This is a genomic window from Mycobacterium sp. NGS35, assembly GCF_059812855.1.
On sequence record NZ_JCALDL010000008.1, the window covers coordinates 56,384 to 110,974 of the forward strand.

Annotated in this window: 60 protein-coding genes (2 of these 60 only partly in view); 18 read left to right on the forward strand and 42 right to left on the reverse strand. The window is 66.4% G+C overall.

The features are described from left to right. On the forward strand, positions 1-1,805 hold the 3' portion of the coding sequence (locus AC5Y4C_RS14410) for a TPM domain-containing protein (RefSeq protein ID WP_499911124.1). Its footprint begins 193 nt before the window's first position; 1,805 of the gene's 1,998 nt are visible here — the last part of the coding sequence; its start codon lies off the left edge, out of view; its stop codon occupies positions 1,803-1,805. Positions 1,806-1,893: 88 nt separating this feature from the next. Here AC5Y4C_RS14410 and AC5Y4C_RS14415 read toward each other — a convergent pair whose 3' ends face one another. Then, positions 1,894-3,324, reverse strand: coding sequence for a glycine--tRNA ligase (locus AC5Y4C_RS14415; protein ID WP_499911263.1), 1,431 nt, complete (start codon positions 3,322-3,324; stop codon positions 1,894-1,896). A 42-nt stretch (positions 3,325-3,366) separates the two neighbouring features. On the opposite strand from AC5Y4C_RS14415, the gene AC5Y4C_RS14420 reads away from it, so the two are divergent. Further along, complete coding sequence (locus AC5Y4C_RS14420; protein ID WP_499911125.1) at positions 3,367-3,726, forward strand: ArsR/SmtB family transcription factor; 360 nt, start codon at positions 3,367-3,369, stop codon at positions 3,724-3,726. Then, a complete protein-coding gene (locus AC5Y4C_RS14425) occupies positions 3,723-4,118 on the forward strand; it encodes a Fur family transcriptional regulator (protein ID WP_499911126.1) in 396 nt (131 codons plus the stop codon). Before AC5Y4C_RS14420 ends, AC5Y4C_RS14425 begins: the two co-directional genes overlap by 4 nt. On the opposite strand, the gene AC5Y4C_RS14430 is transcribed toward AC5Y4C_RS14425, so the two are convergent. From AC5Y4C_RS14430 to recO, 3 genes are read right to left on the reverse strand one after another with little or no spacing between them, the layout of a single operon-like run. Beyond that, complete coding sequence (locus tag AC5Y4C_RS14430; RefSeq protein ID WP_499911127.1) at positions 4,115-4,498, reverse strand: hypothetical protein; 384 nt, start codon at positions 4,496-4,498, stop codon at positions 4,115-4,117. The two genes, AC5Y4C_RS14425 and AC5Y4C_RS14430, sit on opposite strands and share 4 nt — an antisense overlap. Beyond that, positions 4,498-5,388 carry a decaprenyl diphosphate synthase gene (locus AC5Y4C_RS14435; protein WP_499911128.1) on the reverse strand — a complete coding sequence of 297 codons (891 nt, stop codon included), beginning with the start codon at positions 5,386-5,388 and terminating at the stop codon, positions 4,498-4,500. The genes AC5Y4C_RS14430 and AC5Y4C_RS14435 overlap by 1 nt, the downstream gene beginning before the upstream one ends. Next, on the reverse strand, positions 5,372-6,178 hold the full coding sequence (gene recO, locus AC5Y4C_RS14440; RefSeq protein ID WP_499911129.1) for a DNA repair protein RecO: 807 nt from the start codon (positions 6,176-6,178) through the stop codon (positions 5,372-5,374). Before recO ends, AC5Y4C_RS14435 begins: the two co-directional genes overlap by 17 nt. Positions 6,179-6,515: 337 nt before the next feature. On the opposite strand from recO, the gene AC5Y4C_RS14445 reads away from it, so the two are divergent. Continuing rightward, a complete protein-coding gene (locus AC5Y4C_RS14445) occupies positions 6,516-6,926 on the forward strand; it encodes a CAP domain-containing protein (protein ID WP_499911265.1) in 411 nt (136 codons plus the stop codon). Here AC5Y4C_RS14445 and era read toward each other — a convergent pair. The 8 genes from era to hrcA all read right to left on the reverse strand — a co-directional run bounded on the left by era (position 6,923) and on the right by hrcA (position 14,136). Next, positions 6,923-7,825 carry a GTPase Era gene (gene era, locus AC5Y4C_RS14450; protein ID WP_499911130.1) on the reverse strand — a complete coding sequence of 301 codons (903 nt, stop codon included), beginning with the start codon at positions 7,823-7,825 and terminating at the stop codon, positions 6,923-6,925. The two genes, AC5Y4C_RS14445 and era, sit on opposite strands and share 4 nt — an antisense overlap. Before the next feature lie 72 nt (positions 7,826-7,897). After that, a complete protein-coding gene (locus tag AC5Y4C_RS14455; RefSeq protein ID WP_499911131.1) occupies positions 7,898-8,206 on the reverse strand; it encodes a cytidine deaminase-like protein in 309 nt (102 codons plus the stop codon). Beyond that, entirely contained in the window at positions 8,203-9,492 is a 1,290-nt protein-coding gene (locus AC5Y4C_RS14460; RefSeq protein WP_499911132.1) for a hemolysin family protein, read from the reverse strand. Before AC5Y4C_RS14460 ends, AC5Y4C_RS14455 begins: the two co-directional genes overlap by 4 nt. Then, positions 9,489-10,025, reverse strand: coding sequence for an rRNA maturation RNase YbeY (gene ybeY / locus AC5Y4C_RS14465; RefSeq protein WP_499911133.1), 537 nt, complete (start codon positions 10,023-10,025; stop codon positions 9,489-9,491). The genes AC5Y4C_RS14460 and ybeY overlap by 4 nt, the downstream gene beginning before the upstream one ends. A gap of 31 nt (positions 10,026-10,056) precedes the next feature. Then, the gene (locus tag AC5Y4C_RS14470; RefSeq protein ID WP_499911134.1) at positions 10,057-11,094 is read right to left on the reverse strand and encodes a PhoH family protein; all 1,038 of its coding nucleotides are present in this window, start codon (positions 11,092-11,094) and stop codon (positions 10,057-10,059) included. A 96-nt stretch (positions 11,095-11,190) separates the two neighbouring features. After that, complete coding sequence (locus AC5Y4C_RS14475) at positions 11,191-11,934, reverse strand: 16S rRNA (uracil(1498)-N(3))-methyltransferase (protein WP_499911135.1); 744 nt, start codon at positions 11,932-11,934, stop codon at positions 11,191-11,193. Beyond that, entirely contained in the window at positions 11,935-13,074 is a 1,140-nt protein-coding gene (gene dnaJ, locus AC5Y4C_RS14480) for a molecular chaperone DnaJ (RefSeq protein WP_499911136.1), read from the reverse strand. Positions 13,075-13,104: 30 nt separating this feature from the next. After that, positions 13,105-14,136, reverse strand: a complete 1,032-nt coding sequence (gene hrcA, locus AC5Y4C_RS14485; RefSeq protein WP_499911137.1) for a heat-inducible transcriptional repressor HrcA — start codon at positions 14,134-14,136, stop codon at positions 13,105-13,107. 122 nt (positions 14,137-14,258) lie between these two features. On the opposite strand from hrcA, the gene AC5Y4C_RS14490 reads away from it, so the two are divergent. Further along, positions 14,259-14,573: a type II toxin-antitoxin system VapB family antitoxin gene (locus AC5Y4C_RS14490; RefSeq protein WP_499911138.1), complete on the forward strand. Its 315-nt coding sequence runs from the start codon at positions 14,259-14,261 to the stop codon at positions 14,571-14,573. Positions 14,574-14,703: 130 nt separating this feature from the next. On the opposite strand, the gene hemW is transcribed toward AC5Y4C_RS14490, so the two are convergent. The 6 genes from hemW to AC5Y4C_RS14520 are packed head-to-tail and all read right to left on the reverse strand — an operon-like array spanning position 14,704 to position 18,662. Further along, positions 14,704-15,828, reverse strand: coding sequence for a radical SAM family heme chaperone HemW (gene hemW / locus AC5Y4C_RS14495; RefSeq protein WP_499963823.1), 1,125 nt, complete (start codon positions 15,826-15,828; stop codon positions 14,704-14,706). Beyond that, positions 15,825-16,163, reverse strand: coding sequence for a type VII secretion target (locus tag AC5Y4C_RS14500; protein ID WP_499963821.1), 339 nt, complete (start codon positions 16,161-16,163; stop codon positions 15,825-15,827). The genes hemW and AC5Y4C_RS14500 overlap by 4 nt, the downstream gene beginning before the upstream one ends. Position 16,164: 1 nt before the next feature. Then, complete coding sequence (locus AC5Y4C_RS14505) at positions 16,165-16,572, reverse strand: hypothetical protein (protein WP_499911141.1); 408 nt, start codon at positions 16,570-16,572, stop codon at positions 16,165-16,167. Next, positions 16,569-17,000: a hypothetical protein gene (locus AC5Y4C_RS14510; RefSeq protein WP_499911142.1), complete on the reverse strand. Its 432-nt coding sequence runs from the start codon at positions 16,998-17,000 to the stop codon at positions 16,569-16,571. The genes AC5Y4C_RS14505 and AC5Y4C_RS14510 overlap by 4 nt, the downstream gene beginning before the upstream one ends. 1 nt (position 17,001) lies before the next feature. Continuing rightward, complete coding sequence (locus tag AC5Y4C_RS14515) at positions 17,002-17,400, reverse strand: hypothetical protein (RefSeq protein WP_500008499.1); 399 nt, start codon at positions 17,398-17,400, stop codon at positions 17,002-17,004. A 5-nt stretch (positions 17,401-17,405) separates the two neighbouring features. Continuing rightward, positions 17,406-18,662, reverse strand: a complete 1,257-nt coding sequence (locus tag AC5Y4C_RS14520) for a CHAP domain-containing protein (protein WP_499911144.1) — start codon at positions 18,660-18,662, stop codon at positions 17,406-17,408. A 148-nt stretch (positions 18,663-18,810) separates the two neighbouring features. Here AC5Y4C_RS14520 and AC5Y4C_RS14525 point away from each other — a divergent pair, with 148 nt between their 5' ends. The 4 genes from AC5Y4C_RS14525 (at position 18,811) to AC5Y4C_RS14540 (ending at position 22,271) form a co-directional block, all read left to right on the forward strand. Continuing rightward, positions 18,811-18,912, forward strand: coding sequence for an Ms4527A family Cys-rich leader peptide (locus AC5Y4C_RS14525; RefSeq protein ID WP_499911145.1), 102 nt, complete (start codon positions 18,811-18,813; stop codon positions 18,910-18,912). 122 nt (positions 18,913-19,034) lie between these two features. Further along, positions 19,035-20,738, forward strand: a complete 1,704-nt coding sequence (locus AC5Y4C_RS14530) for a nitrite/sulfite reductase (protein ID WP_499911146.1) — start codon at positions 19,035-19,037, stop codon at positions 20,736-20,738. A gap of 124 nt (positions 20,739-20,862) precedes the next feature. Continuing rightward, positions 20,863-21,564 (forward strand): phosphoadenylyl-sulfate reductase, encoded by a 702-nt coding sequence (locus AC5Y4C_RS14535; protein ID WP_499963817.1) that lies wholly within the window; start codon positions 20,863-20,865, stop codon positions 21,562-21,564. Next, positions 21,561-22,271, forward strand: a complete 711-nt coding sequence (locus AC5Y4C_RS14540; RefSeq protein ID WP_499963815.1) for a sirohydrochlorin chelatase — start codon at positions 21,561-21,563, stop codon at positions 22,269-22,271. The genes AC5Y4C_RS14535 and AC5Y4C_RS14540 overlap by 4 nt, the downstream gene beginning before the upstream one ends. On the opposite strand, the gene AC5Y4C_RS14545 is transcribed toward AC5Y4C_RS14540, so the two are convergent. From AC5Y4C_RS14545 to AC5Y4C_RS14570, 6 genes are all read right to left on the reverse strand, one after another. After that, positions 22,268-23,323: a sulfate/molybdate ABC transporter ATP-binding protein gene (locus AC5Y4C_RS14545; RefSeq protein ID WP_499963813.1), complete on the reverse strand. Its 1,056-nt coding sequence runs from the start codon at positions 23,321-23,323 to the stop codon at positions 22,268-22,270. The two genes, AC5Y4C_RS14540 and AC5Y4C_RS14545, sit on opposite strands and share 4 nt — an antisense overlap. A gap of 19 nt (positions 23,324-23,342) precedes the next feature. Next, complete coding sequence (cysW, locus tag AC5Y4C_RS14550; protein WP_499911150.1) at positions 23,343-24,155, reverse strand: sulfate ABC transporter permease subunit CysW; 813 nt, start codon at positions 24,153-24,155, stop codon at positions 23,343-23,345. After that, a complete protein-coding gene (cysT, locus tag AC5Y4C_RS14555; protein WP_499963811.1) occupies positions 24,152-25,024 on the reverse strand; it encodes a sulfate ABC transporter permease subunit CysT in 873 nt (290 codons plus the stop codon). Before cysT ends, cysW begins: the two co-directional genes overlap by 4 nt. Before the next feature lie 31 nt (positions 25,025-25,055). After that, positions 25,056-26,093, reverse strand: coding sequence for a sulfate ABC transporter substrate-binding protein (locus AC5Y4C_RS14560; protein ID WP_499911152.1), 1,038 nt, complete (start codon positions 26,091-26,093; stop codon positions 25,056-25,058). A 112-nt stretch (positions 26,094-26,205) separates the two neighbouring features. Beyond that, positions 26,206-26,298 carry an Ms4533A family Cys-rich leader peptide gene (locus AC5Y4C_RS14565; RefSeq protein WP_499911153.1) on the reverse strand — a complete coding sequence of 31 codons (93 nt, stop codon included), beginning with the start codon at positions 26,296-26,298 and terminating at the stop codon, positions 26,206-26,208. A gap of 139 nt (positions 26,299-26,437) precedes the next feature. After that, a complete protein-coding gene (locus AC5Y4C_RS14570) occupies positions 26,438-26,620 on the reverse strand; it encodes a hypothetical protein (protein ID WP_499911156.1) in 183 nt (60 codons plus the stop codon). A gap of 110 nt (positions 26,621-26,730) precedes the next feature. On the opposite strand from AC5Y4C_RS14570, the gene AC5Y4C_RS14575 reads away from it, so the two are divergent. Both AC5Y4C_RS14575 and AC5Y4C_RS14580 read left to right on the forward strand, forming a co-directional pair. Continuing rightward, on the forward strand, positions 26,731-27,918 hold the full coding sequence (locus tag AC5Y4C_RS14575) for an FAD-dependent oxidoreductase (protein ID WP_499963856.1): 1,188 nt from the start codon (positions 26,731-26,733) through the stop codon (positions 27,916-27,918). A 33-nt stretch (positions 27,919-27,951) separates the two neighbouring features. Then, a complete protein-coding gene (locus AC5Y4C_RS14580; RefSeq protein ID WP_499911159.1) occupies positions 27,952-29,943 on the forward strand; it encodes a glycoside hydrolase family 15 protein in 1,992 nt (663 codons plus the stop codon). Between the two features lie 72 nt (positions 29,944-30,015). On the opposite strand, the gene lepA is transcribed toward AC5Y4C_RS14580, so the two are convergent. Then, positions 30,016-31,851 (reverse strand): translation elongation factor 4, encoded by a 1,836-nt coding sequence (gene lepA, locus AC5Y4C_RS14585; RefSeq protein ID WP_499911270.1) that lies wholly within the window; start codon positions 31,849-31,851, stop codon positions 30,016-30,018. 64 nt (positions 31,852-31,915) lie between these two features. Here lepA and AC5Y4C_RS14590 point away from each other — a divergent pair, with 64 nt between their 5' ends. Next, on the forward strand, positions 31,916-32,476 hold the full coding sequence (locus AC5Y4C_RS14590) for a type II toxin-antitoxin system PemK/MazF family toxin (protein ID WP_499948539.1): 561 nt from the start codon (positions 31,916-31,918) through the stop codon (positions 32,474-32,476). A 48-nt stretch (positions 32,477-32,524) separates the two neighbouring features. Here AC5Y4C_RS14590 and AC5Y4C_RS14595 read toward each other — a convergent pair whose 3' ends face one another. Beyond that, positions 32,525-32,953 (reverse strand): CBS domain-containing protein, encoded by a 429-nt coding sequence (locus tag AC5Y4C_RS14595; RefSeq protein WP_499911162.1) that lies wholly within the window; start codon positions 32,951-32,953, stop codon positions 32,525-32,527. 101 nt (positions 32,954-33,054) lie between these two features. Here AC5Y4C_RS14595 and AC5Y4C_RS14600 point away from each other — a divergent pair, with 101 nt between their 5' ends. After that, positions 33,055-33,897: a ribonuclease Z gene (locus tag AC5Y4C_RS14600; RefSeq protein ID WP_499963809.1), complete on the forward strand. Its 843-nt coding sequence runs from the start codon at positions 33,055-33,057 to the stop codon at positions 33,895-33,897. On the opposite strand, the gene AC5Y4C_RS14605 is transcribed toward AC5Y4C_RS14600, so the two are convergent. Next, on the reverse strand, positions 33,890-34,756 hold the full coding sequence (locus AC5Y4C_RS14605) for a TIGR03560 family F420-dependent LLM class oxidoreductase (protein ID WP_499963807.1): 867 nt from the start codon (positions 34,754-34,756) through the stop codon (positions 33,890-33,892). The two genes, AC5Y4C_RS14600 and AC5Y4C_RS14605, sit on opposite strands and share 8 nt — an antisense overlap. After that, positions 34,753-35,442, reverse strand: a complete 690-nt coding sequence (locus tag AC5Y4C_RS14610; RefSeq protein WP_499911169.1) for a hypothetical protein — start codon at positions 35,440-35,442, stop codon at positions 34,753-34,755. The genes AC5Y4C_RS14605 and AC5Y4C_RS14610 overlap by 4 nt, the downstream gene beginning before the upstream one ends. Positions 35,443-35,520: 78 nt before the next feature. Between AC5Y4C_RS14610 and AC5Y4C_RS14615 the strand changes: the two genes are divergently transcribed. After that, complete coding sequence (locus tag AC5Y4C_RS14615; RefSeq protein ID WP_499963805.1) at positions 35,521-35,991, forward strand: MarR family winged helix-turn-helix transcriptional regulator; 471 nt, start codon at positions 35,521-35,523, stop codon at positions 35,989-35,991. On the opposite strand, the gene AC5Y4C_RS14620 is transcribed toward AC5Y4C_RS14615, so the two are convergent. Genes AC5Y4C_RS14620 through AC5Y4C_RS14630 form a run of 3 tightly spaced genes read right to left on the reverse strand, consistent with a single transcriptional unit; the run spans position 35,988 to position 39,513 of the window. Then, complete coding sequence (locus AC5Y4C_RS14620) at positions 35,988-36,827, reverse strand: transglutaminase family protein (protein WP_499911173.1); 840 nt, start codon at positions 36,825-36,827, stop codon at positions 35,988-35,990. The genes AC5Y4C_RS14615 and AC5Y4C_RS14620 overlap by 4 nt on opposite strands. Positions 36,828-36,858: 31 nt before the next feature. Beyond that, on the reverse strand, positions 36,859-37,836 hold the full coding sequence (locus AC5Y4C_RS14625; RefSeq protein WP_499911175.1) for an alpha-E domain-containing protein: 978 nt from the start codon (positions 37,834-37,836) through the stop codon (positions 36,859-36,861). A gap of 15 nt (positions 37,837-37,851) precedes the next feature. Next, on the reverse strand, positions 37,852-39,513 hold the full coding sequence (locus AC5Y4C_RS14630; RefSeq protein ID WP_499911178.1) for a circularly permuted type 2 ATP-grasp protein: 1,662 nt from the start codon (positions 39,511-39,513) through the stop codon (positions 37,852-37,854). A gap of 133 nt (positions 39,514-39,646) precedes the next feature. On the opposite strand from AC5Y4C_RS14630, the gene rpsT reads away from it, so the two are divergent. Then, entirely contained in the window at positions 39,647-39,907 is a 261-nt protein-coding gene (gene rpsT / locus AC5Y4C_RS14635) for a 30S ribosomal protein S20 (RefSeq protein WP_499911181.1), read from the forward strand. Between the two features lie 7 nt (positions 39,908-39,914). Here the strand turns inward: rpsT and holA are convergent, their stop codons facing one another. Genes holA through AC5Y4C_RS14650 form a run of 3 tightly spaced genes read right to left on the reverse strand, consistent with a single transcriptional unit; the run spans position 39,915 to position 43,236 of the window. Beyond that, entirely contained in the window at positions 39,915-40,838 is a 924-nt protein-coding gene (holA, locus tag AC5Y4C_RS14640; protein ID WP_499963854.1) for a DNA polymerase III subunit delta, read from the reverse strand. After that, on the reverse strand, positions 40,729-42,351 hold the full coding sequence (locus AC5Y4C_RS14645) for a ComEC/Rec2 family competence protein (RefSeq protein ID WP_499963852.1): 1,623 nt from the start codon (positions 42,349-42,351) through the stop codon (positions 40,729-40,731). The genes holA and AC5Y4C_RS14645 overlap by 110 nt, the downstream gene beginning before the upstream one ends. A 39-nt stretch (positions 42,352-42,390) precedes the next feature. Then, positions 42,391-43,236: a ComEA family DNA-binding protein gene (locus AC5Y4C_RS14650; RefSeq protein ID WP_499963803.1), complete on the reverse strand. Its 846-nt coding sequence runs from the start codon at positions 43,234-43,236 to the stop codon at positions 42,391-42,393. Positions 43,237-43,377: 141 nt separating this feature from the next. Between AC5Y4C_RS14650 and AC5Y4C_RS14655 the strand changes: the two genes are divergently transcribed. Beyond that, positions 43,378-44,433 carry an NAD(P)H-dependent amine dehydrogenase family protein gene (locus AC5Y4C_RS14655; RefSeq protein WP_499963801.1) on the forward strand — a complete coding sequence of 352 codons (1,056 nt, stop codon included), beginning with the start codon at positions 43,378-43,380 and terminating at the stop codon, positions 44,431-44,433. A gap of 2 nt (positions 44,434-44,435) precedes the next feature. On the opposite strand, the gene AC5Y4C_RS14660 is transcribed toward AC5Y4C_RS14655, so the two are convergent. From AC5Y4C_RS14660 to nadD, 5 genes are read right to left on the reverse strand one after another with little or no spacing between them, the layout of a single operon-like run. Continuing rightward, positions 44,436-45,275, reverse strand: a complete 840-nt coding sequence (locus AC5Y4C_RS14660; protein ID WP_499911186.1) for a DegV family protein — start codon at positions 45,273-45,275, stop codon at positions 44,436-44,438. A 5-nt stretch (positions 45,276-45,280) separates the two neighbouring features. Continuing rightward, positions 45,281-46,027: a diglucosylglycerate octanoyltransferase gene (gene octT / locus AC5Y4C_RS14665; RefSeq protein ID WP_499963799.1), complete on the reverse strand. Its 747-nt coding sequence runs from the start codon at positions 46,025-46,027 to the stop codon at positions 45,281-45,283. Next, the gene (gene gpgP, locus AC5Y4C_RS14670; RefSeq protein ID WP_499911190.1) at positions 46,017-46,685 is read right to left on the reverse strand and encodes a glucosyl-3-phosphoglycerate phosphatase; all 669 of its coding nucleotides are present in this window, start codon (positions 46,683-46,685) and stop codon (positions 46,017-46,019) included. Before gpgP ends, octT begins: the two co-directional genes overlap by 11 nt. After that, positions 46,682-47,050 carry a ribosome silencing factor gene (rsfS, locus tag AC5Y4C_RS14675; protein WP_499911191.1) on the reverse strand — a complete coding sequence of 123 codons (369 nt, stop codon included), beginning with the start codon at positions 47,048-47,050 and terminating at the stop codon, positions 46,682-46,684. Before rsfS ends, gpgP begins: the two co-directional genes overlap by 4 nt. Next, positions 47,047-47,679 carry a nicotinate-nucleotide adenylyltransferase gene (gene nadD / locus AC5Y4C_RS14680; protein ID WP_499963797.1) on the reverse strand — a complete coding sequence of 211 codons (633 nt, stop codon included), beginning with the start codon at positions 47,677-47,679 and terminating at the stop codon, positions 47,047-47,049. The genes rsfS and nadD overlap by 4 nt, the downstream gene beginning before the upstream one ends. Positions 47,680-48,060: 381 nt before the next feature. Here nadD and AC5Y4C_RS14685 point away from each other — a divergent pair, with 381 nt between their 5' ends. Next, the gene (locus AC5Y4C_RS14685) at positions 48,061-50,166 is read left to right on the forward strand and encodes an Ig-like domain-containing protein (RefSeq protein WP_499963795.1); all 2,106 of its coding nucleotides are present in this window, start codon (positions 48,061-48,063) and stop codon (positions 50,164-50,166) included. Between the two features lie 5 nt (positions 50,167-50,171). On the opposite strand, the gene AC5Y4C_RS14690 is transcribed toward AC5Y4C_RS14685, so the two are convergent. From AC5Y4C_RS14690 to AC5Y4C_RS14700, 3 genes are read right to left on the reverse strand one after another with little or no spacing between them, the layout of a single operon-like run. Beyond that, complete coding sequence (locus tag AC5Y4C_RS14690; protein WP_499911196.1) at positions 50,172-51,602, reverse strand: vWA domain-containing protein; 1,431 nt, start codon at positions 51,600-51,602, stop codon at positions 50,172-50,174. Beyond that, on the reverse strand, positions 51,602-52,504 hold the full coding sequence (locus AC5Y4C_RS14695) for an AAA family ATPase (RefSeq protein WP_499963793.1): 903 nt from the start codon (positions 52,502-52,504) through the stop codon (positions 51,602-51,604). Before AC5Y4C_RS14695 ends, AC5Y4C_RS14690 begins: the two co-directional genes overlap by 1 nt. A 10-nt stretch (positions 52,505-52,514) precedes the next feature. After that, the gene (locus AC5Y4C_RS14700) at positions 52,515-53,756 is read right to left on the reverse strand and encodes a glutamate-5-semialdehyde dehydrogenase (RefSeq protein ID WP_499963791.1); all 1,242 of its coding nucleotides are present in this window, start codon (positions 53,754-53,756) and stop codon (positions 52,515-52,517) included. 23 nt (positions 53,757-53,779) lie between these two features. On the opposite strand from AC5Y4C_RS14700, the gene AC5Y4C_RS14705 reads away from it, so the two are divergent. Beyond that, a protein-coding gene (locus tag AC5Y4C_RS14705; RefSeq protein ID WP_499911205.1) for a ribokinase crosses the window boundary here: on the forward strand, positions 53,780-54,591 show its 5' portion. It continues 37 nt past the right edge of the window; 812 of the gene's 849 nt are visible here — the first part of the coding sequence; its start codon is at positions 53,780-53,782; its stop codon lies beyond the right edge, outside the window.

Sequence of the window (54,591 nt, forward strand, 5' to 3'; positions counted from 1 at the left end):
TCTACAGCGACCGCAAAACTCGCCTGTGGGTGGTCTACGTCGACGACTTCGCCGGTCTTGGCGCCGAGAGCTGGGCCAAAAGCACCTATAGGACAAGCGATCTCGGTGATTTCGACGCGATCCTGGCGATCGCGACCGTCGACCGGGCCTACGCGTTCCTTGTGCCAGACAGCGTCAAGAATGTCAGCGCAAGCCGGGTGGACGACATCCGGCGCAATCAGATCGAACCGGCACTGCGCAACGACGACTGGGCAGGTGCCGCGGTGGCCGCAGCGAACGGCCTCGGCACGACGGGAAAGTCGTCGTTCTCCTGGCGAACGCTGATTGTGGTGGCAGGCCTCATTGTGGTCGCCTTGGCGGTGCTGATGGCATTGATGCGCTGGCGCCGGCGCCGCAGGCGTGCGGCCGAATTCGCCGCTGCGCGCCGAATCGACGCGACGAACCCGCAGCTACTCGGTTCGGTTTCGCTCGACGTGCTCGACGACCTCTCCAAAGAGAAGGTGGTCGACGTCGACAACGCTGTGCGCAGCAGTGAGAATGAGCTGGCTTTAGCGATCGAGGAATTCGGACCCGAGAGGACCGAGCCCTTCACGCGTGCTGTCAACAACGCGAAGTCGGCTCTGGCACAAGCGTTTGCGGTTCGCCAGCAGCTCGACGACGCCATTCCCGAAACGCCGGCGCAGCGCCGCGAACTGCTGACCCGGGTGATCGTCTCCGCCGCTCAAGCCGACCGTGAACTCGACGCACAGAAGGAAGCGTTCGAGCAGCTGCGCGACCTCGTGATCAATGCCCCAGACAAACTCGACACGTTGACCCAGCAGCTCGTCGAGCTCACGGCCAGAATCGCGCCGGCTGATCAGAAGATGGCCGCCCTGCGCACGGAATTCGATAGTGCCGCCTTGGCTTCGGTGTCCGGCAATGTGACCGCGGCTCAGGAGCGTCTGACGTTCGCCGAGCAGAACATCACGCGCGCGCGGGAGTTGGCGGCGCGTCCGGTCGCCGGCCAGCAGGCCGAGCTGGTCGACACGGTGCGTGCAGCCGAGTCGGCGCTGGCACAAGCCCGGTCGCTGCTCGACGCCGTGGACTCAGCAGAAAGTGACATCAAACGCGCCGCGGCGATGCTGCCGTCGGCGATCGCCGACATCCAAAACGGCATCACGCAAGCCGACGCGCAACTTCGCGAAGGCAACGTCCCTCATGCGACTGAACTCGCAGCCGCCCGCAGTGCCGCCGTCACCGCCGTCGAATCCGCACGAGACCGGGGCGCGGCCGACCCGCTTGGTGCGTTCACCCAACTCACCAAGGCCGACGCCGAGCTCGACCGGCTGCTGGCCAGCGTCGCCGAGGAGCGCGTTGCGGCCGAACGGCTCTCCCGCGCTTTCGACCAGGCACTTTTCACCGCGCAGTCGCGGGTGCGGGCGGTGTCGGACTACATCGACACCCGCCGCGGAAGCATCGGGCCGGAGGCCCGAACCCGGCTCTCTGAGGCTCTTCGGCAACTCGAGGCGGCCCAGGCCATTCGGGCGGCCGACCTGAATCAGGCAATGGCGTACGCCAACGGCGCCTCGATGCTGGCGGCGCAGGCGCAGTCGTTGGCCAACGCCGACGTGCAGAACGCCCAGCGGCTCTATTCCGGGCGGTTCGGCCGCGGCGGCTCGGACATGGGGGCGATGATCGGGGGCATCATCATCGGCAACATCCTCAGCGGGGCGCTGCGTGGCGGGTTCGGTGGCTGGAGCTCGACCGGATTCGGCGGGTCGACGAGCAACTCGGGCGATTTCTTCGGCGGCGGCGGCCGCTTCTGACCCCTTGCTGATCGACCGCGAGCGTGCGTGCCGGTACGGTTCTGGCCGGCGTGTCGCCGTGCAGACCCGCACGCTCGCGCCAAAAAAGTCAGCCGCGCAGCCGCTTGGCCAGATAGTCGGCGACCCCGTCGATCGGGATCCGGTCCTGCGTCATGTCGTCACGTTCGCGCACGGTCACGGCGTTGTCGTCGAGCGTGTCGAAATCGATTGTGACGCAATACGGTGTGCCGATCTCGTCCTGCCGGCGGTACCGCCGTCCGATCGCGCCGGCATCGTCGAACTCCACGTTCCAGTTCTTGCGTAGTTCGGCGGCGAGATCGCGCGCTTTCGGCGACAAGTCGGCGTGGCGCGACAGCGGCAGCACCGCCACCTTCACCGGCGCGAGCCGCGGGTCCAGCCGCAACACCGTGCGTTTCTCCATGACGCCCTTGGCATTTGGCGCCTCGTCCTCGGTGTAGGCGTCGATCAGGAATGCCATGAACGACCGCGTTAACCCCGCCGCCGGCTCGATGACGTAGGGGATGTAGCGCGTGTCGGTGGCCTGGTCGTAGTAGGACAGGTCGACGCCCGAGTGCTCGGCGTGCGTCTTCAAGTCGAAGTCGGTGCGATTGGCGATGCCTTCCAGCTCACCCCACGGGTTGCCTTGGAACCCGAACTTGTACTCGATGTCGACAGTGCGGTCCGAGTAATGCGACAGCTTGTCTTTGGGATGCTCGAACAGCCGCAGGTTGTCCCGCTTGATACCGAGGTCGACGTACCACTCCAGCCGGGTGTCGATCCAATACTGGTGCCACTGCGGCGCGGTGTGCGGCTCGACGAAGAATTCCATCTCCATCTGCTCGAACTCGCGGGTGCGGAAGATGAAGTTGCCCGGTGTGATCTCGTTGCGAAAGCTCTTGCCTATCTGACCGATTCCGAACGGTGGCTTCTTGCGCGACGTCGTCATCACATTCGCAAAGTTCACGAAAATGCCTTGGGCGGTCTCTGGCCGCAAATAGTGCAGGCCTTCCTCGGTTTCGATGGGCCCGAGGTAGGTCTTGAGCATCATGTTGAATTCACGCGGCTCGGTCCACTGGCCTTTGGTCCCGCAATCCGGGCACACGATTTCGGCCACCGGCACCGACTCGGGATCCGTCAACCCCTTCTTGGCGGCATACGCCTCCTGCAGATGATCCTGGCGATGCCGCTTGTGGCAGTTCAGGCATTCCACCAGCGGATCGTGGAAGACCTCGACGTGTCCCGAGGCCACCCAGACCGCGCGCGGCAGGATGATCGAGGTGTCGATGCCGACGACGTCGTCGCGGCCGGTGACCACCGCCTGCCACCACTGGCGCTTGATGTTCTCCTTGAGCTCGACACCGAGCGGGCCGTAGTCCCAGGCTGACCGCGTGCCGCCGTAGATTTCGCCGGACGGGTACACCAACCCGCGGCGCTTGGCCAGGTTGACGACGGTATCGATCACGGATGCCACGGGTAGCCAGCGTAATCGGCCGCGCGCTGCGCCAAGCGGGCCGCCCAACCCGCTGTCGCATGCGTGGTCACGCATGTAATCTGGCCACTAATGGAAACGGTTTCCACTTTGGCGCAAGCGCATCAGCAACACCGGCACGGACAAGCGCCGGGTCAGCTGCCCCCGCGCCATGTGCTCGACACCGCCGGCGACATCCTGCGGGCGTTGGCTGCCCCCGTGCGCATTGCGATCGTGTTGCAGCTGCTGGAGTCGCAGCGCTGCGTGCACGAGCTTGTCGACGCGCTCGGGGTACCGCAGCCGCTGGTCAGCCAGCACCTGAAGATCCTCAAGGCCGCGGGCGTGGTGCAAGGTGAACGATCCGGCCGCGAGGTGCTCTACCGGCTGGTCGACCAGCATCTGGCCCACATTGTCACCGCCGCGGTCACCCATGCCGCCGAGGAGACGACGTGACCGGGGCCGGTGTGCGCAGTACTCGACAACGCGCAGCGATCACCGCCCTACTGGACTCCCTCGACGACTTCCGCTCCGCCCAGGAGATTCACGACGAACTCCGCCGCCGTGGCGAAGGCATCGGACTGACCACCGTCTACCGCACACTGCAGTCGCTGTCGGCGGCCGGCGCCGTCGACACGTTGCGCACCGACACCGGCGAGTCCGTCTACCGCCGCTGCTCGACGCACCACCACCACCATCTGGTGTGCCGCGCCTGCGGATTCACGGTCGAGGTTCAAGGCGGCCAGGTCGAGGCGTGGGCAGCCGAAGTGGCTGCCGCACATGGTTTTTCGGAGGCAAGCCACACCATTGAGATCTTCGGGACCTGTGCCTCCTGCGCGCGAGGCTAATCGGTCAGCGCGCGACGCACGTCGGCGCCCGTGGACAGCACCATCAGGATCAACGTGCGCAGTGCCTCGTCGGTGAGACCGGTACCCGGAAAGTTGTAGCGCAGCAACACTTCTCCGATCCGCTTCTTCTCGATCAGCGTGACCGTGCCGAGCATGGTGTCGCGGGCATGTTCGGCGATCTTGGCCCGGACACCGCGGTCCAGCGGGATGTCCCACGCCAGGATCTGCGACAGCGACACCAACTCTAGACCCTCGGCAACGGTGACCACCCGCAGCGACGCCAACGTCCCGTCGTGCTGAACCGTCAACGCGCCGTCGTCTTCATCCCGCACCGACAGCACGCCGGACAGCACGTCACGCAACCGCTGTTGCAGCGTCATTACGCTCGACCGAATCTCCGGTTGCGGCGGACGTACTCCTCGCATGCCTCCCACAGATCCCGCCGGTCGTAGTCCGGCCACAGCTTGTCCTGGAACACGTACTCGGCGTAGGCCGCCTGCCACAACATGAAGTTGCTTGCCCGCTGCTCCCCCGATGTGCGGATGAACAGGTCGACGTCCGGAATGTCGGGCCGGTGAAGGTGTTTGGCCACCGTGGCCTCGGTGATCCGGTTGGGATTGATCCGCCCGGCCGCGGCCAGCCGAGCGATTTCCTTTGTGGCCTCGACGATTTCGGTGCGGCCACCGTAGTTGACGCAGTAATTGATGGTGATGACGTCGTTGTGCAGCGTCATCTGTTCGGCGATCTCGAACTCTTTGATCACGCTGCGCCACATGCGCGGGCGCGAACCGACCCAGCGCATTCGCACCCCCATCGCGTTGAGGTTCTCCCGCCGGCGCCGTACCACTTCGCGGTTGAAGCCCATGAGGAAGCGCACCTCTTCGGTGCTGCGCTTCCAATTCTCGGTGGAGAACGCGTAAACCGTGAGGTGCTTGATGCCGATCTCGATGGCTCCGCACGTTATGTCGATGAGCACCGCCTCACCCATCTTGTGCCCTTCGGTGCGGTGCAGGCCGCGCTGCGTGGCCCAGCGGCCGTTGCCGTCCATGACGACCGCGACGTGACGCGGCAGCTGGTCGGCGGGGATCTGCGGTGCTGCGGCTTTGGACGTGTGCTGTGGCGGACGTCTCGGTCCACCGCCTGGCGCAGGCGGCAGCTCGGGGAACGGCACCGGCCATACCGATTTGTCGGGGAAGGTCGGATAGTCGTCAGGCGCCGGCGGCAGTTGCGGGAATTTGGCCTTGCGCCTGCGCTCAGCTCCCCGAATCACGCGCCATATCCTGCCCGAACAGCGCCACCCCGTGGTCGCCGACTGCGCGATCCACCCGATCGATGCGTTCCACCAGCGGCAACGTCCGTAGCTGGCGTTCCAGATGCCACTGCAAGTGCGCAGCCACCAGCCCGCTGGCGTGGCTGCGATGCGACGGCGGCGCCGCCTGCGCGTAGTCCCAGTCGCCGTCGTGCAATGCCGACATCAGATCCAGCACCCCGACTGGTGGCGTAGACGACCCCGCTGGCCGGCAGTGCACACACACGCTGCCGCCGGCCGCGACATGGAACGCCCGGTGCGGCCCGGGCGCTGCGCAGCGGGCGCACTCGGTGAGCGCCGGCGCCCAGCCCGCGATTCCCATGGCTCGCAGCAAATAGGCGTCCAGCACCAGTTCTCGCGGGCGCGCTCCGTCGGCCACCGCGCGCAGGGCTCCGACGGTGAGCCGGTGCAGCGCAGGGACGGGGACGCGCTCTTCTCCGGCCAGCCGTTCGGCGGTTTCCAGCACCGCACATGCGCAGGTATAGCGGCCATAGTCGCTGACGATGTCCGTGGCGAAGGCGTCGATGGAGACCACCTGCGTGACGATGTCGAGGTTGCGGCCGGGATGCAGCTGGACATCGATGTGGGCGAACGGCTCCAACCGCGCCCCGAACTTGCTGCGGGTGCGCCGCACCCCCTTGGCGACCGCACGCACCAGCCCGTGCTCACGGGTGAGCAGGGTGACGATCCGGTCAGCCTCGCCGAGCTTGTGCTGGCGCAGCACAACCGCCCGGTCCCGGTACAACCGCATTGATTCAGTTTCCCATCACAAGCCGACATACCCGGTATGCACCGCCGATTAATGTCGGGCCGCGTCGAAACCGGCGCTTGCCGACGCCGTAGTCGACAACGCCGAGAGCCGCTGCTGGTCTCCACTGGCCACCGAGCTCGAGGGTATCCACGGCTGGGCCGTTGCGGCGTCGGCGTAGCAGCCGATTTCGGGTATTCCCACTTCACCGGGATCACCCGGTGGTTAGCATCTGGTTTGCTAGAGCAGTGCAGCGAGCCGTTTGCGAGGCAGCGTGACGATCAAGCGCACGGTCGCCAGGGTCAGCTCGGTCTGTGCTGCGCTCGTCGTATTCGGTGGTGTGGCCCAATCACCAGCCGTCGCAGACGATTTCGGCACCGCCGTGTACAACGGCGTCAAGGTGCTGCGGCAGGCATGCCCCACGATGCGCACCGATGCCCGGTTGACCGCCGCCGCGCAGCGTCATGCCGACGACATGCTGCGGACTGGAGTCGACGGCCATGCCGGTTCGGACGGTTCGACACCGCAGAGCAGGATCGCCGATGCCGGCTACACCCAGGCCACGCGCACCGGTGAGATCGTTTATTGGGGCACAGGCGCTTTGGCCACAGTCGCGGCGGCGCTGGACGCATGGATGAACAGCCCGCCGCACCGGGCGATCATCACCGATTGCGCGTACAACGCGGGAGGGTTCGCAACGGCGTCGAACGGCGCCAAGATGGTTGCCGTCGTCGACTTCGCGGGAAGCTAAAAGCCAAGCCTGCCCAGCTGTTTCGGATCCCGCTGCCAGTTCTTGGCGACCTTGACCCGCAGATCCAGATACACCTTGGTCCCGAGCAGCTTCTCGATCTGCATGCGTGCCGCGGTGCCAACCTCACGCAACCGCGTGCCGCCTTTGCCGATGACGATGCCTTTTTGGCTGTCGCGTTCGACGTAGAGGATCGCGTGCACGTCGATCAGATCGTCACGATCGGGTCGTCGATTCACCTCGTCGATCACCACGGCCAGCGAATGCGGCAGCTCGTCGCCGAGGCCCTCGAGCGCGGCCTCCCGGATGAGCTCGGCCATCAACACCTCTTCGGGTTCGTCGGTGAGTTCGCCGTCGGGGTAGTACGGCGGGCCGGGGGGCAGCTTGGCCGCGAGCACATCGATCAACACGTCGATCTGGTCGCCGCGGGTTGCCGACACCGGCACGATATCCGCGGCCGCGTCGCCGACGAACTCCGCGACCGCCGCGAGTTGCTGCGCCACTTCGCCCTTGGTGACTTTGTCGATCTTGGTGACGACGACGATCAGCGTGGTGTGCGGCGCCATCGTCCGGATCTGCTCGAAGATCCACCGGTCCCCCGGCCCGATTGCCTCGTCGGCGGGGATGCACAGGCCGATGACGTCGACCTCGCTGTAGGTGTCACGCACCAGGTCGTTGAGCCGCTTGCCCAACAGAGTGCGGGGGCGGTGCAATCCCGGGGTGTCGACGATGACGATCTGGAAATCGTCGCGGTGCACGATGCCGCGGATCGTGTGGCGGGTGGTCTGCGGCCGTGACGACGTGATCGCCACCTTCGCGCCCACCAGCCGGTTCATCAGCGTCGACTTGCCGGTGTTCGGCCGGCCGACGAAACAGACAAAGCCGGAACGGAATTCAGCCATTACGGCCCCTCACCGAGCGTGAGCACAGCGCGAAAAATGCGCCGGATTTTCGCGTTGGGTTCACGTTCGGCGCTACACCGGGTTTCCGGCGCGGTCGGTGACGATGATCGCCGCGTCGGCCGAGAGTTCCTGCACGGCCTTGACGCCCGGGTCGTCGGTGTCCCCGCCCACCACGACGGCGGCCTCCAGCCCGACGGCTCCGCTGGATACCGCCGCCGCGACGGCCGCCTGAAGCGCGGTGAGGCTCAGCGCAGACAAGTCCACAGGCGCAGCGGCGTAGGTGCGGCCGTCGACGTCCCGCACGGCCGCACCGCTGCTCGCGTCTGCGCGCGCCATCGCACCCCGCGCAAGCACCACCAGCTTCGAGTCCTCATCGGTCACGATTGGTCGTTCTCCTCCCGCTTGTCCGGGCTGACCAGCACAGTACTGATTCGCACGCGGCCGCGATGGTCGTGGCCGCCCTCGGCCCGCAGGCGCAGCCCATGCGACGTCACCTCAGCGCCGGGCAGCGGCACCCTGCCGAGTTCGAGCGCCACCAGGCCGCCGACCGTGTCGACGTCCAGATCCTCTTCGAACTCGATTCCGTAGAGTTCGCCGAGGTCTTCGATCGGCAGGCGGGCGGATACCCGGAAGTTCTTGTCGCCCAGATCTTCGACCGGCGCCACTTCGTCGGTGTCGTATTCGTCGGCGATCTCGCCGACGATCTCCTCCAGCACGTCTTCGATGGTCACCAGTCCGGCGATGGCGCCGTACTCGTCGACCAGCAGCGCCATGTGGTTGCGGGTGCGCTGCATCTCACGCAGCAGCGCATCGAGTGGTTTGGAGTCGGGCATGAACACCGCAGGCCGCATGACCTCGGTGACCTTGGTGTCGCGTCCACCCGTCGTCGAGTAGTACGTCTGCTGCACAAGGTCTTTGAGGTAGACGACACCGACGACGTCGTCGACGTTCTCGCCGATCACCGGGATGCGAGAGTGGCCGCTGCGCACCGCCAGGGATGTGGCTTGGCCTGCGTTCTTGTCGCTTTCGATCCACACCATTTCGGTGCGGGGCACCATCACTTCGCGTGCCGGGGTGTCGCCGAGTTCGAACACCGACTGGATCATCCGCCGCTCGTCGTCGGCCACCACGCCGCGCTGCTGCGCCAGGTCGACGACTTCACGCAACTCGATCTCGGACGCGAACGGGCCGTTGCGAAAACCACGGCCCGGTGTCAGCGCGTTGCCGATCAGCACCAGCAGCCTACTGATCGGGGTCAGCAGCACCGAGATCGCTTGCAGCGGAAGGGCCGACGCCAGCGCGATCGAATACGCGTGCTGGCGACCGAGAGTGCGCGGCGCCACACCGATGGCCACGAAGCTGATCACCACCATCAGCGACGCGGCGACGACCAGGCCCCATTGCAGCCCGAGGTCGTCCCAAAGGAACGCCACCAGCAACACCGTCGCTGCCGCTTCACAGGTGATCCGCAGCAGCACAATGAGATTGATGTAGCGGGGCCGCTCGTTCATCACCCGCGCCAGCCGCACGGCGCCGGGCCGCTCGTCGCGGACGAGTTCCTCCACTCGAGCCATCGACACGGTGCTCAGTGCGGCGTCGATGGCTGCGAACAGCCCGCCGAATGCGATCAGAACGATCGCGCCCAGTAGTGCGCCCAGACCGCTCACGGTTGGTCGAAGTACCGGGACTTGTCCAGCAGCCGACGGTCCCTTTCGGTCTGGCGATCCTTGTGGTAGGCCTGCACCTGCTCGGCCACCCACTCCTCGAGTAGGTCGCGTTGCAGGGCGAACATTTCTTTCTCCTCCTCGGGCTCGGCATGGTCGAAGCCGAGCAGATGCAGCACCCCGTGGATGGTCAGCAACGCAAGCTCGTGCCCCAGCGAATGCCCTGCTGCCGCGGCTTGTTCGGCTGCGAATTGCGGACACAGCACGATGTCGCCCAGCATGGCCGGACCCGGCTCCGGCGCGTCAGGGCGGCCGCCGGGTTCGAGTTCGTCCATCGGAAAGCTCATCACGTCGGTGGGCCCGGGCAGGTCCATCCACCGCATGTGCAGGTCGGCCATCGAGTTCGGATCCAGCAGCACCATCGACAACTCGGCGGCCGGATTGACGTTCATGCGCTCGATGACGAAGCGGGCGACGCTGATCAGTTCTGCCTCGGAGACGTCGAGCCCCGACTCGTTGGCTACTTCGATCGACATCAGTGCCGTCTCTTCTTCGCGCAAGCGCTCATCAGTGCGTCCGGTGGGCACGCGCACCCGCGGCGCGGCGCTGGGCGCGGTTCATCGACAAGGACGAGTTCTCTGCCCGCGCATAGGCGTCGACGATTTCGGTGACCAGCTTGTGGCGCACCACGTCGGCACTCGTCAGTTCCGACACTGCGATGTCGTCGATGCCGTCCAAGATCTCGACCGCCGCTCGCAGACCGGACGTGGCGCCGCCGGGCAGGTCGACCTGCGTAACGTCGCCTGTGACAACGATTTTCGAACCGAAGCCAAGACGAGTCAGAAACATCTTCATCTGCTCTGGAGTAGTGTTCTGCGCCTCGTCGAGAATGATGAACGCCGAGTTGAGCGTCCTTCCCCGCATATACCCGAGCGGCGCCACCTCGATCACCCCGGCGCTCATGAGCTTTCCGATGACTTCGGGATCCATCATGTCGTGCAGCGCGTCGTACAGCGGCCGCAGATAAGGGTCGATCTTCTCGGAGAGCGTGCCGGGCAAAAAGCCAAGGCGCTCACCGGCTTCCACCGCCGGACGGGTCAGGATGATCCGGCTGACCTGCTTCGTCTGTAACGCATTGACCGCCTTGGCCATCGCGAGATAAGTCTTGCCGGTGCCGGCCGGGCCGATACCGAACACGACGGTGTTGCCATCGATCGCGTCGACGTAGCGCTTCTGGTTGAGCGTCTTCGGCCGAATTGTCTTGCCGCCCCTGGACAAGACGTCGAGGCTCAACACTTCGGCGGGCGACTCGTTCGAGTCGCCGGTCAGCATGGTGATGCTTTGGCGCACCACGTCCGGCGTCAGTACCTGACCGCCGGCCACCAGAACGATCAGCTCGGTCACCACGCGTTCAGCCAGTGCGACATCCGCAGGGGATCCCGACAGCGACACCGTATTGCCGCGAGCGTGCAACTCAGCGGACAGCAGCCGTTCCATCGCACGCAGGTTCTCGTCGGCGGAGCCCAGCAGGCCCACGATCAGATCGGGCGGAACATCGATGCTGCTTCGAACGGTCGGGGCAGCGCTTGTCTCGCGGGGCGTCACGTGGTTACCAAAGCCTGCTTTCGGTCATGGACGATGATCCGCCAGTCTACCGCCGAGACAGATGTCCGCCCAGAGATCGACCGCGGGTAGCGCACCTCACCTGCCACTTTGGCCCCAACGCGGCGTCAGGACCCCCAGCGCGCCCAACGCGACCGCAGCGGCGGTCGACGTGCGCAGGATCGTCGGGCCAAGCCGGACCGCAACCCCGCCGGCGGCCGTCAACGCGTCGAGCTCCTCGTCGGTGATCCCGCCTTCCGGACCCACAACGAGGACAACTGAATCAGCTTGCGCGACATGCTTTTCCGACAACGCCTCCGCGGCCGACTCATGCAACACGAGCATGGTCGCGGCGCCGATGCGGTCGACCAGTTCGGCGGTGGACACCGGTCCGTCGACCGGCGGGATGTACGCCCGCCGCGACTGGCGCGCAGCCGCCCGGGCCACTGCCCGCCACCGGCGCAAGCCCTTGTCAGCACGTGCGGATTCCCAGCGCGCCACACACCGGGCGGCCTGCCAGGCGACGAACGCATCAGCGCCCGCCTCGGTGGCCGATTCGATGGCCAGCTCAGAGCGCTCGGACTTCGGCACTGCCTGCACGACAGTCACCGGGGGCGACACCGGCTCGACGCTCCACCGGCTCTGCACCCGGGCATGCAGCGCGCGCCGGTCGACGTCGCAGACCTCGCATCGGGCCAGCTCACCAGCCCCATCGCCCAGCAGGAGCGGTTCGCCGGGCCGGATCCGGCGGACTGTTGCGGCGTGAAATCCTTCGTCGCCCGCCACCGTCGCGACAGCGCCCTCGTCGGGCAGCGCGTCGACGTAGAAGAGCGCGTCCGTCACTCAGCGACCGGTGAACGTCTCGCGAAGACGGCTGAACAGGCCACCACTAGCCGCGGCGCTGGTGGCCTTCACCTCCGCGATGTCGCTGCGGCGGTGCTTCTTGAGCTGGCGCAGCAGCTCCGCGTCGCGGTGGTCGAGCCGGGTAGGCACTGTGACCTCGACATGGACATGCAGGTCACCGCGCGCGCCAGTGCGCAGGTGCGGCATACCGAGGCCGCGCATGGTGACTACCGAACCCGGTTGTGTCCCTGGCGGAATGGTGATCGCCGTGGGCCCGTCGAGGATCGCGTCGATGGTCACGTCGGTGCCGAGCGCGGCGTCGACCATCGGCACCGAAACGGTGCAGTGCAGATCGTCGCCGTCGCGCAGAAAGACCTCGTGCGGCTGTTCGTGGACCTCGACGTAGAGGTCGCCGGCAGGACCCCCGCCCGGGCCCACTTCGCCCTGAGCGGCCAACCGAACGCGCATGCCGTTGCCGACACCGGCGGGAATCTTGACGCTGATGTCGCGACGCGCGCGCACCCGGCCGTCGCCGCCGCAGCGGTAGCACGGGTCGAGGATCACTTCGCCGACCCCGCGGCAAGTGGGGCACGGCCGCGACGTCATCACTTGGCCGAGCAGCGACCGTTGCACGCTCTGCACCTCGCCGCGGCCACCGCAGGTGTCGCAGCGTACCGGCGCGGACCCGTCGTTGGTGCCCTTGCCGTGGCACTTGTCGCACAGCACCGCGGTGTCGACGGTCACCTGCTTGGTCACGCCCGTGGCGCATTCCTCGAGGTCCAGCCGCATGCGCAGCAGAGAATCGGCACCAGGCCGCACCCGACCGATCGGGCCTCGCGAGGTGGTCCCGCCACCGAAGAAGGCCTCGAACACGTCGCCCAGGCCGCCGAAACCTGTGGTAAAGCCGTTGCTGCTGGCGGCGTTTTCCATCGGGTCGCCGCCGAGGTCGACGATGCGGCGCTTCTCCGGGTCGCTGAGCACCTCGTAGGCGACGCTGATCTCCTTGAACCGCGCCTGCGCGTTCTCGTCGGGGTTGACGTCAGGATGAAGTTCGCGGGCCAGCCGCCGGTAGGCGCGTTTGATCTCCGCGTCACTGGCGTTCCTGCTCACCCCGAGCAGCCCGTAATAGTCCCGTGCCACGGTTGTTGTAGCCCTCTCTGCCGCAGGGTCCTACCTGCGACTCAAAACCTCGCCGATATACATCGCAACCGCAGCGACACTAGCGATAGTTCCCGGATAGTCCATTCGCGTGGGCCCTAACACCCCCATGCCGCCATAGATGTTGCCGTCGGCGCCATAGGTGGTGGTGACCACCGAGGTCGACGCCATTTCCTCGACCTCGGTTTCATGGCCGATGCGAACCGTCACCTTGCCTGCTTCCTGCTGCGCCTGAAGCAGCCGTAGAACCACCACCTGCTCCTCGAGAGCCTCGAGGATGGGCCGCAGCGAGCCGCCGAAATCTGCGGTGTTGCGGGTCAGGTTGGCAGTGCCACCAAGCACCAGGCGGTCCTCGGCGTGTTCGACCAGGGACTCCAGTAGCACTGTGGCAGACCGGCCGACGGCGTCACCGAGCGTGCCGCGTCCGCCGAGCTCCGAAGCCAGGTCTGCGACGGCCGCCGAGGCCGCCGATAGCCGCTTGCCGTCCAGCGCCTGGCCCAGTAGCTCGCGCAACTGCGAGAGCTGGTGTTCGTCGATGACGTCGCCGAGCTCGACGATGCGCTGGTCAACACGGCCGGAGTCGGTGATCACCACCAGCAGCAGTCGTGCCGGCGTCAGCGCGACGACCTCGACGTGGCGGACAGTCGATGCGGACAGCGTCGGGTACTGGACGACTGCCACCTGCCGCGTCAGCTGGGCCAGCAGCCTGACCGCGCGGCGCAGCACGTCGTCGAGGTCCACGCCTGACTCGAGAAAGCTCTGAATCGCGCGGCGCTCTGCGGCGGACAGCGGCTTGACGTCATCGAGCCGATCGACGAACTCGCGGTAGCCCTTTTCGGTCGGAATGCGCCCCGAGCTGGTGTGCGGCTGGGTGATGTAGCCCTCGGCCTCCAGCACGGCCATGTCATTGCGGACGGTTGCGCTCGATACGCCGAGATTGTGTCGCTCGACGAGCGTCTTGGAGCCGATCGGCTCCTTGGTGGCGACGAAGTCGGCGACGATGGCGCGCAGAACTTCGAAACGACGATCTTCGGCATTTCCCATCGCTCTACACCTCCCGCGGCATTCAGTTTACGGTGATCAACTGCGCCGATTCGCGCCGAGCGTTGGTCGCGCCTGATGCTCACAGTGCGGGCGACTACCCTTTCCCTTCATGGTGATGGCGGATGATCTTTAAGGGCGTCCGCGACGGCAAGCCCTATCCGGATCACGGTTTGTCCTACCGCGATTGGGCACAGATTCCGCCGCGTCAGATCCGCCTCGACGAGTTGGTCACGACGACGACGGTGCTCGCGTTGGACCGGCTGCTCTCTGAGGACTCGACGTTCTACGGCGACCTCTTCCCGCATGCGGTCAAGTGGAAGGGCGTGGTCTACCTGGAGGACGGGCTGCATCGGGCCGTGCGCGCCGCGCTGCGCAACCGCGTGGTGCTGCATGCGCGGCTGCTGGACATGGATGAGGTGCGGCCTCAGCAGGCGTGAGTCTCGCCTCGTCGCCTGATCGCCGTCGCCGCCTCGTCGTGGTCGCCTCGTCGCCGCCTCGTCGCCGTCGAGAACACACTTGTTTGCGTTGTTTCGCTGCTTTCGCAGGAACAAGTGTGTTCTCGGCGGGCTAACCGAGGAGCGTCCGCACGACACCGTCGGCCAGCAATCGCCCGCGGTCGGTGAGCACCAGCCTGTCAGCTTCTTGGACCAGAAGCCCGTCTGCGATCGCCACTTCCGCGCGCTGCGTTTCCGCACCCAGCATGGCGAGGGGAAGCCCGCTGCGCAGCCGGATGGAGAGCATGACGGCTTCGGTGTGCATTTCGTCGGAGCCCAGCTGCTCGGAACCTGCAATGGGCAAAGCGTTCTCGGCCAAGGCTTGCGCATATGTGTTGGGGTGTTTGATGTTCCACCATCGCGTCGAGCCGAGGAAGCCGTGCGCGCCCGGGCCGGCGCCCCACCATTCGCCGCCGTTCCAATAGCCGAGATTGTGGCGGCACTCGCCGCCGGGGCGCGCCCAGTTCGACACCTCGTACCAGTCGAAGCCGGCGTCGGAAAGCCGCTTGTCGATGAGCTCGTAGCGGTGGGCCAGCACGTCGTCGTCGGGTGCGGGGATCTCGCCGCGACGGACACGGCGGGCCAGCGCGGTGCCGTCTTCGACGACGAGCGCGTAGGCCGAGACATGGTCGACATGCGATTCGACGGCGGCCTCCACCGAGCGCAACAGGTCGTCGTCGCTCTCCCCCGGCGTGCCGTAGATCAGGTCGATGCTGACGTGCTCGAAGCCGGCGGCCCGCGCCTCGCGTGCGGCGGCCACAGCCCGTCCGGGTGAGTGGGTACGGTCCAGCACTGCAAGCACGTGCGGCGCAGTGGACTGCATGCCCAGGGAATTTCTCGTGTAACCGGCGGCCAGCAGCGCGTCGAACAGCTGGGCGGAGGTCGACTCGGGGTTCGCTTCGGTGGTCACCTCGGCGTCGGTCGAGAGGCGGAAGTTGTCGCGGACCGCCGCCAGGACGGCAGTGAGGCGTTCGGCACCCAGGAGCGACGGGGTGCCGCCGCCGACGAACACCGTGTCGACGCTGCGCGACCCGATTTTTTCCGCAGCGAGTCGCAGTTCGGTGCGCAGCGCGTGCAGCCACGCGTCGGGGTTGGCGCCGCCCAGCTCGGCGGGCGTGTACGTGTTGAAGTCGCAGTAGCCGCAGCGCGTGGCGCAGAACGGCACGTGGATGTAGATGCCGAACGGCCGACCCGTCATGCTCCCAGTCTGCCGAGCCCGTTCAGGGCAGTGGCGATGCGGCTGATGCCTTCCGCGTTGTCGACCTCGGTGGCTTGGTGGGCCTGGGCGGCGGCGACGATCTTGTTGCCGGTCCCTTCCAGCTCGTCGACGGTCGATGTGAAATGAGCGCGCAAATCGTCGTTGAAGGCGACAAGTTTGGGTCCCGTCGCGAAGCCGCGGTTGCCGGCGGCGGCCGCTTCTGCCGAATCGAATAAGGATGCAATGGCTGTTCTGGCCTCATTCGCTTCGGCGGCGACTGTCGAACCCGCAGACGCGACCTGCTCGGGCGCAATTCGTATTTCGTCGCCGCTCATGTCATCCGCCTTCGCATGGGAAATTCGTGGCGGTGGCTGGAAGCCGAGCACCGGGAGGTTGGCTTGCGTCCATCGCCCCAAAACCTCCAATCAACAACCCCATGACGGTCAGCATGCCGGCGAGCAGAATCGCAGGCACAACCAGCCACCATCGTCTCCTCCACACCGCCAGCGCGAGCGAACACCACACGCACAGGATGAAAAATCCGGACAGTACGACCGTGAACCAGCCCATTACGTGGTTGTCGGGCGGTGGCAGTAGTGGGATGCAATGCCTGGCCCGCATGGCATCTTCCCAGGCCTGATCTCGCTTCCCGGAGACCTCGAGCGACAATAAGGCGCCAGCGCCATTAGCGATGGCAACGCAAGCCGATAGTGCCGCCAGCCGAACACGGGTCAGCTGGCTCACCACGCGCTCCTGCAGGGGACCCCTGACGAGTCAGCTGGAAGATGCGCGTCGCGCGGCTGGGAAGCTTCCAACGCACCGAAGCCCAGGAAGAAAAGACCCACTACCGTCAGAACAGCGGCAAGCACCAGGGCGAGCAAAATGACCCACCACCGCCTCTTCCAGGCCGCCACACCGAGTGCAGCCCAGGCGCAGATGATGAAAATCGCAGATAGCACGACGGCGAACCAGCCGACCGCATGATTGTCAGGCACAGGCGGCCAGGGAGGGTGACATTTTCGCCGGAGCATCTCGGCGTCCCAAGCATCGTTGCTCGCGCCGGATATCCGTAGCGCTCGGTCGGCGCCGATGAGGCAGGCGACGGCCACAACCCCCAGAAGTCCGGCGAGCCGGTTCCTGGTCAGCCAGCGAGCCGCCTCCGTGCCGCTCATCTCATCCGCTTCCGCACGGCAGACCACCGGTGTCCGCTGGAGCCAGGGCGTCGGCCGGATGACTCACGTCGATTTGCCCGAATCTGACGAAGAAGAAGCCAATCAATGTGAGCAAACCGCACAACAGCAGGAGTGGAACCACCACCCACCACCGTCGCTTCCACATGGCCATGCCCAGTGCGCCCCACATGCAAACGAGAAATACGCTCGAGGAGACGATGGTGAACCATCCCATCGCCTGGTTGTCCGGAATCGGCAGTAATGGGTAACAGCGCCTGGCGACCATGGAATCAATCCATGCCCGATTTCGCGTTCCTGTCACGTTCAGGGAGTACCAGGCGCAAGCGAAACCGATGAGCGCTCCGAGGCTCAACAGCACAGCGAGGCGATTTCTGGTCAATCTGGTCACCATGTCTGTCGTGGTCGTACGACTGTCACGGTTTGCGCGCCTTCCGCCTGCTCGATCATCGGAAGGCGGTCTTGGGCATCGAGGTTGATAGCCCCGGGCGTGTGCTGGGTGTAGAGCACCTCGCCGTCAGGCAGGACCGCGGTGACGACGGCGACGTGGTGGCTCGACTCGCCGTCCCTGGGAGTTTCGTAGTTGAAGTACACGACGTCGCCTGGCCGAGCGTTGGAGAGTCCGACGTCCACGCCGCCGTTGTTCAGGAAGAACTCCCGCTGAGGGTCCGCGGCAGACCACGAATCCGAGTGCGTAGCCCGATCGGCATCGCGGCCACGAAATGTCAAATCCCGTGGGACATAATCGGATCCCGGCAGTTTGTACCACGACTCCGCCTCACTGATACCGAACTTGTTGTCTAACCCAGCAGCCGCAAGGGTCTCGGACACGAAGTGGGCGCAATTGTTCGGGAACCGGTCTATGCCTTCGTTACTCGCGTTCTGCAGAGCCCACCGCACAGCCTCGACCGCGTTATAGCCCTGACCCGTATTGCTCAGTTCGTCCTTGACCGCCTGCGGAATGCCGGGCAGATCGTGCAATTCGACCGGCACGGCCCGCATCAGTTGCTGCCGCTGCTTTCTCGACAGCTCCGCCCACCATGCAGCGACCTCTTCTGCGGGCAACCCGTCGGGCAGCTGATCGCGCATCTCTTGTAGCGCATCCTTCACCGCCTGGGACTGCGCCGCTTGCGCCTGATCGGTCGATACCGTGTCCGGATCGAGGCTCACCGTGTCGAGCGCATGGACGCACAGTTGGTCGGCCTGCGTGGCCGCCTCGACCGCGTCGTCGATCAGCAGCTGAAGCTTCGCGGCCTTCAGCCCGTCTTCGACGAGGTTCAGCGAGTGCGGATTGAGGTGGATGCGTCCGTCGTCATCCACCGCGAACCCCGCTGCGATCGCGTCGTCGACTGCGGCCAGCAGCTGCCGCTGCGCTATCGCAACGGCGTCCTGCAACGTGTCGACCGCAGAGGCGGCGCCGGAAGAAAGCACGCCGATGTTCGTCATCCGGTTCGCGTGCTTCACCAACTCGCCGCGCGCCAGGCTGCCGGTGTGATCCGGCCAGCTCGATTTCAGCGGCTTGGCTCCATTCGCGTGGATATTGTCCGCAGTCCGATCCGCCTGCGATGCGACTGCCTTCAGATCATCGGCAGCAATCTGCCAAAGGGTGGGCCGAGCATCTCGCAAGTCCGCAAATGAGACCACCTAACGACCGTAACAATGCGTCCGGGCCGGCCCGGACACCAATCCGCAGCGGGAATCGGGCGCGGACTTGGCGCATGTCGTGCCACTTTTTGCTCACCCTGATCGCAAATCTGGCCCGGTTAGGGGTCGCACCGGCGTTCGTGGCAGAATGGCCGACGTGACCGTCGCCAGCCTCCACTTCAACGTTTCGTTGGTAGCGCGGCGGCATGTCGACTTCAAGCGCGTCTGTAGCTGTTGCTGTCTGCCTTGACGTCGTAGACCCGCCAACCTGAACTTCCAGCTGGCTGCCGGATCTGCGCCGCCGGACAGCCCCCGGTGGATTTGCGCATTTCCCAGGCCGGCTCTGACGAGGAGCCACCCAAGATGACATCGATGAGCCGCTTGCGCGAAGAGCAACAGCCGGTGCCAGAGGCCAAATCTCGGCCCGCTCGCAAGCCGCGCGCCGAGGGCCAGTGGGCGCTCGGGTATCGCGAGCCGCTCAATGCCAACGAGCAATTCAAGAAGGACGACGACGCGCTCAACGTGCGTGACCGAATCCTCAACATCTACTCCAAGACCGGCTTCGACAGCATCGACAAGACCGACCTGCGGGGCCGGTTCCGTTGGATGGGTCTGTACACCCAGCGTGAGCAGGGCTACGACGGCACCTGGACCGGCGACGAGAACGCCGACCTGCTCGAAGCCAAGTACTTCATGATGCGGGTGCGCTGCGACGGCGGCGCACTGTCCTCCGCTGCGCTGCGTACCCTCGGCGAGATCTCCACCGAGTTCGCGAGGAATACCGCCGACATCTCCGACCGGGAGAACCTGCAGTACCACTGGATCCGCATCGAAGACGTACCGGAGATCTGGCGGCGGCTCGACGCGGTCGGCCTGCAAACCACCGAAGCCTGCGGCGACTGCCCTCGCGTGGTGCTGGGTTCACCGCTGGCCGGGGAATCGCTCGACGAGGTGCTCGACGCCAGCTGGGCGGTCGACGAGATCGTGCGGCGCTACATCGGCAACGCCAGCTTTTCGAACCTGCCGCGCAAGTACAAGACCGCGATCTCGGGTCTGCAGGATGTCGCCCACGAGATCAACGACGTCGCGTTCATCGGCGTCAACCATCCCGAGCACGGTCCCGGACTCGACGTGTGGGTGGGCGGCGGCTTGTCGACCAATCCCATGCTGGCCCAGCGGCTCGGCGCGTGGGTGCCGCTGGCGGAGGTGCCCGACGTGTGGGAGGGCATCACCTCGGTGTTCCGTGACTACGGCTACCGCCGGCTGCGGTCCAAGGCGCGGCTGAAGTTCTTGATCAAGGACTGGGGTGTCGAGAAGTTCCGCGAAGTTCTGGAGACCGAGTACCTCAAGCGCAAGCTGATCGACGGACCAGCACCCGAGCCGGTCAAGCACCCGGTCGACCACGTCGGCGTGCAGAAACTGAAGAACGGCCGCAACGCGGTTGGCGTCGCCCCGATCGCGGGCCGGGTGTCCGGCACGATCCTCACCAAGGTTGCCGACATCGCCGAGCAGGCCGGGTCGAACCGCGTGCGGTTCACTCCGTACCAGAAATTGATTCTGCTCGACGTGCCCGACGATCAGGTCGCCACGGTCGTCGAGCAGTTGGAAGCGCTTGGCCTGCCGGCCAACCCGACGCACTGGCGCCGAAACCTGATGGCCTGCACGGGTATTGAGTTCTGCAAGCTGTCATTCGCCGACACCAAGGGCCGCTCGCACGCGCTGGTGCCGGATCTGGAGAAGCGGCTCGAGGACATCAACGCCCAGCTCGACGTGCCGATCACGGTCAACATCAACGGATGCCCGAACTCGTGTGCGCGCATCCAGGTCGCCGACATCGGTTTCAAGGGACAGATGGTCGACGACGGCGACGGACCCGTCGAGGGGTTCCAGGTCCATTTGGGCGGAAGCCTCGGCCTGGACAGCGGTTTCGGCCGCAAGCTGCGCCAGCACAAAGTGCTCAGCGACGAGCTCGGTGACTACATCGAGCGAGTGGTGCGCAACTTCGTGAAACAAAGATCCGACGGCGAGCGTTTCGCGACATGGGCAATGCGAGCGGACGAGGCGGATTTGCGATGAGCGCTTGCGCGAAGAGAGAAGAGCACCGATGAGCGCTTGCGCGAAGAGAGAAGAGCACCGATGAGCGCTTGCGCGAAGAGAGAAGAGCACCGATGAGCGCTTGCGCGAAGAGAGAAGAGCACCGATGAGCGCTTGCGCGAAGACTGACCTACGGGAGTTGGCTGCGCAAGGCGCGAGAGAGCTCGAGGGCGCCGATGCGATCGACCTGCTGCGCTGGACCGACGAAACCTTCGGAACCGAGTATGTGGTCGCCTCCAACATGCAGGACGCGGTCCTCATCGATTTGGCTGCCAAGGTGCGTCCAGGTGTCGACGTGCTGTTCCTGGACACCGGTTACCACTTCGCCGAGACCCTGGGCACCCGCGACGCAGTCAGCGACGCCTACGACATCAACGTGATCAACGTCACCCCCGAGCATTCCGTCGCCGAGCAGGACGCACTGCTGGGCAAGAACCTCTTCGCTCGCGATCCCAACGAGTGCTGCCGACTGCGCAAGGTGGTTCCGCTGGGCAAGGCGCTGCGCGGCTACTCGGCATGGGTCACCGGATTGCGCCGGGTCGAGGCGCCGACGCGCGCGAACGCGCCGCTGGTCACGTTCGACGAGGCCTTCGGGCTGGTGAAGGTCAACCCGTTGGCGGCGTGGACCGACCAGGACATGCAGGACTACATCGAAGCCCACGGCGTGCTGGTGAATCCGCTGGTGTTCGACGGCTATCCGTCGATCGGGTGCGCGCCGTGCACCGCCAAACCGCTCGACGGCTCCGATCCGCGCAGCGGTCGCTGGAAAGGCACCGGCAAGATCGAATGCGGTCTGCACGCCTCATGAGTTCACCGGTTCTGGTTCTCGCTGCACACGGTAGCGCCGACCCCCGCGCGGCGGCGAACACCTATGCCGTCGCCGACGAAATCCGCCGGCAGCGGCGTCGCGTCGACGTGCGGGTGGCGTTCTGTGAACAGTCGACGCCCAACCTTCGCGACGTTGTCGCTGACGTGCCCCGCGCAGTCGTGGCGCCGTTTCTGCTCGCCGACGCGTACCACGCACGCGTCGACATCCCTGCGCTGATTGCCGAGTCCGGTGCATCCCAAGCCGATGTACTGGGTGAAGACGAACGGCTGGTCAACGTGCTGCGCCGGCGCGTGCGCGAACTCGGCGTGTCACGGCGGGACCGCGAGGTGGGTGTGATCGTCGTCGCTGTCGGATCGTCACGGCCGCAGGCCAATTCGCGAACTGCAGCTGTCGCGCCGGCCGTCGCCGCCGGCACCCGCTGGGTGGGAGCCGTCACCGCCTTTGCAACCGGCCCTCAGCCCACCCTCGACGATGCCGCTGAGCAATTGCATGCGATGGGCGCTCGCCGATTGATCATTGCGCCGTGGTTTCTGGCGCACGGCCGGATCACCGACCGTGTCGCCAATTACGCTGCTTCCCAAGACATCCCGATGGCTGAGCCGCTGGGCGCACACCGACTGGTGGCCGCCACAGTGCTGGACCGCTTCGATGCTGCAGTGGCCGAAGCTGACCGCATCGCGGCCTAGGCGTTCTGCGCCTGCGCCAATTCCTCCGCGGCGGGCTGCGGCAACTGGGCGCTTCCCGCGATCTGCGGCACCCGCGTCGCGCGCACGTACACCGTGTCGCCTTCCTTCAACGCCAGCGCCTCCGCGTCGCCGCGGGTGATCTGTGCGGTGAACGGCGCTCCGTTCGATGCGGCCGTCAGCTCCACCCGCACCTCGAAGCCGAGGTAGACGATTCGGTCGATCGTCGCGCGCACCACACCGATGCTCTGCGCGGTGCCATCGCTGGTGGCTACGGCCATTTCCGGGTTGCGGCCCACGCGAATGTCGTGGGGGCGCACCAGGATTCCGTTCAGTGAAGACACTGTGCCCAGGAACGACATCACGAACCCGTTCACGGGTTCGTCGTAGACATGGGTCGGCGAGCCGACCTGCTCGATGCGGCCTTTGTTGAGCACGGCGATGCGGTCGGCGACGTCAAGGGCCTCGGACTGGTCGTGCGTCACCAGAACGGTGGTGACGTGAACTTCGTCGTGCAACCGACGCAGCCACGCCCGCAAATCCTCGCGCACTTTCGCGTCCAACGCGCCGAACGGCTCGTCGAGCAGAAGCACTTGCGGATCCACCGCAAGCGCACGCGCCAGGGCCATGCGCTGCCGCTGACCGCCCGACAGCTGACCGGGGTATCGCTTCTGGAACCCGCTCAGCCCCACGGTCTCCAGAAGTTCGTCGACCTTCTTGTCGATCTCAGCCTTCGGCCGCTTGCGGATTTTCAGGCCGAAGGCGACGTTGTCGCGGACCGTCATGTGTTTGAACGCAGCGTAGTGCTGGAACACGAAGCCGATTCCACGGTGCTGCGGCGGGACGTGAGTGACGTCACGCCCGTTGATCGTGATGGTCCCGGTGTCGGGCCGGTCCAGCCCGGCAATAGCACGCAACAGCGTCGACTTGCCCGAACCGCTCGGGCCCAACAGCGCCGTCAGGGAACCGCCCGGCACGGTGAAGTTGATGTCGTCGAGGGCGGCGAAATCGCCGTAATGCTTGTTCACGTCCCGCAAAACGATTGCGTCGGTCATTCTTTCGCTCCTTGCCCGCCTAAGCTCTCGCCCGCGCTCGCCGGGCGTCCAGGACAACCTGAACGACCAGCACTAGAACCGCGACGGTCATCAACAACGTCGAAATCGCGTATGCGCCATATTCCGCGCCGCGGTTGTAGCGATCCGATACCAACAGTGTCAGGGTCTGCGACGTGCCCGGCAAGTTGGACGACACCATGATCACCGCGCCGTACTCGCCGAGGGTACGTGCAATCGTCAGCACCACGCCGTAGGTCAGGCCCCAGCGGATCGACGGCAGTGTGATCCGCCAGAACGTCTGCCACCATTGGGAGCCGAGCGTCGCGGCAGCTTCCTCCTGCTCCGTGCCGATCTCGTGCAGTACCGGTTCCACCTCGCGAATCACGAACGGCAACGTGACGAAGATGCTGGCCAACACGATCCCGGGCAGCCCGAAGATGATTTTGAAGCCCAAGTCGCGCTCGACGAAACCGAATACGCCCGCCGAACCCCACAGCACGATCAGCGCGACACCCACGACCACCGGCGACACCGCGAACGGCAGGTCGATAATCGCCTGCAGCACACCCTTGCCGCGAAACCTGTTGCGCGCCAACACCAGCGCCGTCGGGATACCGAACAGCACATTGAGCGGCACCACGATCGCCACCACCAACAGCGACAGCTGCAGCGCCGACACCGCTGCCGGCGTGGTGATCTGGCTGAAGAACTCGCCCAGGCCCGGTGAGAACGAGCGCCACAGGATCAAGCCGACGGGGACGATCACCAGCGCGACGAGATACGCGAGCGCGACAAACCGCAGCAAATACTTCACCGGAGGCGCCAGAGTCATGTCGCCAACTCCTCGCGCTTGGCCGCCCGCGCGCCGAGCGCCCGCAGCACGAACAATACGACGAACGAAATGACAAGCAGCACAATCGAAATCGCAGCGGCACCGGTACGGTCGTCGTTCTCGATCAACGTCCGGATCCACTGCGAGGACACTTCCGTCTTCCCCGGCACCGCGCCGCCGATCAACACCACCGAGCCGAACTCACCGATCGCGCGTGAAAACGCCAGCCCCGCGCCGGAAAACAACGCCGGCGTGAGCGCCGGAAGGATGATCGTTCGGAAGATCGTCCAGCTGCTGGCACCCAGCGACGCCGCCGCCTGCTCAGCTTCCTGGTCGACCTCCAACAGCACCGGCTGGACTGCCCGCACGACGAACGGCAGCGTCACGAACAGCAAGGCCACCGCTACGCCGTATTGGGTGTGCTGGATATGGATGTCGACCGGGCTGTTCGGCCCGTACAGGGCGAGCAGCACCACGCTGGCGACAATCGTGGGCAACGCGAAGGGCAGGTCGATCACGGCGTCCACCAGCCGCTTGCCGCGGAAGTCGTCACGCACCAACACCCAGGCGACCACGATCCCGAAGAACGCGTTGATCACCGTGACGACGGCCGACACCGTCAACGTGACCCGGAAAGAATCGATCGCCGACGGCGACGTCACAGCCGTGACGAACGCATCCCATCCGCCCTTGGCCGACTGCCACACGATCGCCGCCAGTGGCAGCAGCACGATCACCGACAGCCACAGCGTGGCGACGCCGACACGCAGCGACGTCGTGCCGCGGGAGAACAGCCCAGGTGCGGCCGGCTCCGGCTCCGATACCTCCGGCCGGACCGCCTCCGGATTGGGGTCGATCGCCGTCGTCATGCGCGATCCGCCTCCGCTTCTCGCTTGCACCTCATCCCGTCGCCTGCTTGTAGATCTTGGTGATCGCGCCGTTGTCTTTGTCGAACAACGCCGGATCAACGCTGCTCCATCCACCTAGTTCGGCGATCGTCCACAACTTCTGCGACGGCTGCGGGAAATCCGCGCTGAACTCCTGAGCTACTCCCGGGTCGACCGGCCGGAAGCCCGCTTGCGCCCACAGCCGCTGGGCGTCCTTGGTGAACTGGAAGTTCTTGAAGTCGGTCGCTTCCTTGAGATGGGCACTTGTGCTCACCACCGCCACCGGGTTCTCGATCTTGAAAGTCTGCGGCGGGATCAGGTGCTGAACGGGCTTGCCCTGCCGTTCGATGTTGATGGCCTCGTTCTCGTAACTGATCAACACGTCGCCGCTGCCCTGCAGGAACACGTCGGTGGCTTCCCGGCCCGAACCCGGCCGAAGCTTGACGTGCTTGCTCACCAGTTCCTGCACGAAATCGATGCCGGCCTGCTGGTCCTTGCCGCCGTTGCTCTTCGCCGCGTAGGGGGCGAGCAGGTTCCATTTCGCCGACCCGGAGCTCAGCGGACTCGGGGTGATCACCTCGATGTCGGGCCGCAGCAAGTCATCCCAGTCCTTGATGTTCTTCGGATTGCCCTGACGCACCACCAGCGCGACCACCGAGCCGAACGGGATGCCCTTGGTGGTGTCGGCGTTCCAGTCCTTGTTGACCTTGTTGGCTTTGACCAATCGGGTGATGTCGGGCTCGACCGAGAAGTTCACGATGTCCGCGGGCTTGCCGTCGACCACGGAACGCGATTGGTCACCGGATGCGCCGTAGCTCGTGGTGATCGCGATGTCCTTGCCCTGGTCGGTTTGGTTGAACGCCGGTATCACCTTGCTCCAGCCCGGTTCGGGCACGGCATAGGCAACCAGCGTCAGCGTCGCGCGCGCGTTCGACGGGCCCTTGTCGCCCGCGACGTCACTGGACCCGCCGCCGCATGCGGCCAAGACCGCCGCCGTGGCGGCGAGTGCGGCCGCCTGACGCAACCGAAGTACTTTGGTGATGCTCAGCATGGATGACCTTTCGAGGCGGGAACGGAGGGAGAGGGTCCGCTGCGGAAAGGTGACGAATCAAGGCGTGAGCCGATCGACGGCCGCTACCACCAAACCGCAAGCGGGCAGGGGCTCATCGACAACAGTGCACGTCTGCGACAGCGCATTCACCGATGGCAATAAGTGCAAGCACGTAGCACTCCTTGCTGCCCCGGGTCGCGTGCATGGCGCGAATGCTAACAGGTTCCGCACCTGGGCGCGCACCGAGCGCGACGGCTACGTCACCGGGTGAGCAGCCACGCGACGAGCACCAGCAGAACCAGGATCACCAGCACCAACGTGACCCGCGACTTGGGCATCTGCGCTCAGTCCCTCTGCCGGATCCGCTGAAGCAATTCGATGCCTTTCCCCAGGGCACCGTCGAGCAGTATCGCCACCCCGTAGGCCAGCGCCAGCACCACCGGCATCACGACGATGGTCTGCAGCACGAAGCCCAGCCCGGACAGCCACAACTCGACGCCGTCCCACCAGCTGAGGAAACCGGCCATCAGCTCAGCGTAAGCGTCGGTTCTGCACCGGGCCAACATGCCAAGATTGCCGCGTGCAGCCCAGCGCGGAGTCAGCGAGATGTGTGATCGCCGGCGGTGGCCCCGCGGGCATGGTGCTCGGGCTGCTGCTGGCCCGCGCCGCCGTTCCGGTGGTGGTGATGGAAAAGCACGCCGATTTCCTTCGTGACTTCCGCGGCGACACCGTACACGCGAGCACGCTGCAATTGCTCGACGAACTCGGCCTGGGTGACCGCTTCAACCAGATGCCGCACCGGCTCATCGACAGCATTCACATGCAACTGCAGGACGTCCCGATCGAGATCGTGTTGCGCCGGTTACCCGGCCGCCACAAACACATCGCGTTAGTGCCTCAGTGGGGCTTCCTCGAGCTATTGGCAAGCGCCGCAGCCGAAGAGCCCACCTTCACGCTGATGCGCAGCACCGAGGTGCTCGGACCGCTGCTGCACAGCGGCCGGGTGTGTGGGGTGCGGTACCGCAGCACCGACGGCCACGCGAGGGAGATGACGGCTGCGCTCACCGTCGCCTGCGACGGCCGCTCGTCGACCCTTCGTTCGTCAATGGGCTTGCACCCCAGAGCTTTTGGCGCTCCGATGGACGTGTGGTGGTTCCGATTGCCCCGACGCGACGACGACCCGCCGGGCCTGAACGGTGTGTTCCGCTCCGGCCACGGCTGCATCGTGATCGACCGGGCCGACTACTACCAGATCGCCTACGTCATCCCGAAGGGTTCGGACGCCGCGCTGCGCGCGGAAGGTATCGACGCACTGCGTGGCCGAGTCGGTGCGCTGATCCCCTGGCTGGGTGACCGCGTCGGCGATCTCGCCTCACTGGACGACGTGAAATTGCTTGACGTGCAGATGAATCGGCTGCACCGCTGGTACACCGACGGCTTGCTGCTGATCGGCGATGCCGCGCATGCGATGTCGCCCGTCGGCGGTGTGGGCATCAACCTTGCGGTGGCCGACGCGGTGGCCGCCGGGACGATGCTGGCCGAGCCGCTGCTCAGTGGCCGCGTCCGCACGACGACACTGGCGAGGGTGCAGGCCCGGCGCTGGCTGCCGACGGTTCTGGTTCAGGCGGTTCAGCGGGCGATCCACGCCCAAGTGGTGGAGACGACGATCACCGACGACACCGCGACCGCGAAAGCGCCGCTGGCCGTGCGGATGATGAGTAAGGCGCCCGCCTTGGGCATGGTCGCCGGATACGGCGTCGCCATCGGGCCGCTGCCCGAGCACGCACCGGCGTTCGCGCGCCGCGGCTCTCCGGCGGTTCAGTAGACGAAAAGTGCGAAAAGAGCCGATGATGAGCAAATGGTTCTGAGCGCCGAGCCGGCTGAAGACGCACACGAGGCACGCTTTTCTGCCACCAGCCCGGTGCCCTACATCCAGAGCAGTTCGACGCGCAACCCGTTCCCGCCGATCGCCGACTACGCGTTCCTGTCCGACTGCGAGAACACCTGTTTGATCAGCTCCAGCGGCTCGGTGGAATGGATGTGTGTGCCCCGGCCCGACTCCCCCAGCGTGTTCGGCGCGATCCTGGACCGCGCGGCCGGCCACTTCCGGCTGGGTCCGTACGGCGTCTCCGTGCCGGCGGCCCGGCGGTACTTGCCCGGCAGCCTGATCCTGGAAACCACATGGCAGACCCACACCGGCTGGCTGATCGTGCGCGACGCGCTGGTGATGGGTCCATGGCATGACATCGAGGCGCGCTCGCGCACCCACCGTCGCACCCCGATGGACTGGGACGCTGAACACATCCTGCTGCGCACGGTGCGTTGCGTCAGCGGCACGGTCGAATTGGTGATGAACTGCGAGCCGTCGTTCGACTACCACCGGATCGGGGCGACCTGGGAGTACTCCGGGCCCGCCTACGGCGAGGCGATTGCGCGCGGGCGGCGAGACCCCGATTCGCACCCGCAGTTGAAGCTCACCACGAACCTGCGGATCGGTCTGGAGGGCCGCGAAGCGCGCGCCCGCACGCGGCTCAAGGAGGGCGACAATGTGTTCGTCGCACTCTCGTGGTCCAAGCACCCGGCGCCGCAGACCTACGACGAGGCCGCCGACAAGATGTGGAAGACCAGCGAGTGCTGGCGCCAGTGGATCAACATCGGTGACTTCCCCGACCACCCCTGGCGGTCCTATCTGCAGCGCAGCGCGTTGACGTTGAAGGGCTTGACGTACTCGCCCACCGGCGCGCTGCTGGCCGCGCCCACCACGTCATTGCCGGAAACGCCTCAGGGCGAACGCAACTGGGACTACCGCTACGCGTGGGTGCGCGACTCCACATTCGCGCTGTGGGGGCTGTACACACTGGGCCTGGACCGCGAGGCCGACGACTTCTTCTCGTTCATCGCCGACGTGTCGGGCGCGAACAACGGTGAGCGACACCCGCTTCAGGTGATGTATGCCGTCGGCGGCGAACGAACACTGGTCGAAGAGGAGTTGCACCACCTGTCCGGCTACGACGGTGCCCGCCCGGTGCGGATAGGCAACGGCGCGTACAACCAACGACAGCACGACATCTGGGGCACCATGCTCGATTCGGTTTACCTGCACGCCAGATCGCGCGAGCAGATTCCCGAGACCCTGTGGCCGGTGCTGAAAAACCAAGTGGAAGAGGCGATCAAGCACTGGCGCGAGCCCGACCGTGGCATCTGGGAGGTGCGCGGTGAGCCGCAGCACTTCGTCTCGTCGAAGGTGATGTGCTGGGTGGCGCTGGACCGCGGCGCGAAACTCGCTGAGCTGCAAGGGGAAAAGAGCTACGCCCAGCAGTGGCGGGCAATCGCCGAGGAAATCAAGGCCGACGTGCTCGAGAACGGCGTCGACTCCCGCGGCGTGCTGGTGCAGCGGTACGGCTCCGATGCGCTAGATGCATCGCTGCTGCTGGTGGTGTTGACCCGGTTCCTGCCTCCGGACGACCCGCGGGTGCGCAACACGGTGCTGGCGATCGCCGACGAGCTGACCCAGGACGGGCTGGTGTTGCGCTACCGGGTCGAGGAAACCGACGACGGGCTGTCCGGCGAGGAAGGCACGTTCACTATCTGCTCGTTCTGGCTGGTGTCAGCGCTGGTGGAGATCGGCGAGGTCAGCCGCGCCAAGCACTTGTGCGAGCGGCTGCTGAGCTTCGCGAGCCCGCTGCATCTGTACGCCGAGGAGATCGAGCCGCGCACCGGTCGGCATCTGGGCAACTTCCCGCAGGCGTTCACCCATCTGGCGTTGATCAACGCCGTGGTGCATGTGATCCGCGCGGAGGAAGAGGCCGACAGCACCGGCGTGTTCCAGCCGGCGAACGCGCCGATGTAGCCACGCTACCTGCGAGCAGACACAAAATCGCACTAAATTGCCCGCGGGTATGCGATTCTCTGTCTGGTCGCGCTATTTCTTGGGCTGCTCGGTGGACAGCGCAGCGACGAAAGCCTCCTGCGGAACGTCCACGCGTCCAATGGTTTTCATCCGCTTCTTGCCCTCTTTCTGCTTCTCCAGCAGCTTGCGCTTGCGCGTGATGTCGCCGCCATAGCACTTCGACAGCACGTCTTTGCGGATCGCCCGAATATTCTCCCGCGCAATGATCTTCGAGCCGATTGCCGCCTGCACCGGCACCTCGAACTGCTGACGGGGAATCAGCTCCTTGAGCTTGCCGGTCATCTTGCGGCCGTACTCGGCCGCCTCGTCGCGATGCACGATTGCGCTGAACGCGTCCACGGCCTCGCCCTGCAACAAGATGTCGACCTTGACCAAGTCGGCTTCCTGTTCACCGGCCTCCTCGTAATCCAGGCTGGCGTAGCCACGGGTGCGCGACTTGAGCGCGTCGAAGAAGTCGAAGATGATCTCGCCTAGCGGCATCGTGTAGCGCAGTTCTACCCGCTCCGGCGACAGGTAATCCATGCCGCCGAGCTCCCCACGGCGCGACTGACACAACTCCATGATGGTGCCGATGAACTCGCTGGGCGCGATGATCGTCGTCTTGACCACGGGCTCGTACACGGTGCGGATCTTGCCGTCCGGCCAATCCGACGGATTCGTGACGACTATCTCGGTGCCGTCGTCTTTCACCACCCGGTACACCACATTGGGCGACGTCGAGATCAGGTCCAGGCCGAACTCGCGCTCCAACCGTTCACGGGTGATTTCCATGTGCAGGAGGCCCAAAAAGCCGCAGCGGAAACCGAATCCGAGTGCCACCGACGTCTCCGGCTCGTAGGTGAGCGCAGCGTCGTTCAGCTGCAAGCGATCCAGCGCATCGCGCAGATCCGGGTAATCGGAGCCGTCGACCGGATACAGCCCCGAGTAGACCATCGGCTTGGGTTCGCGGTAACCGGTGAGCGCCTCCGTAGCGCCGTGGCGCGCCGTCGTGACCGTGTCGCCCACTTTGGACTGGCGGACGTCTTTCACTCCGGTGATCAGGTAGCCCACTTCTCCGACGCCCAGACCGTCGGCCGGCTTGGGCTCGGGTGAGACGATGCCGACCTCGAGCAATTCGTGGGTGGCACCAGTCGACATCATCCTGATCCGCTCGCGGGGGACGATCTTGCCGTCGACGACGCGTACGTAGGTGACCACACCGCGATAGGTGTCGTAGACGGAGTCGAAGATCATCGCCCGCGTCGGCGCGTCAGGCTGCCCGGTCGGGGCGGGCACCTGGCGCACCACCTCGTCGAGCAGCGCGGCGACGCCTTCCCCGGTTTTGCCGGACACCCGCAACACATCGGCCGGCTCACAGCCGATGATGTGGGCGATCTCGGCGGCGTAGCGGTCCGGATCGGCGGCCGGCAGGTCGATTTTGTTGAGCACCGGGATGATCACGAGGTCGCGGTCCAGCGCCAAATACAGATTGGCCAGCGTCTGCGCCTCGATGCCCTGGGCGGCGTCGACCAGCAGCACCGCCCCTTCGCACGCTTCCAGTGCACGCGACACCTCATACGTGAAGTCGACATGGCCGGGGGTGTCGATCAGATGTAACACGTAGTCGTCGTCATCGAGGCGCCACGGCAGGCGCACGTTCTGGGCCTTGATCGTGATGCCGCGTTCGCGCTCGATGTCCATGCGGTCCAGGTACTGCGCGCGCATCGAGCGTTCGTCGACCACACCGGTGAGCTGCAGCATCCGATCGGCCAGCGTGGACTTGCCGTGGTCGATGTGGGCGATGATGCAGAAGTTCCGAATCTGCGCCGGCGCGGTGAACGTCTGGTCGGCGAAGCTAGTGATGGGAATCTCCTGGTGAAGGCGTCAACGGGCTCGCTCCAGGGTATCGCTGCGCCTGGCTATCCTCGGAACCATGGCGTCGGCATGGAAGACGTTGCAGAAAACGTTTCAGCGACGGCTGGAAAGTTTCGTGTTCAGCGAGGGCCCCAGAGTGATCTCCCAAGGCCTTCGCATCGGCTTGGACTTGCTTGCGCGCGGGCCGGAACCGGTGCGCGAGATCACCGCTGGGCGGCCGGTGACCAAGAACAGCGTGCCCACCGCCTACCGCGCCCGCAAGATCGTCTACTGCCCGAGTCTGGACGGCCGAGCGGACCCCGGCGAGATCGTCTGGACCTGGGTGGTCTACGAGGACGACCCGTCGAAGGGCAAGGACCGGCCGGTGCTGGTGGTCGGCCGGGACCGCTCCACGCTGCTCGGCCTGATGCTGTCCAGCCAGGAGCATCACGCCGACGATCCCAACTGGATCGGCATTGGGCCGGGCAGTTGGGATTACGACGGCCGGCCCAGTTGGGTGCGGCTGGACCGGGTGCTCGACGTCCCCGAGGAAGGCATCCGCCGCGAGGGCGCCATCCTGGCGCGCGAGACGTTCGAGCGGGTGGCCGCACGGCTGCGGGCCGAATACTCCTGGAGCTAGCCTCCTTCACCGGGCGTCGTAGCCCTGGCCCGGGCCGGACGCCGATGGTCAGCCGCGGGTGATGTAGGTCTGCAGCTGCTCGCGCTCTGCGTTCAGTTCGTCCATGCGGGTCTTGACCACGTCACCGATGCTGACGATCCCGGCCAGCTGGCCGTTGTCGATTACCGGCACATGCCGTACCCGGTTCTCGGTCATCAACACGGTCAGCGAGTCGACCGCGTCGTGCGGCGTACACGTCACCACGACGCTGGTCATGATCTCCGAAACGGGTTGTGTGAGAAGGTCATTGCCGCGCTCATGAAGCTTGCGCACAACGTCGCGCTCCGAGACGATGCCCAGCACATCGTCGCCCTCGACGACGACCATGGCGCCGATGTTCAACTGCGCCAGCCCGGCCAAGAGCTCGCTGACCGTGCTGTCGGGATTGATAGTGGCCACCGCGGAGCCCTTGCTCCGCAGCACATCCGCGATCCGCATCGCCGCCTCCGCATCTGTGACGTGATTCACATTAGGCTACGGGCGAAGTGCTGCGGTGCGAAAGCCTCGACTTCGTAACGCCTGTATGTCATACCTGACGAATGATCGAGGTCGTCCTGCTCGGCACCGGCGGCCCCATTCCCGACCCGCACCGCGCAGGCCCGTCGACACTCGTCCGCGCAGGCGGTCAGACGATGCTCGTCGACTGCGGGCGCGGTGTGCTGCAACGGGCGGCGGCCGTCGGTGTCCAGGCGAACGAGCTGAGTGCATTGCTGCTGACCCATCTGCACAGCGACCACATCACCGATCTCGGCGACGTGCTGATCACCCGATGGGTGACAACGTTCGCGTCGGATCCGGCGCCGTTGCCGATCATCGGACCGCCGGGCACCGCCGACGTCGTGGACGCGATCCTCAAGGCGTTCGGCCCTGATATCGGCTACCGCATCGCCCACCACGCCGACCTCACCGAACCGCCGGGCGTCGACGTGCACGAGCATGTCGAGGGTCTGGTGTGGGACCGCGAAGGAGTGCGGGTCACCGTGGCGCCCACGGATCATCGGCCGGTAGTACCGACGATCGCGTTCCGCATCAGCTATGAACGCGCCTCGGTGGTGCTGGCCGGTGACACCGTGCCGTGCGCCACCCTCGACGAGCTGGCATCAGGCGCAGAGGCCATGGTGCACACGGTGATTCGCAAGGATCTGCTGAAAGGCGTTGCGCAGCAGCGGATTCGTGACATCTGCGACTACCACTCATCGGTGGAAGAGGCCGCGGCCACCGCGGCGCGAGCGGGGGTCGGCACGCTGGTGCTCACGCATTACGTGCCGCCGCTGGCGCCCGGGCAGGAGGACGACTGGCGCACCAAGGCGGCGTCGGTGTTCGACGGGCGAATCGAGATCGGCCCGGACCTGCACCGCGTGGAAGTGCACGCTACTAGCTGACAGTCGCCAACTGCTCCGCCGCCGCAGCCACGACATCACAGTCCTCGAGAGTCCAGGGGCGACCACGGGTGATCAGCACGGCGTGTTGCATGCCGAGCGTGTGGAGGCGGCGGCAGCGATCGACCAGCGACCGGACGGTGTCGCCGTCGAATGCAGTAGTGACCGTGCGCTCGATTTGCTCATACGGACGACCAGCCTTAGCGCAATGGTGTTGCAGCACATCGACTTTGCGCTGCAGCGTCTGACCGCCGTCGGGGACATCGAATAGGTTGCAGGCGTCGGCATATTCGGCGACCAACCGCAACGTGTGATGCTCCCCCGCCCCGCCGATCAGAATCGGAAGCCGTCCGTTCGCCGGTTGCGGTTGTCCGACCGGGTGCTCTGCCTGCACGTGGCGGCCGTGAAACGCCGACTCGTTTCCCCGCCACATCTGAGAGGCGAGTTGCAGTAGGTCCGTCAGCCATTCGAACCGCGCCGCTGTCGCAGGCAGGTGAAGACCCATCGCCCGGGCCTCGTCGTGGTTGTAGCCGGCGCCGACGCCGAACCACATGCGGCCGCGTGACAGCACGTCGAGTGTGGTGACGGCCTTGACCAGCAGAGCCGGCGCGCGGAACGTCACCGGCGTTACCAGCGTGCCGAGCCGCAATCGCGTGGTCTGGGCCGCCAGGAACCCGAGGGTGGCGTACGCCTCGAGCATCGGATCGCTGAGATCGGCGGCCGGGTCGGCTTGTATGAGATGGTCGGCGACCCACAACGTGTCCACCGCGGCGTCGTCGAGGCGTCGCGCCAGTGCGGCGATGTGTTCGGGGATTGCCACGACCGGCCACGAGTAGTTGGTGAGGCTCACGCTGAGTTTCACGACGCGACCGTCCTGTGAGGGCGCCGCAGCGGAAGCAGCGCGCCGGCGGCGACCAGCCACAGCAGCCCGGGAACGCGGGCAATCGGCAAGAGAACCATGAGCGGAGGCCAGATCAGCACCAGCGCGGTGACCTCCGCCAGCGCAGCGATGACGACGCCTGTCCCGGCCACCGCTCTGGGCAGCAGGTCCAGGATCAGGCTGGGGACCGCGATGCCGGCGATGAGCAGGCCGAGCAGCATCACGTGGGCCGGTCCGCCGGTGAGGAAGACCAGGTAGTAGACCGTTCGCGCCAGCGGCTCCTCGGCGCTCACCTCGTGGCGCGATAGCAGCCAAAGCACGAGGCCGCCAAGGCCGAGCGCACCGGCGGCCAGGATGCCGGCCGCCAGCGCGATCGTCGCGCCAGCGACGGTGACCCCCAACCGGCGCAAGCGGGCACTGGCCGTCGCGGCGTATATGGCCAGTGTCACCGAGGAACCGAAAACGCCCACCGCGGCAGTCTGCGCTGCCGCCGAATGTGTGGTGAAAAAGTCGCTGACCGAGGTGCCCGGCGCGAACGGCGACGGCGGCACGCCGGCTAGCGCAACGCCGATGGCGATGCCGCCGACCAAAAGCACGAAGGATAAGACCGCCAGCACCGCCAACGGCGGGCCGCCTTCTAGTGGCCGGGATCGAGTCGAATCGTTCATATCTTGAACGATAGGCCGCATTGTGCGGAAGGCGCAACGTTCAGCATGTGAATGATTTACTCGATGTACTATGGTGGCATGTCGTCGGCCAGTGATCATGGCGGCGTGGCGTTCCTGCTGGCGCAGTTGGGCGCGCACGCTGCCGAGCAGTTCAGCAAGCGCGCCGCGGCGCTCGACCTGACCCCGCCACAGGTGGGCATCCTGCGGGCGATCGCTGCTGCCCCCGGCCGAAGCCAGCAAGCTTTGAGCATTCAGCTGCAAATGCTGCCTAGCCGAGTGGTCGCGTTCGTCGACCAGCTCGAGAATCGCGGCTATGTCGAGCGGCGCCCCAACCCCGACGACCGTCGGCAATATGCGCTGTATCTCACGGCCGCGGGAAAAGAGTTGATGCACAAGCTTTCCCGCATCATCGGCCAGCATGAGCGTGCGATCACCAAAGGCCTCGACGAGTCGCAGCGGACACAGCTGCGCGAGCTGCTGATTGCGCTCGCCGAACAGCAAGGCTTACAGCCCGGTGTACATCCCGGGTACCGGCGCATCGGCCGCTAGGCCAGCCTGGTGATCTCCACGATGACGTCGAGGTCGGTGGACCCGCCGCCGGAGTAGATGCCTTTGAGTGGAGTGACGTCGGCGTAGTCACGGCCGACCCCGACGGTCACGTACTGCTCGTTGATCTCCTTGTCGTTGGTGGGGTCGAAGTTCCACCAGGCGCCGGTCCACGCCTGGATCCAGGCGTGACTCTGCCCGTCGACCGTCTCGCCGACGGTCGCCTTGCGGCGCGGATGCAGATAACCGGAGACGTAGCGGGACGGAATTCCCATGCTGCGCAACAAAACAAGCGTCAGATGGGCGAAATCCTGACACACCCCTTTACCTTCGCGCAGCGCGTCGAGCGCCGACGAATGCACACCAGTGCTGCCCGCGACGTAATCGAGTTCGCTTTGCACCCACTCCGCTGCGGCGATCACCGCTTCCTGCGGATCGTGGTACTTGGCGATCCGCTCCCCCACCCGCTGCAGCCTTTTGCTTCTCGGGGTGTAGCGCGTTGGACTGAGCACTTCGTCGAACCTGTCGATCACCGTCTCGCTTCTGAGCTCGTCCCACGTGACCTTCTCCGACGGCGGCTCGGCCTTCTCGGTTTCGACGACGCTCGAGGCGGTGACCTCGAGCTCGGTGTGCGGCGCGTGCAGATCGAACGCCGTCACCGCGGTTCCCCAGTAGTCGATATAGCGGTACGACCTTGTCGCAGGGACGGTTTCGACGCGGCTGAGGATCACGTTCTGCCGGTTGTCGGATCGTGGGGTCAGTCGGGCCTCGTTGAACGACGCGGTGGCCGGTGACTTGTACGCATAACCGGTCGAGTGCACCACCCGAAGCCGCCACATCAGCCGCTCCTCTTCGCCATAGCGCTCGTCACTAGATTTCCCCGTCTTCGATCACCAGCGCACCGTTACGGCCCGCGTCGCTCCACGCGACCCACGGTGCGGCGTGAAAGTACTGCAGCGCCAACGCCTCTCCGAGCTCCCGGCAGGTCTTCTGCAAACCTGCGAGGCGTTCTTCCAGCGAGTCGAGCAGCACGCCGGGCCGCAGGAACTCCAGCTCGCTTCGAGCCCGGCCAAGCAGCCGCTGAGCCTCCGCCGTCGCGCCCACGCGACTGTGCGGGCGGTGGTCGAGTTCGTCGAGATTGTGCTCGGCCAGCTTCAGCGAGTAGAACACCGACCGGGGGAAGAGCCGGTCCAGCAGCATGAATTCGACCACCCGGCTGGCGTCGAGCACGCCGCGGTAGGTCCGCAGATAGGTGTCGTGGGCGCCGGCTGAGCGCAGCAGCGTAACCCACGCCGGCGAGTCTGCGCTGTCGCCCACCCGCGACAGCAGCAACCGCACGGTCATGTCGACGCGTTCGATGGCTCGGCCCAGCACCATGAACCGGTAGCCGTCGTCGCGGGACAGCGTCGAGTCGGCAAGCCCGGCGAACATCGCGGCGCGCCCCTCGACGAACGAGAAAAACTCGTGCGGCCCAAGGCGTTTCGCCGCGCGTTCACGTTCCGGCAAGGCGTTGTAGGTGGAGTTGAGGCATTCCCACAGCTCTGTCGAGGTCACCTCACGTGCGGACCGGGCGTTCTCGCGCGCCGCCGAGATCGCGTCGACGATCGAGCAGCCACCTTCGAGATTGCGGGTGAACGCGACGAGGTCGGTGAGCGACCAGACGTTGAGCGGCGCATCGGGCGGGTTAACGCCCAAGACCCGCAACAGCACGCGCGAGGTGTGGTCTGGGTCCACGCTGGAATCCTCGAGCAGCTGATGCACGGTGACGTCGAGGATGCGGGCGGTGTCGTCGGCGCGTTCGACGTAACGGCCGATCCAGTACAGGGCTTCGGCATTGCGCGCCAACATGACTGGCTCCTCCCGCTACTGCTGCTGTTGTTGCTGCTGCTGTTGTGACGATGTGAGGCCCGGCCCCATCTCCGTGGGTGACGGCACCTGAGCGTCGCGCGGCAGCTTGCGCAGCACTTCCGCAGCGGCCAATTCACGGTCGGCGCCGGAGGTGCGTGAGGCCAGCACCCAGGTGTCCTTCGAACCGCCGCCCTGGCTGGAGTTCACCACCAACGACCCTTCGGTGAGCGCGACGCGGGTCAGCCCGCCCGGCAGCACCCACACGTCGTCGCCGTCGTTGACCGCGAACGGGCGCAGGTCGACGTGCCGGGGCGCGAGGTGATCGCCGACCTGGGTGGGCACCGTCGACAGCTGCACCACGGGCTGGGCGATCCAGCCGCGGGGGTCGTTGCGGATCTTCTTCGCCGCTGCGGCGAGCTCACGCTCGGTCGCGTCGGGGCCAAACACAATCCCGTAGCCGCCTGACCCCTCGACGGGTTTGACCACCAGCTCGTGGATGCGGTCGAGCACCTCTTCACGTTCGTCGTCGAGCCAACACCGGTACGTGTCGACGTTGGCCAGCAACGGTTTTTCGCCGAGGTAGTAGTCGATGATGGTCGGCACGTAGGTGTAGATGAGCTTGTCGTCGCCCACGCCGTTGCCCACCGCGCTGGAGATCGCCACGTTGCCGGCGCGTGCGGCGTTGAGCAGTCCGGCGACACCCAGCACCGAATCGGGCCGGAACTGCATCGGGTCGAGGAAGTCGTCGTCGATGCGCCGGTAGATGACGTCGACCTGCCGCTCGCCTTCGGTGGTGCGCATGTACACCTGGTTGTCGCGGCAGAACAGGTCGCGGCCCTCGACGAGTTCGACGCCCATCTGCCGGGCGAGCAGCGAGTGCTCGAAGTAGGCGGAGTTGTAGACGCCGGGGGTGAGCACGACGATGGTCGGGTCGGCTTCGTTGGTGGCGGCCGACTTGCGCAATGCCCGCAGCAGATGTGACGAGTAATCACCGACCGAGCGAACCCTGTTGGTAGCGAACAGTTTTGGGAACACCCGGGCCATCGTGCGGCGGTTCTCCATCACGTAGGACACCCCGGACGGCGAGCGCAGGTTGTCTTCGAGCACGCGGAAGGTACCCGTCTCGTCGCGAACCAGGTCGATGCCGGCGACGTGGATGCGCACCCCGTTGGGTGGGTTGATGCCCGCGGCCTCACGGTGGAAGTGTTTGCAGGACGTGACGAGCCGGCGCGGGATCACCCCGTCGCGCAGGATGTTCTGCTCGCCGTAGATGTCGTCGAGGTAGAGCTCCAGCGCTTTGACGCGCTGAGTGATGCCGCGTTCCAGCCGCGACCATTCCGCGGCGGAGATGACGCGCGGAACGAGATCGAGCGGAAACGGCCGCTCCTGGCCGGACAAAGAAAAGGTGATGCCCTGGTCGATGAACGCCCGGCCGAGCGCCTCAGAGCGGGCGGCCAGCTCTGAGGCGTCCGACGGCGCGAGCTCGGCGTAGATGCCCCGGTAGGGCGCACGCACCGCGCCGCTGCTGTCGAACATCTCGTCGAACGCCGCCGCGTACGGTCCGCGTTTGCGGTAGCCCTGGAAGATTCCTTCGAATCTCCTCGCCGACTGGGTGCGGGCGGCGTGCCCGTTGGTGCTTGTCCTCTCCTTCGTCGGCACATTGCTCACCTTTGACATGCTGCCGCACTCCCGTCGTTTTCGCAGGCCAGCGCCCCGCGCTTTGTTGTGGACGTGCGCTGGCTGATATTCTGGGCTCTCGCTGCCGGCTCGGCGGCACATCCAGACTCTAGGAATACGAAGGAACTCACGCGTGGCCAACATCAAGTCGCAGGAGAAGCGCAATCGCACCAATGAGCGCCGCAGACTGCGCAACAAGTCGGTGAAGTCCTCACTTCACACGGCGATCCGTGCGTTCCGGGAGGCTGCCGAGGCTGGTGACAAGGACAAGGCCACCGAGCTGGCCCGCGCCGCCAGCCGCAAGTTGGACAAGGCCGCCAGCAAGGGCGTCATCCACAAGAATCAGGCCGCCAACCGCAAGTCGGCGCTCTCGTTGGCGCTGAACAAGCTCTGAGTCGGCGTTAGCGGCGCGCCGGCCGCGCCAGCTCGGCGACGCGCCGAGTCGCAGCTTCCAACACGTAGTCGGCGTCAGCCGCCGCTCCCTTGACGTCCGCGTTCAGCGCGGCGACCAGTTGCAACGCTTCCGCGACGGATTCCGTCGACCATCCGCGGGCCTGCCGCTGCGCCTTCTTCACCCGCCACGGCGGCATCCCGAGCTCGCCGGCCAGCCGGAACGGATCACCGGACAGCGGCCCCACCCGAGCGATGCAGTGCACCGCCTCGGCCAGGGCGTCCGCGAGCACGACCCGAGGTTCGCCGCGGATCATCGCCCAGCGCAGGGCCTCGACCGCCCCGGCCACGTCACCGACCACCGCCTTGTCTGCGATGTCGAAACCCTTCACTTCAGCCCGGCCGCTGTAGTAGCGGCGCACGGCGGCCACGTCGACGTCACCGCCGGTGTCGGCGATCAACTGCGAGCAGGCCGTGGCGAGCTCGCGCAGGTCCGAGCCCACCGCGTCGATGATCGCGGCGACCACGTCATCGTCGGCGTCGACTCGTTGGGCGCGGAATTCGCGGCGGACGAAGTCGACGCGCTCGCCTGCCTTGGTGATCCGCGGGCACGGGTGCACCGCGGCGCCGAGTTTGCGCAGCTGGTCCGCCAGCGCCTTGGCGCGGCCGCCCCCGGAGTGGACGACGACGAGAACGGTGCCGGCGGGCAACTCGGCCGCGGCGTTCGCGATCAGCGTCACCGCGTCCTTGCCCGCCTCGGCCGCGGCCTCGAGGACGACCACCCGTTCGTCGGCGAACAGCGACGGGCTCAGCAGCTCCGCCAGTTCACTGGTGGTGACCTCCCCGGCGCGCAGCCGGCTTTCCGGCACCTCGGCCGTGCCGGCCTGGGCGCGGACCTCCCGCAGCACCGCCGCGATTGCCCGCTCGACGAGCAGTTCTTCGTCCCCCAGCACCAGATGCAGACCGGGTCTCACGCTCACTCGACGATCGTGCCACGGCTGCCCGACACCCCCGCTTCCACCGTGCGACGAGCCACCACAAGGCCACCGCGCCGAGCGCGCCGGCGGTGACGACGATCGCGCCGGGCAGTTGAGAGGGCACGGCTACAGTCGCGCCCGGCAGCCCGCCGGCCCACCGCGCGACGCTGAGCAGCCACCACAATTCAGGCCCGGTGAACCGGATCAGCAGCTGCGCTGCGCCGGGCCACACAAGGGCTAGCACGGCGGCGGCGGTGCCCGCGACCGTGATCGGTGGGATCACGGCGGTGACCGCGATGTTGGCCAGCACCGATATGACGCTGACCCGGCCGCTGATCGCGGCGATCAACGGGGCAGTCACCAGCTGCGCGGCCGTCGCGACGCACAACGCGTCGGCCAACAGCTTCGGCCACCCTCTGGCGACAAGCCGCCGAGACCACACCGGCGCGACGACGATCAGCGCCGCGGTTGCCGTCACCGACAGCGCAAAGCCCAAGTCGACCGCCATTTCCGGCGCGGCGATCATCAGCACGATGACGGTTGCCGACAGCGCGGGCATCGCGTGGCGCCGCCGGTGGGTGAGCACGCCGAGCAGCCCGATCGCGCCCATCACCGCCGCACGCAGCACGCTGGCGGACGGCTGCACCACGACCACAAAGCCCACGAGCGCGACTGCCGCCAGCGCGACGGCCGCCCGCGGCCCGACGAGCCTTGCCAGGAGGAGAACCGCGCCGCAGACGATCGTCACGTTCGCTCCCGACACCGCGGTCAGGTGCGTCAGCCCTGCGGCCCGAAACGACGCCACGGTCTCCGGCGGCAGGGTCGACGTGTCGCCGAGCACCAGCGCCGGTAGTGCGGCGGCTTGCTCGGCCGGCAGCTGGGATCGCGCGGCGTCGGCGAATTGCCGGCGCACTGAGTGGGCGGCACGCTGCGCCGGCGACGCTTCACCCAGCGTCGGCGTGCCTTCCGCCGAGAGCACCGCGACGCTCAAGTCCCGCCGCTTGGGTCGCCCGACGATCGCACGGAAACTGGCCGGCCGGCCCGCGGTCAGCTCGGCGAAGGCGCGGGCCGACGCGAACACCGTGACGCGGCCTGACACGTCGTCGTCACCGATTCGCCTGAGGGCACCGCGGAACACCACCCGTCCGCCGTCACGCACTGGGCGGGGTTGCTCGCTGGCGGTGACGGTGACCATCGCAGATCGCCCGTACAACTCGGTGAGCGGATGGTGCTCGACCGCGTCGACCCGGACCGCGGCCGCCCAGCTGAAACCGGCACCGACCACCGCGGCGCCCAGAACCACCGCCGAAACCGTCGACGGGCGGACGTCACGGCGGCGAGCGCGCCAGCCCGCCACGGCAGCAGCGATCGCGACAAGAGTGCACACCAGCGCCGCAACGTTTCCACCGCGCCAGACGATCGCGATCGCTGTCACCGCCCAGCACGTCAAGGCCGCCGGCGCGAGCCTCAGGTCGATGGGCGCAGTGTCCACGCGAATCGCCGGCCCGGCTCATACCCGCACCAGATTCCGCAGTTTCTCCAAGCGCGCAGGGCCGATGCCGTCGACCTCCCCCAACTGGTCGACGCTGGTGAACTTTCCGTTGGCGTCGCGCCACGCCACGATGGCCGCCGCAGTCACCGGGCCGACCCCGGGCAGGGCGTCGAGTTGTTCCACCGTGGCGGTGTTGAGGTCGACCGGGCCCGCCGACGTTCCGCTTGCCGGTCCACGTGATGGCCCGCTCGCTGGTTTGGATGGACTCGGCGACGCTGATGTGCCAGACGCGGGTGTCACGCCACTGCCCAGCTTGGTCGGCTGGCCGGGTGCCGGCGCGATTCCGACGACGATCTGCTGGCCGTCGGTCACCCGCTGAGCCATGTTGAGACCGATGAGGTCGGCGCCCTCGAGCGTGCCGCCGGCGGCTGTCACCGCATCGGCGATCCGAGCGCCGGGCTGCAGCGTGACCAGGCCCGGTTTGTGCACAAGTCCCACGACGCTGACGACCGCCGGCGCATCGGGCGCGGGACTCGGCGCGCTGGAGCTCGGTTTGGGCGCGGCCGACGAGACCATCTGCACCGGCGGCAGTTTCGCCGACACGACCGGCGGCGGCTTGTCCCGCATCATCGCGAACACAGTGACCATCACGGCGATCACCGCGACTGCCGCCAGCGCGAACAACCCCGCACGTCCGGGGTCGGCTCTGATGGCAGCCAGCCAGGCGGGGCCGGTGTCCGGCGCGGTCGCCGGCAACCACCTCGACAGGGACTCATTGGCCTCGGCACCGTCGTCGTCGCTGTCGGATTCGGGTGCCGTACCCAGCCGCCGGTGCAGCCGCTCTGCGGGCAGTTCGGTTCGCATGCCGCAACGGTAAGAATCGACGGCGACACGTGCCGTGCCGCCGAGGCCGCACGATGCCGCGCTGTGGATGAAATGCAGGCTGTGGACAAAGCTCACGGAGCAGTAGCAGATCGCCGCGACCGACCACGCATACTCGCAGTCATGACGAATCTGCCGAGCCGCCCCCTTCGCGTCATCCAATGGACCACCGGCAACATCGGGCGACGTTCGTTGCACGCGATCATCGGTCGCCCGGACATGGAGCTCGTGGGGGTGTATGCGCACGGAGCGGACAAGGTGGGCAAGGACGCGGCCGAGTTGTGCGGCTGGCCGCAACCGACAGGAGTCGCGGCCACCAACGACATCGAGACGCTCATCAGACTCGAACCCGACGCGTGCTGCTACAACCCGCTGTGGCCCAACATCGACGAGCTCGTTCGGCTACTCGAAGCGGGCATCAATGTGTGCTCGAGCGCGGCGTGGATCACCGGTGGCAAGCAGACGCCCGAGGATCGTGACCGCATCAGAAGGGCTTGTCTGCAAGGCAATTCGACGATGTTCGGTAGCGGTGCCCACCCCGGGATGAGCAATCTGGTGGGCATGGTCCTCAGCGGCTCGTGTGAACGCGTCGACGAGATCAAGATCACCGAGTCGGTGGACTGCTCGACGTACGAATCCGCCGAGACCCAGAAGGCGATGGGTTTCTCACAGTCGCCCGATACGCCCGGACTGGCCGAGAGTGTGCGCAGAGAAAGCGAGGTGTTCGCGGAGTCGGCCGCGATGATGGCCGACGCGATGGGCGTCAGGCTCGACAGGATGACGTTCGACGTGACGTTCACTGCCGCGACCGGCGACTCGGACTTGGGCTTCATGCAGATTCCCGAAGGCACCGTCGCCGGAGTGTTCGGCTATCACCGCGGCTGGGTCGGTGAGCGCAACATCGTCAGCGTCGGGTTCAACTGGATCATGGGATCGCATGTGACCCCGCCCAAGCCGCTCGAGCACGGCCACGTCGTGCAGGTCTTCGGGCTGCCCAACATGCGGACCGTCATCCACTGCCTGCCGCCGAAGGACTGGACAGAACCCGGCTTCATGGGCCTGGGCATGATCTACACCGCGATGCCGGTGACAAACGCAGTGCCGAAAGTCGTTGCCGCCGAACCGGGCATCGTCACTCTGGCCGATCTGCCACCGATCACCGGTCGGCCGGCGGTGTGAGCTCAGAAATCGGCGATCTCGACGCACACGCCGACCGCGCCCGACCCGACATGCACACCCAGCACCGGGCCCATCGGTGTCACCGTCGGCGGCTCGGCCGGATGCAGCCGGGCGATCAATTCGTGCGCGACATCATTGGCTGCGCTGACGTTGTCCATGTGATGTACGGCGACGACCACCGGCCGGTCGCCGACCTCCGCGACCACCTGGCCGACGAGAGCGTCCAGCGCCTTGCTTGCCGTGCGGACCCGTTGCGCCAGCACCAACCGCCCGTCCCGATCGATACGCAGCACTGGTTTGATGGCCAGCGCCGTGCTGAGCCACGACGCCGCGGTACCGATCCGACCGCTGCGCCGCAGGTTGTCCAAACGGTGCACCACCACGTAGCCGCGTACTCGGGAAACCGCTGAAATAGTCTGTGCCTCAACAGTATTCAGGTCAGAGCCGGAAGCTGCGGCACGCGCCGCCGCCAGCGCCACGAAACCTGTCGCCGACGCCACCGCCCGGGAATTCACCACTCGCACCGCCCCGCTGAATTGGCGGGCCACCTGCTCCGCTGACGTGACCGTGGACGACAACGCGGCCGACACGTGCACCGCCACCACGCCGTCGCCGCCACTGTCCTCGAGCGCCTGCCGGTAGGCGTTGCTCAACTCCGCAGGCGTGGCCCCCGCGGTGGTCGCCTTGGGCCGGGTGTGGATGTCGGCAGGGATCGCGTCGACGCCGTCACGGAAATCCTCACCGTCGCACAGGATGTGCAGGGGTACCTGCCGAATCCGCCATCGTTCCCGGTCGTCGTCGCACAACAGCGACGACGAGTCCGTCACCACCACCACAGCCATTGCTGTCAGCCGCGCCGCTTGTCTTGGGGCACACCGGCTTCAGCCAACGCCTTGAGCATCAACTCGGCCACCGCCTGATGGGCTTCGAAGTTCCAGTGGATGCCGTCCGGATTGCCGCGGCCCGACAACACATGTTCGGCCACCGCGGCTTTGAGGTCGACGACCGCGACACCGTGCTGGGCTGCCCATTCGGCGATCGCCGCCGCGGTGGCTTCTCGGCCGTGGTGGGCGCGGCCATAGGTGTCGGCGATGTGCACCGACGGCAGCGACGCGATGATCGGGATACCGGGGCGGTTGAAATCAATGGCGCCGCGGGTCATTTCGAGGTATTCCACCGACACGTGCGGAGGTAGGGCTGAACGCGCGATCGGTGACAGCCGGGGCTGCACCCAGCAGTAGCCGTCGCGCACCCAGCGCCGCAGCCACGACGGGCGGACGTACCGGATCATTTCGCGCAGCGCGGTGGGCAGCGGCGAAGGAAGCGAATCCATACCGCCCGTCGCAAAGATCACCGCTCCGGCCCGCGGCAGCGCCGCCCATGCCCGCGGGTCCTGGGTGGCGGCCCACCACACGTCGCGGCATGTCCATCCGATCCGGCCGATCAGCTCGACATCCCAACCCAGTTGAGCAGCAACGAGGTTGGGCCATATCCGCGGGTCGTCAGCGGGAAGCCCGCCAGAGGGGCCGTAGTAGGCCAGCGAGTCGGCGAAGATCAGCAACACAGGTCGCTGCTGCGGGGGTTCAGAGGACATCGCCGGCCACCTGGGCAGAGGCGTTCCACACGTCCAGCCGCCACCGGATGTCCTCGAACGGGGCATCCGCAGCGGAGTGCCCGGACAGCTGTGTCCAGCTGGCGTTGCCCATCCCTCCCAGGGCCGGCCAATTCTCGACGGGCAAGTCGAGCAGCTGGGCCGTCAACGCGGCTATCAGCCCGCCGTGAGCCACCAGCACCACGGCGCGATCCGGCTCGTCGACACCCCAATCACGTTGCGTGGCAACCAATTCAGCGACCAGAGGCGTGCCGCGCTGTGCCACGTCGACTCGGCTCTCACCACCGCGCGGCGCCCACGTCGCGTCGTCGCGCCAATGCATCCGGGCACCCGGCGCCACCGCGTCGACCTCGCTGTGCGTCATCCCCTGCCAGTCGCCCAGGTGCGTTTCGCGCAGCCGTTCGTCGACCAGCAGCGGTGAGCCCGTGCGCTCGGCTAGCACGGTGGCGGTGTCGTAAGCGCGGCGAAGATCCGACGACACGATGAGCAGCGGCTGAGGCTTCGCCAGTACCTCTGCCACCGCCGCTGCCTGCGCCCGACCCAGCTCGGACAGTTCGGTGTCGAGCTGACCTTGCATGCGGCTGCCGGCGTTGTACTCGGTTTGTCCGTGCCGCAGCATCACCAGCCGCCGCACCCTCACGGCGCACCGTCCAGATCAATACCGATTTGTGGGCAGTCGCGCCACAATCGGTCGAGCGCGTAGAAGTCGCGTTCGTCCTCGTGCTGGATGTGCACAACGACCTCGAGGTAATCGAGCAGTGTCCAGCGACCTTCCCGGGCACCTTCGCGGCGGGCTGGCTTGTATCCGGCGCGGCGCATCTTCTCCTCGACCTCGTCGACGATTGCGTTGACCTGCCGTTCGTTGGACGCCGAGGCGATCACGAAAGCGTCGGTGATCACCAGTTGTTCGGAGACGTCGATCACCACCACGTTGTTGGCCAGCTTCGCGGCTGCGGCGCGAGCGGCGATCGTGGCCATTTCGACGGCCTCGGGGGCTGCGGTCATAAATCACCCTCACTGCGGGAGTACAGGCCTCGCTTGGCGACGTACTGCACCACCCCGTCGGGCACGAGGTACCAGATCGGGCGGTGCTCGGCAGCCCGAGCGCGGCAGTCGGTGGAGGAAATGGCCAGCGCCGGCACCTCGAGCAGCGTGAGCGCCTCGGACGGCAGCGAGTCGAACGCTGCGATCACATGACCGCCGTCGAGCTCGTAGCCGGGCCGGCTCACCCCGATGAACCGTGCCAGCGAGAACAGCTCTTCGGCGTCCTGCCAGGTCAAGATCGATGCCAGTGCGTCCGCGCCCGTGATGAAGTACAGCTCGGTGTCGGGAAACCGGGCGTGCAGGTCTCGAAGCGTGTCTTTGGTGTAGGTGCGCCCGCCGCGGTCGATGTCGACGCGGCTGACCCAGAACCTCGGATTGCTGGCGGTTGCGATCACTGTCATCAAGTACCGGTCCTCGGCCGGCGTCACGTCACGGCCATGCTTCTGCCACGGCTCGCCGGTGGGCACGAACACCACCTCGTCGAGACTGAATCGGTCTGCGACCTCACTGGCAGCAACGAGGTGGCCGTTGTGGATGGGATCGAACGTCCCACCCATCACCCCGAGCCGCTTCGGGCCTGTCGACGCCACGTTTCGGCAGCTTACTTGCCGGGCCGGCGGACGTGAGCGCAGTGCGCCGTCAGCCCGGGCGCCATTGCCGTAGCAAACCAATTGCATTCTCAACAAATTGAAGTAACGCAATAGCGCGCCAACTACACGCGAAGGTTCGGACCGAACCAATTCAAGGCCGGCCGCCTCTCCCTTTAGAGAGCGCAAGCTGCCGAAACACCCGAAATACTCCTTGCTGTCGACAACAATCAGAAACGAGTTGAATCGAAAATCACTCGATTGCTTTCGGCTTTCTGTTAAGAATGTGCCCGTCTTGCGGTTCGGGATGAGGAGGCTGCGGTGAAAGCCGAGCACTGGAGAGCGAATTCAGGTTGTGTCCAGGCTCGAAGGTGGCTCGGCGCCATGGCCGTGCTGCTCGGCGTCTGCGCCGCCTTCGTCAACGGGACAGCGATAGCCTCCGCGGACGGCACCGCATCGGCGGGCTCGTCCTCCTCGTCGACCGGCGGCCCGGCCAAGCCTTCCGGCAGCGACACGAACACCAAGTCGTCAACGTCGGCAGGCGCCGATGCCAACGCGCCGACCGCCCCCGCCAAGGTGAACCCGGCCACGAAGACCAAGCCTTCGTCGTCGTGGGGGCGCAGCGACAAGTTGGCCGGTATCGGCACCCTGCCGTCGTCGACCACCAAGAAGAGCAAGCTGCCCAAGATCGGCGACCAGCCAGCGCAGACCGGTATCGCCGACAATCAGGCGACGCCGCAGCGCGATGCGACGGGTTCGACGCCGGTCGCGTCGTCTGCTGGCGCGGCCGGCGCTGAGCCCGCGGCCTCGGCCGCCTCCGGCACCCCGGAGACCAGCACCTCGGCCGCGGAGGGTACGACCCCGCAGGGCGATGCAACGACGGTGCAGAACGGACAGAGCGGCGCCCAGAACACGGACACGCTGCGCCGAAGCGCGGCGAAGACGGCTGCGGTTCCGCACTTCCGGCGGCTGACCCTGCCGTCCTCGCCTGCGACGAAGACCGCACCGGCGACCGGCAATACCACGACGAGTGCGTTGCGCAGCGTCGACGTCGGCACCGCCCTGGCCAGCGCGGGAACCGCCACGAAGGCCGCACTCGCGTCCGAAACGGCAACTGCGGCAACCGAACTAGGCGAGCCCGCGACCATGCCGGTAGCAGTTGCGACCGCGCCGGCTCCGGCAAAACCCGGCGTCGCAACGTCGATCCGCAACCTTGTGGCTTCGATCACCACCTCTCTGACCGGGACGCCGTCCAACCCGATCTCCGATGTCTTGCAGGGCGCCTACCTGTGGATCCGGCGCAGTTTCTACAACCAGGCACCCACCCTCAAGCCGGTGCAGACCACCGGCCAGGTCAGCGGTCCGATCACGGGCACACTGGGGGCAGCCGACGCCGAAAACGACCCGCTGAAGTACCGCATCGTCCACCAACCACTGCACGGCACCGTAGCGATCAACCCCGACGGGACCTTCACCTATACCCCGGGCTCCGGCTTCGACGGCACCGATGTGTTCACCGTTTCGGCCACCGACACTCGATCTCACGTGAACCTCGCCAACCTGAAGCAATCCCACACCGTCGAGGCGAACGTCGACATCCAGCAAGGGCCGGACCTGCACCAGCTCGATTACTCGTTCACCTACGGAAAAGGCGCGAAGTACTGGACTCCGCAGGCAAGAACGGAATTGGAATACGCGGCCAAAGTGCTTTCGACCTACTTCACGGTGACGTCGCCGGTGACGCTCAACTACGACGTCACGGGCAGCTACTGGCTGAAATACATTCGCAAGACCAAGTGCGACTTCGCGGACTGCTCGGAGCTCGCCTCCGCCTTGAGTCCGCCGGTCCGCGAAGCCCCCGGCTTCTACGACACCGTCGTCCAGAACAAGATCACCACCGGCGTGGACGCCAACGGTTCCGCTCCCGACGGCGAAATAGACTTCAACTTCGCATACCGCTGGGGCATGGGTGACACAGTCAGTCGGACTCAGTACGATTTCGTGTCCACAGCGATGCACGAAATGTTGCACACCTTCGGATTCGCATCGAAGGTATCGGAGCCGGGCGAGAACACCGGCCAAACGTGGAATATCTTCGACCAGTACATTTCGGACTCGACCGGTAACCGGGCGATCGACAGCACTGATTACAAGTGGAACTCCACTTTCGATCCGAACTTGGAGGGCGACAACGGCGGCCTCTACTTCGCCGGACAAAACGCAGAAGCCGCATATGGCGGACCAGTCCCGATCTACACACCGAAACCGTTCTCGGCCGGCAGCTCGATATCACACCTGGACGACGACACTTTCACCAACAAAGACCCGGACGCCGCCAACGCCATGAAGCTGATGAACTCCGCGACGCCCAAAGGGCTGGGTGTGCGCACCCTCAGCGCCGTCGAGATCGGGATCCTCGAAGACCTCGGCTACACCATGGGTGCCCCGGTGGCGTCATCACCGCAGCAAGACGTGCAAGACGTCGCGTAGCAGCCTCAGACCGGCAGCAGCCCGTCGATGACCTCGGCAAGCTGCTTGGCGTTGCGGCACTCGTGCATCGGGATCACGTCCTGATAGCGCGGCACCGCGGAATCGCCGCTGCCCCACAGGTGCCGCGGCTCTGGATTCAGCCAGTGCGCGTGCCGGCTCTCGGTCACCATCCGGTGCAGCACGTCGACCTCGGGATTGCGGTAGTTGTTGCGCCCGTCGCCCAGCACCAGCAACGAGCTGCGCGGTGACAGCACCGTCGGGTACTTCTCGGTGAACGAGGTGAACGCGTGGCCGTAGTCGCTGTGCCCGTCGCGGGTGTAGACGCCCGACTCCCGGGTGATCTGCTGTACGGCCATCGCGAGGTCCGCCTCGGGACCGAACAGGTGAGTCACCTCGTCGGTGGTGTCGATGAACGCGAACACCCGCACCCGCGAAAACTGCTGTCGCAGAGCGTGAACGAGCAGCAGGGTGAAGTGGCTGAAGCCCGCCACCGAGCCGGACACGTCGCACAGCACCACGAGTTCCGGACGCGCCGGACGCGGCTTGCGCAACACCACGTCGATCGGCACACCACCGGTGTTCATCGACTTGCGCAGCGTCTTGCGCAGATCGATCTCACCGGCTCGGGAGCGACGACGCCGCGCCGCCAGCCGGGTGGCCAGAGTCCGCGCCAGCGGTGCAACCACACGTCGCATCTGGCGCAGCTGCTCGCCGGACGCACGTAAGAACTCGACGTTCTCCGACAACTGCGGGATGCCGTACATCGCCACGTGGTCGCGACCCAGCTGCTCGGCGGTGCGCCGCTTGGTCTCGGCTTCCACCATCTTGCGTAGCCGCGAGATCCGCTGTGACGCAATCGCTTTGGCGATCTGCTCTTGTGAGGGACTCGGCTCTTCGCCGTACGGCGCGAGCAGCCCGGCCAGCAGCCGGCCCTCCAATTGGTCCAGCGCCATCGCCTTGAGCGCCTGATACGACGAGTACGACGGCCCGCGGCTCGATGTGTACCGACCGTAGGCCTCGACGATGTGCGCGACGAGCGCCGCCATCCGCTCGTCGCGACCTTCCGGATCTCCGGTGCCCTTGAGCAGTTCGACGAGCTGGGCCCGCAACTCGTCGATGTCGTCAGGTGACGGGGCGTCGTCGTCTTCGACAACGACCGCGGCACGGGTGCCCAGCGCCGCCGGGAACCACAGGTCGAACATCGCGTCATAGGTGTCGCGGTGATCCGGCCGGCGCAGCACCGCGCAGGCGATGCCCTCACGAAGCGCATCGCGGTCACCCAGTCCCAGCACACTCATCACCCGGCCGGCGTCGACCGTCTCCGACGGACCGACCGAAATACCTTGCGCCCGAAGCGCTTCGACGAACCCGACGAGATGGCCGGGGATGCCGTGCGGCGCGAGAGGCTGCGGCGGGCGGGTCCGGCGAGCGGCCATCAGTTCAGCCTCAACTCCCCCGCCGCGCGGTTCAGGTCGGACTGGTGCTTGAGCACCACGCCCAGCGTCGACGCGATGGTCGCGTCGTCGATGGTGTCCAGTCCCAGTGCCAGCAGCGTGCGGCCCCAGTCGATGGTCTCGGCCACCGACGGCAACTTCTTCAGCTGCATGCCGCGCATCACGCCGATGATGCGCACCAGCTCCTCGGCGAGATGTTCGGGAAGCTCGGGAACCCGCGACAACAGGATCCTCCGCTCGAGATCGGGGTCGGGAAAGTTGATGTGCAAGAACAGGCATCGGCGCTTGAGCGCTTCGGACAGCTCGCGGGTGGCGTTGGAGGTCAGCACGACGAACGGCGGCCGCTCGGCGACGATGGTGCCCAGTTCGGGAACGGTGACCGCGAAGTCGGACAGCACCTCCAGCAGCAGACCTTCGATTTCGATGTCGGCCTTGTCGGTCTCGTCGACCAGCAGCACCGTCGGCTCGGTGCGGCGGATCGCGGTCAGCAGCGGACGCGACAGGAGGAACTCCTCCGAGAACACGTCGGTCTTGGTGTGCTCCCAGTCGCCACCGCCGGCTGAGCCGGCAATCCCATCACGGCCAGCTTGGATGCGCAGGATTTGCTTGGCGTGGTTCCACTCGTACAGTGCCCGTGACTCGTCGACGCCCTCATAGCACTGCAGCCGCACCAGCCCGGAGCCGGTGGCCTGCGCCACCGCCCGCGCCAGTTCGGTCTTGCCCACACCGGCGGGACCTTCGACCAGCAGCGGCTTGCCCAGCCGGTCGGCGAGGAAAACCGCTGTGGCGGTTGCGGTATCGGGCAGATACCCGGTCTCGGCGAGCCGACGTGCCACGTCGTCGATGTCGGCGAACAGCGGCGCGGGCCGCGCTGGGACGCTCATTCTTCTCCTGTCAGGCGGGGCGGGTATGACCGTCGCCCCACACGATCCATTTGGTCGAGGTCAGTTCGGGCAAGCCCATCGGACCTCGCGCGTGCAGCTTCTGCGTCGAGATGCCGATCTCGGCACCGAAGCCGAACTGCTCGCCGTCGGTGAACGCGGTCGACGCGTTGACCATCACCGCGGCCGCGTCGACTTCTTCGGTGAAGCGTTGCGCCGCAGCCAGATCCCGCGTCACGATCGCCTCGGTGTGGCCGGTGCCGTACTCGTTGACGTGGCCGATCGCGGCCTCCAAGCCGTCGACCACCGCCACCGCGATGTCCATCGACAAGTATTCCCTGCGCAGGTCGTCCTCATCGGAGTGGACGGATACGCCGGCCGCTTCCAATGCGCCGGTGAGCCGGGGCAGCGCCGTGTCCGCGATCGCCGCGTCCACCAGAAGTGTCTCGGCGGCATTGCAGACGCTGGGCCGACGGGTCTTGGCGTTCAACAGAATTCGTTCCGCGACGTCGAGATCGGCGGCCTCGTGGACGTACACGTGGCAGTTGCCGACGCCTGTCTCGATGGTGGGCACCTGCGCATCACGCACCACCGCGTCGATCAATCCGGCGCCGCCACGCGGAATCACGACGTCGACCAGCCCGCGGGCCTGAATCAAATGCGTCACGGTGGACCTGTCTTCGGCGGACAACAGCTGCACGGCATCAGCGGGCAGGTTCTCCGTGGCCAGCGCGGCGCGCAGGATGTTCACCAGCGCGGTGTTGGAATGCGACGCCGACGAGCTGCCGCGCAGCAGCACCGCGTTGCCGGACTTCAGCGTGAGGCCGAACGCGTCGACGGTCACATTGGGCCGGCTCTCGTAGACGATGCCGACCACCCCGAACGGCACCCGCTGCTGGCGCAGTTGCAGCCCGTTGGGCAGGGTGCGCCCACGCAGCACCTCACCGATCGGGTCGGCCAGACCAGCGACCTGTCGCAGGCCGGCAGCGATGCCGTCGACGCGCTGCGGGTTCAGCGCCAGCCGGTCTAGCAGCGCCTCCGAGGTGCCCGCGGCCCGCGCCGTTTCGAGATCCTCTGCGTTGGCCGCCAGAATCTGATGCATGTGCGACAGAAGCGCGTCGGCCGCGGCGTGCAGCGCGCGGTCCTTGTCAGCGGTGGACAGGGTGGCCAGCACGCGAGAAGCGACCCGCGCGCGCCGAGCCGCGTCGTGAACATGCTGGCGCAGGTCGCGCAGTGTTTCTGCCTGCACAGTCATTGATCCAGGTTAACCTGGCTGCCGTGACCCGCCTGTGCGTGGTCGGCAGCATCAATACCGATCTGACGTTCACTGTCGATGCACTACCTCGGCCAGGCGAAACCGTGCTGGCGTCGGCGCTGACGTCCGCCCCGGGCGGCAAGGGCGCCAATCAGGCGGTGGCCGCGGCCCGTGCGGGTGCCGATGTGCAGTTCGTCGGTGCGGTGGGCACCGATCCTGCGGGCGCGGTGTTAATTAACCACCTGCGCGACAACGGCGTGGGCACCGACGGGGTGATCAGGGTGCCCGGGCCCAGCGGCACAGCCGCGATCACCGTCGGCGCCGACGCGGAGAACATGATCGTTGTCGCCCCCGGCGCCAACGCCCACCTGGTGCTGGACTCTGCAGAGATGCGCGACGTCGTCGCCAACGCCGACGTGGTCCTGGTGCAGCTGGAGATTCCGAGCGCGACGGCCGTGGCGGCGGCCCGCATCGCTCGCTCGGCCGGGGCCACTGTGATCGTCAACGCGTCGCCGCCCAGCATGTCGCCGGCGGTGGCGGAGCTGTCCACGTTCGCCGACGTGGTCGTCGTCAACGAGTCCGAAGCTCGCGCTTGGCAATGGCCGGTGCCTCACTTGGTGATCACCCGCGGCGCACGCGGCGCACGCCACGTCGCCGACGGGACGCAGGTCGATGTCTCCGCGCCGTCCGTCGAGCCGGTCGACACCACCGGGGCGGGCGATGTGTTCGCGGGTGTGCTGGCCGCGGACTGGGCGGCCGGCCCTGATCGCGCGCTCAGGCGAGCGTGCGCCGCCGGTGCGCTCGCGACGTTGGTGCCCGGTGCGGGCGACTGCGC

Coding starts and splice junctions, on each gene's coding strand:
- AC5Y4C_RS14535 (WP_499963817.1), top strand. CDS start 20,863: ATGAGCGCTTGCGCGAAGACTGACCTACGGGAGTTGGCTGCGCAAGGC.
- AC5Y4C_RS14610 (WP_499911169.1), bottom strand. CDS start 35,442: ATGAACGATTCGACTCGATCCCGGCCACTAGAAGGCGGCCCGCCGTTG.
- octT (WP_499963799.1), bottom strand. CDS start 46,027: ATGTCCTCTGAACCCCCGCAGCAGCGACCTGTGTTGCTGATCTTCGCC.
- AC5Y4C_RS14630 (WP_499911178.1), bottom strand. CDS start 39,513: ATGTCAAAGGTGAGCAATGTGCCGACGAAGGAGAGGACAAGCACCAAC.
- AC5Y4C_RS14620 (WP_499911173.1), bottom strand. CDS start 36,827: ATGTGGCGGCTTCGGGTGGTGCACTCGACCGGTTATGCGTACAAGTCA.
- AC5Y4C_RS14700 (WP_499963791.1), bottom strand. CDS start 53,756: ATGACTGTGCAGGCAGAAACACTGCGCGACCTGCGCCAGCATGTTCAC.
- cysW (WP_499911150.1), bottom strand. CDS start 24,155: ATGACTCTGGCGCCTCCGGTGAAGTATTTGCTGCGGTTTGTCGCGCTC.
- cysT (WP_499963811.1), bottom strand. CDS start 25,024: ATGACGACGGCGATCGACCCCAATCCGGAGGCGGTCCGGCCGGAGGTA.
- AC5Y4C_RS14590 (WP_499948539.1), top strand. CDS start 31,916: ATGGCGTCGGCATGGAAGACGTTGCAGAAAACGTTTCAGCGACGGCTG.
- AC5Y4C_RS14615 (WP_499963805.1), top strand. CDS start 35,521: ATGTCGTCGGCCAGTGATCATGGCGGCGTGGCGTTCCTGCTGGCGCAG.
- hemW (WP_499963823.1), bottom strand. CDS start 15,828: ATGACGGGTCGGCCGTTCGGCATCTACATCCACGTGCCGTTCTGCGCC.
- AC5Y4C_RS14655 (WP_499963801.1), top strand. CDS start 43,378: ATGACGAATCTGCCGAGCCGCCCCCTTCGCGTCATCCAATGGACCACC.
- AC5Y4C_RS14545 (WP_499963813.1), bottom strand. CDS start 23,323: ATGACCGACGCAATCGTTTTGCGGGACGTGAACAAGCATTACGGCGAT.
- AC5Y4C_RS14525 (WP_499911145.1), top strand. CDS start 18,811: ATGGCCGACGTGACCGTCGCCAGCCTCCACTTCAACGTTTCGTTGGTA.
- era (WP_499911130.1), bottom strand. CDS start 7,825: ATGGCTGAATTCCGTTCCGGCTTTGTCTGTTTCGTCGGCCGGCCGAAC.
- ybeY (WP_499911133.1), bottom strand. CDS start 10,025: ATGTCGATCGAAGTAGCCAACGAGTCGGGGCTCGACGTCTCCGAGGCA.
- AC5Y4C_RS14690 (WP_499911196.1), bottom strand. CDS start 51,602: ATGGCCGCTCGCCGGACCCGCCCGCCGCAGCCTCTCGCGCCGCACGGC.
- AC5Y4C_RS14540 (WP_499963815.1), top strand. CDS start 21,561: ATGAGTTCACCGGTTCTGGTTCTCGCTGCACACGGTAGCGCCGACCCC.
- hrcA (WP_499911137.1), bottom strand. CDS start 14,136: ATGGGAAATGCCGAAGATCGTCGTTTCGAAGTTCTGCGCGCCATCGTC.
- AC5Y4C_RS14490 (WP_499911138.1), top strand. CDS start 14,259: ATGATCTTTAAGGGCGTCCGCGACGGCAAGCCCTATCCGGATCACGGT.
- AC5Y4C_RS14660 (WP_499911186.1), bottom strand. CDS start 45,275: ATGGCTGTGGTGGTGGTGACGGACTCGTCGTCGCTGTTGTGCGACGAC.
- recO (WP_499911129.1), bottom strand. CDS start 6,178: ATGCGGTTGTACCGGGACCGGGCGGTTGTGCTGCGCCAGCACAAGCTC.
- AC5Y4C_RS14530 (WP_499911146.1), top strand. CDS start 19,035: ATGAGCCGCTTGCGCGAAGAGCAACAGCCGGTGCCAGAGGCCAAATCT.
- AC5Y4C_RS14625 (WP_499911175.1), bottom strand. CDS start 37,836: ATGTTGGCGCGCAATGCCGAAGCCCTGTACTGGATCGGCCGTTACGTC.
- AC5Y4C_RS14500 (WP_499963821.1), bottom strand. CDS start 16,163: ATGAGCGGCGACGAAATACGAATTGCGCCCGAGCAGGTCGCGTCTGCG.
- rsfS (WP_499911191.1), bottom strand. CDS start 47,050: ATGACCGCAGCCCCCGAGGCCGTCGAAATGGCCACGATCGCCGCTCGC.
- AC5Y4C_RS14565 (WP_499911153.1), bottom strand. CDS start 26,298: ATGCACGCGACCCGGGGCAGCAAGGAGTGCTACGTGCTTGCACTTATT.
- AC5Y4C_RS14580 (WP_499911159.1), top strand. CDS start 27,952: ATGGTTCTGAGCGCCGAGCCGGCTGAAGACGCACACGAGGCACGCTTT.
- AC5Y4C_RS14430 (WP_499911127.1), bottom strand. CDS start 4,498: ATGACGCTGCAACAGCGGTTGCGTGACGTGCTGTCCGGCGTGCTGTCG.
- AC5Y4C_RS14560 (WP_499911152.1), bottom strand. CDS start 26,093: ATGCTGAGCATCACCAAAGTACTTCGGTTGCGTCAGGCGGCCGCACTC.
- AC5Y4C_RS14420 (WP_499911125.1), top strand. CDS start 3,367: ATGGAAACGGTTTCCACTTTGGCGCAAGCGCATCAGCAACACCGGCAC.
- AC5Y4C_RS14510 (WP_499911142.1), bottom strand. CDS start 17,000: ATGAGCGGCACGGAGGCGGCTCGCTGGCTGACCAGGAACCGGCTCGCC.
- AC5Y4C_RS14650 (WP_499963803.1), bottom strand. CDS start 43,236: ATGCGAACCGAACTGCCCGCAGAGCGGCTGCACCGGCGGCTGGGTACG.
- AC5Y4C_RS14575 (WP_499963856.1), top strand. CDS start 26,731: ATGGTGCTCGGGCTGCTGCTGGCCCGCGCCGCCGTTCCGGTGGTGGTG.
- AC5Y4C_RS14685 (WP_499963795.1), top strand. CDS start 48,061: ATGGCCGTGCTGCTCGGCGTCTGCGCCGCCTTCGTCAACGGGACAGCG.
- AC5Y4C_RS14595 (WP_499911162.1), bottom strand. CDS start 32,953: ATGCGGATCGCGGATGTGCTGCGGAGCAAGGGCTCCGCGGTGGCCACT.
- AC5Y4C_RS14695 (WP_499963793.1), bottom strand. CDS start 52,504: ATGAGCGTCCCAGCGCGGCCCGCGCCGCTGTTCGCCGACATCGACGAC.
- AC5Y4C_RS14570 (WP_499911156.1), bottom strand. CDS start 26,620: ATGGCCGGTTTCCTCAGCTGGTGGGACGGCGTCGAGTTGTGGCTGTCC.
- AC5Y4C_RS14600 (WP_499963809.1), top strand. CDS start 33,055: ATGATCGAGGTCGTCCTGCTCGGCACCGGCGGCCCCATTCCCGACCCG.